The following is a 57,671-nucleotide window of genomic DNA, read 5'->3' on the forward strand; positions in this document are numbered from 1 at the left end:
GTGCTAACTAACAACGTAGCAATAGCACCAACAATTAGTAATTGTTTGTTCATTTTTAATGATTTAATTTTACAATTAATCAGGTTAAATTTTGTGTACAAAAAGATTTAAGTACATAAACTTTTATCCCGAAAGTTTTATTCTTATTACGATATTGGCAGGTCTCCTGACTTGCGTCTTGTAACTTACCTTCCCGCTTGCGCAGTGGTTAAAGTTATAGTTACAAGCTTTATAGCTTACAGTTGCGGGAACAGTTTCGGATTTGCACCGAATTCCCTTTTAATTTCCTCGGATCGAATATCCTTAGAAAACCAAAATCGCCGCAAATGTACTTTAAAAATTGTTATTACAAAATAGTTTTGTAATCTTGCCCATAAAATACATTGTACTATGAATGCTTCTATAAAAGTATTTTCTCTTTTTATCTTACTTTTTATTGTTTTTTCTTGTAAAAAAGAATCTTCAAAAACTACTGAAAATACGATAACATCGGTAGAACATGCTAAAGGATTTGATTTGGTTACCGAACAAAATCAAACTAAAATTGTTATTACAACACCTTACCCAAACTCAAAAGAAACATTTTCTTACACATTGGGTAAAAATGCTGATATTAAAACTCCTATAAATAAAGTGGTGGTAACCTCAACAACACATATACCTGTGTTAGAATTGTTAGGCAAAGAACATACCTTGGTCGGATTTCCGCACACCAAATATATTTCTTCAGAAAAAACACGTGCTTTAATAGATAACGGTTCTGTAAAAGAAATAGGCAAAGAAGCTTCGCTTAATACTGAAATCTTGCTGGATTTACACCCCGATATGGTAATTGGTTTTTCTATGGGAAAAACGAATAAAGCTTTTACTACTATAGAACAAGCGGGAATTCCTGTACTGATTAACGGAGATTGGTTAGAAGAAACGCCACTAGGTAGAGCAGAATGGATTAAGGTTTTTGGAGCTTTGTATGAAGAAAACAAAAAAGCTGATAGTATTTTTAATACGATTAAGTTAAACTACCAAGAAGCCATAAAAATTGCACAAAAAGCAACCACAAAACCAACCATACTTTCTGGTGCTATTATGAGTAAAGATGTTTGGAACTTACCTGCAGGTGAAAGTTTTGTAGCCCAATTTTTAAAAGATGCCAATTTGAATTATTTATGGGCAGATACCAAAGGTAAAGGAAGCTTGTCTTTAAGTTTTGAAAGTGTTTTAGATAAAGGAAAAGAAGCCGATTTTTGGATTGCTCCTGGATATTTTACTTCTAAAGAGCAAATGTTACAAAGTAACCAACATTATGCTAGTTTTAAAGCCTTTAAAAACGATAGAATATACTCACCTGCCCTTAAAAAAGGAAAAACGGGTGGTGTATTGTATTTTGAGTTGGCTCCTACCCGACCAGACCTAGTTTTAAAAGATATTATTAAAATTACACACCCAGAATTATTACCTAATTACGAATTAACTTTCTTTGAAAAGATGCCCTAAATTTAGTTTGATTCTTAAACTTTAAAAAACTAACTTCGCTATCGGACGATATCTCATCATTAAAACGACGGATATCTAAACCGTTAGCAATAATTAAAAAAAACACTCATGAAAAAAATTATTTTTATAATCTTTATTTCTTTTCTATTTATTCAATGTAATAAAAAAATAGCCTTTGAAGACTTAAAAGGTAAATGGAAAGTAACTGAAGTAAATTGTAATGAAAACGATGTCTTTTGTAAATCTGGTGATTTTCAAAATACTTTTTTTGAATTCATCGATAAGAATCACTATGAAAGGTATGACGGAAACTCAAATTCAGGAAAACAGAAAAAATTAGAACTAAATGATAGAATCATTAAACTTCAAGGTGAACCAACACATGATATAATCATTCAATCAATTGATGGAAATGTTATGAGGTGGAGTTTAATGTATCGTGGATTATCATCAAACTTAAAATTAGAAAAAATAGAATAACATGGAAGAAAATTACTATTCAAACGAAGGTAGAATTAACAGAAAAAAATTTATAATAAGAACATTAATTTTTATTCTTTCAACAGGAGTTTCAATCGGATTTTTCAAAAAAATATGTAAACTTTTAAATATCGGAAATTTAAATTCGAGCCCATTTCGAGACCCCTTAAATAGCCCTTGGACTTTCCTAGCTTTAATTGTTGTTATTCTTTCAATAATTTGGATTATTCAAGCCATGAAAAGACTTCAGGATTTGAATATAAGTGGGTGGTTTTCTTTAATTATAATCCCTTTAGCTTTTATACCTTTTATTGGTCAAATTGGAATAATAGGTTTAATAATATATTTAATGGTAAAAGAAGGTAGTAAAGAAAAAAACAAATACGGGCTTCCTGATAAATAAAAACTATTGCTAACAATGTATTATATTAATTAAGACAATTAACCTTTATAAATAAAGGGTTTTCAAAGATTAACTTAAAAAGGGTACAACATAGGTACGACATTAATGCAGTTAATTTTTTTTATCTCGATTGGGAAATAAATTTTTTAAAATTATCTGCATCATACCTATGACATTGGCTGAAGAAGTAACTAATAAAGCTATTAAGACGTTATCACTCAATTTGTAATTATTAGTATTACCAACTAGAATTAATATTACTGATAGAAGCCAGAAACAAATAATTATTGTAAATGCAGTAGATAAGTTTTCCCTTAATGACGTTTCACCATCAAACCTTTTAATTTGAGATTTTCTTATATCTGCATTAATATTATCGTTATCTCTATACGCTTCATCGATATCTGCATCACTAAAAATATCAGGGGAAGTTTCAGGTAACCTATCAAGATTTATTTGATCAAAAGAATCGCTCACTAACTGACTATAGGTTTAAGTTTTGGTTGATAGTGTGCTAAAATATCATCATCTGGAATTATAGAATTACAACCTCTTTTATATACTTTTCGCCAAGGTGTCCCCTCTGAATGAGTCATTGCACTTAATTGAACCCCATCATACTTACCATATAGCGACCATATTTTATTTAAAAATTCAGCATCAACTGATTCTATTACTTCTTCATTTTCATATGGTAAAATTGAGTCTATTTCAGTTCTACCAAACCTCTTCAAACTATCATAAAGAGAGGGAAAAACCGGACCATAATCCCAAGCCTGTGGTTTTTCATTTATTAAAGTTTGATTTCCGTTATTTAATGCTAAATACCAACTATAAGCTAAATAAGTCAACTTAATAAGCTTCATAGGTGTTAACTTACCTAATTTACCCTTTTCTTGAATAAAATAATTTGCAACTGTTACAGGATTGTATTTCATAGGATATTTAGTCTATTACAAAGTTATGAATATTAAACCATTAACTATATTAATTTTCTTTTAAAAAAAAATATTAAAATAAAAACCGCTTCTAAATTAATAGAAACGGTTTTCAATATGTATTTAAACTTAAAGTTATTAAGCTGCCGTACCAGAGCCTAAATACACACTATTCGATACTTGTGTACCATCAGCAGAAACAAACGCCATAAATAGCTCTACTGTGTCTCCTGCATAGGTATTTGGTATAGTAATCGCTTGAGAACCTACAGTTCTATCAACACCATCAAGAATTGATACAGATTCTTTTTTACTTGGATTGTAAACTAATACCATCGCTTTATCGGTTGCATTTGCATTACCTTCTGCCGAGTTATCGTCCCAATCAAAAGTTACTTGTCCTGGTGTTGCTAAATCGGTTGAACCATTTAAAACACTTGACAAAGAACCTCTACTTAATAGAGCTAAAGAATAATCGATTGTAAAGTTAGGTGCGATACCTCCTACTGCATTATTTAATACATAAGACATTGCAGCATTAAATTCTGTTTTCTTAACAGCAAAAGCCTTATATCCAACTTTAATAAAATCGCTTGTCGCTTGAAGATACTCCAATGTAATAGTAAATTTATTACGTTGATTTACCTGTCCTTCTGTTCGTGGATTCGCCACGCTAGCTGGCTTAATTCTGATGTAGTCAATACCTTTCCAACTACCGCCAATAATACTACCTACCTTACCCGATAAGCTTCCTAAAATACCCTGTGGAATTTTTCCCATTTTTATAACAATTTAAAATTAATATTCGTTCGGACTTGGTACGGACTTAACATTGCTTTTAAACCTTGTTTTCGTTACTAATATAACGAGAATTATGCCATTTTGTTACTGTTTTAGGCTTGTGAGATGCCTTTGCATTAGGCTTCTTTTGTTTGCATTAGTTTGAAACAATTACGAATGTATGCAACCTTTAAAACTGTCATTTTATCAATGATATTTTGTAGCTCTTTTTCCTTTTTATTGATAACCTTAACCGCTTTTATGTGTTTTTGCATCTGGTCGCTGACATTATGAGAAGATTTAACGCCTTTTTTAAGCGTATTTCTGCAATCATCTACAGAAATAAACGGAATAACACTACCCTTTAAATAATAAGCGTAAAAACCGCCTATTTGCAACATCATAGATAAATGAAAAAGTATGTTTTTATCTGCTTCGGTTTTTGTGATTACTACAAAACAGTTAGGACAAGGATTTGAGAGCGGTTTTCCGCTGTTAAGCCCTTTATTTAGGATAAAAAAATGAGGGTTCGAGTAGGTTCTTCCGATTTGGTGGGTTTTCATTTCAAAATAAGACATAGCTATCCAATTAAAAGTTCGCTACGCTCACACATATTTTTTTTGAAAATGAAAAAGAAAAAAATTAAAAAAAGAAAGCCTTCCGCTTTGTGGCGTGGGTAAGGCTGTCAAGCTTTTTTTAAAAAAGTTTTTGAAAAATTTTATTGAAAAAGAAATTGCATTAATTAAAGCCAAAAGTTGTTTTGTAGTAGTAATAAAAAGTTTTTTAAAAAACCGTAGGCTTGAGCTTTATAGCCTTAAATCGTTGGCTGCAGGAAGCCACATATATTTGCTATCTTTTATTAATTTAATGTTATACCTGCCAATATTACTATTATAACAAGCATAATGATTGTGAAAAGTTTAGTACCAAAAGAATCATCGCCTTCTGGATTTTCGATTTTATTACCGTTTTCATCTAAATCGTGAGGAAAGAATAAATCAAATAAATCTTCAATCATTTGTTTCATACTATAAATATAACTTTTCTGGGGAATTAACACTTAAAAAAATAGGTTTTAGTACTGTATTGAGCATTGGAAGAAGCGTTTGTATGGGTAGCGTTTTAAATAGTTGTTTGATAAAACAGCATTTAAATAAGCTACTTATACAGGACTTTTAGACAATAGCTTATTGCTTTTTTGAGGTACGATAAAAAGTAATGTGCTATGGCGTATTACTACACTTTATAAACCTATTTTTTTATAACCGCTAACTTGGGTGGTGGGGAAAAGTGGACTATGATATTTGTTAACGAAATGAAACAAACAAAGACTTGAGGTAAGGAATACTTGGACTTAACGATGGTTTTGTGCAGCTTGAATGAGATAACTAATTACTCTTTGTAGTTGTAAATTGAGCGTTGGAATAGCGGCTATTTTACATAATTAGGTTATAGACCCTGTAGTTTACGAAAGAGGGCTATAACTACCTGTTATGTAAATATAGCTTGGGTGAGTTTAGGGTTTTTATGATAAAATAATACTTTATAGCTTATTGCAGTTTGGTTTGATTTTATGAAAAACCAAAGCTGTAATATGCTATTACCTTAAAGACAAAAAAAACGCTAAACTTGTAGGGGGTGAGCGGAACAACACAAAAGACAGAGGGTTTTGCTTTTTCGCAAAAAACTGGGTTTTATTTTGTGGGGAATAACTAAACTAACCGTGATTATATGCTGAAAAATTATAATCAATAGCAATAATATGAAGAATAGCACTATTTGGTCTACGGTAAGCTAAAAAAGGATTCTTTTTACCATTATATCTATAAGCATATAGAAAATCTACATCATCTGTAATGAAATGTGGAAGTTTAAAATTTAATGAGTTTTTTGCTATTTTTTCACTACCATATTGATGCCTACCAGATTTGTTTATTTCTTCAAAACCTAATTCAGTAAGTTTTGTAAGTCTTGTTATAAATTCTTTTTTATGCCTATTATCACACTTATCCAAACAAAACTTTTTATGCAAATGTTTAAAGCAAAATATTGGATAGTCAAAATCATATACGTTATCTGAAACGGGATATTTAAATGATTGAGATTTATTGGATTTGCTATTTTTCGAATAATCAAATTCGTTCATCTTATGCAGTTAAAAATTGCTCAAAATGATTTTTAAGTTTGTCTAATGTTATCTCATTAGTCATTTGTGTTGAAATCCAAGGTTCTTCTGAATGAGTCATATTCATAAGTTTAATTGCAGAAAACTGATTAAAATAAGTAAAAACCTCATCAACCATTTTCTTTTCATTCTCATTAAGGGTAACAACCTCATCAACTACATCTAATGGAATACCATTAGAACCAAAATATTTAAAATTATGGTAAACATCCTTTACAACAGGACCATACTGCCACGCATAAATATTATCTTCAAAAAGTTTTTCGCCAAATTTTGCATAATAAAAACCTTGGCAATAATAAAGCAACTTTTGAAGTTTCATATTGCTTAATAACTCACCACCTTCCTCTGGATTAGTTTTAGAAATTAAGTATTTTGATATGTCTATTGCTGTGTGTGGCATATGATGTATTATTATTGCAAATATATTACATTTTCCTTACATAAACAGCTATAAACAAAAGATATACCAAACCTTAATTATCTATACCATTAATAAAAGTCTTTACAAAGTCTTTTATTTTTTCGGTTATTCTGTTGCTTATAGATTCACGATGTAAGACACTTGGTTGTTTTTCTAATGCTTCGATTACCTCATCTTCGGTTGCCATTCTACCTGTAAACAAATAATCGTTTATAATGTCTTCTACTTTGTCTTGTTTTAATGCTTCTACTGTGCTTAATTCTTGTAGTGCCTTTTTAGTTTCTTCTTGCCAATAGGTTTTAAATTCATCTTCAACAGCTTCACTATCGTTTATTTTAGGAAGATTGTTTTGAATAAATTTTTCTATTAATTCTCTTTTACTTCTTAGCGTAGATTCTCCAGCTAATAAATCTAATATTTGTTTTTTCTGTTTTGCGTGGTCATTTGGTTTTGCTTCTTTTAATTGTGCTAACAACTGCATAATGTAGGTTACGTTTATTTCGTCTTTATGCAATAGTTCTATTTCAAAATCTATTTCGTTTAATATCGATACTTTTTGTTTTTGAGTATTGAATCTAATTTTATCATTTAATTCTAAGTATTTAGAAGAAAAATTTTGAAATTCTTGCGCAGACATAGGTACATCATCAAAAGTAAATTCTGTAAAGGAATCTAAGATGTTTTTTAAACGCATAATATTTCTAAATGCTTTCGCAAATTCTAACTCATCTTCTTCAGTTACTAACTCATTTACACTATTTGGAGTAGGTGTTAATGCCATTAATCTTGCATACGCTTCTTCAAAAAACGCAAGTTGTTCTTTATATGGCGCAATGGTAATGGTTTCTTTAGCTGAAAGATTAGAGAACAAACGTACTGCATCGTCTGTATTTTGTTTTAAATTACGAAAGGTTACTATATTACCTTGCGATTTACTATCGTTTAATATCCTGTTAGTACGTGAATAGGCTTGTATTAAACCGTGATATTTTAAGTTTTTATCTACATACAAGGTGTTTAGTGTTTTACTATCAAACCCTGTTAAAAACATATTTACTACTAATAAAATATCTATTTCTTTATTACGTACTCTTTTAGATATATTGGTTTTATAGTTTAAAAATGATTTAGCGTCGTTGGCTGAATGTGCATCGTTAAACATTACATTATAATCTGCAATAAACTCATCTAATTTATCTCTTACGGATTGGTTTACAGGTGCATCATCTGAAACATCTTCTTCTGTAATATTGCCATCTATGGTTTCTACTTCTGGGTTTGCTGCATAAGAGAAAATCGTTGCAATTTTATAATTATGTTCTCCTGCTTGTTTTTTAGCTTTAAATAGCTCGTAATATTTAATTAATACATCTACACTACTTACGCAAAACATTGCTGTAAACTGTTTGCTATTGGTTTTACAGTAATGATTTTTAAGTATGTAATTGGTAATTGTTTCTAAATAAGCATCACTTTCGTAAACTTCTTTTGTATCTATAGCTTCTACTTTTATATCTTCTTCATCTTGAATTTTCTTTTTAAATACATTGTAGTATTCTATTGAAAATTTTAATACATTTTCATCTCTAATAGCGTCTGTAATTACATACTTATGCAAACACTCGTGAAATAAATTTGCTGTTGTTTGTTTTATACTTTTTACACTTAAAGCATTTTCTTCAAAAATTGGTGTTCCTGTAAAACCAAATAATTGATGATTGGTAAAAAAGTTTACAATAGCCTTGTGTGTTTCTCCAAATTGAGAACGATGACACTCATCAAAAATAAAAATGGTTTTATCGTCTTTAATTTTTTCTATTTGATTTTTAAATGCTGTTTTTTTTATGGCAACATTTAATTTTTGAATCGTAGTTACTATTAACGGTCTTGTTGGGTCTAAAAAGTGTTTTACTAATGTTTTGGTATCTTCTGTTCCATCAATACTTTCTTTATCAAAAGCTCTAAACTCTTTTACGGTTTGGTCGTCTAAATCTTGCCTATCTACTACAAATACTACTTTTTTAATTTTAGGGTTATTGGTTAGTAGTTGACTTGTTTTAAAAGATGTTAGTGTTTTACCTGAACCTGTAGTATGCCATATATAACCGTTTTTATCGCTGTTTTTAACTCTGTCTATAATAGCCTCTACTGCATAAAATTGGTAGGGTCTAAGCACCATTAAAATCCTGTCTTTTTCGTGCAACACTATATACTTTGTTATCATTTTAGCTATATGACAAGGCTCTAAAAAGACATTGGCAAATTTATCTATTTGGGTAATGCGTTTATTGGTTTTATCACTCCAATAGCTTGTAAATTTATAACTAGGCATTTTACCTTGTTTAAAGGTGTTGGCATAGTATTTTGTGTTTTCGCCATTACTAATTACAAAAAGTTGTACGTAATTAAACAATGCATTGTTAGATGCAAAAGATTCTTGTTGATACCTGCATACTTGCCTATGTGCTTCTTTCAATTCTACACCTCTACGCTTTAATTCTATTTGCACTAATGGTAAGCCATTAATGAGAATAGTTACATCGTAACGGTTTTCTCGTTTGCCGTTAATAGTAATTTGATTGGTTACTTGGAATTGATTTTGACACCAGAAGTCTTGATTAATAAATTCTATATATGCTTTATTTCCATTGTCTTTTTGCAATACATATTTATCTCGTAAGGTTTTGGCTTTATCGAAGATGTTACCTTTAGACAAGTGGATAACTATTCTTTCAAATTCTGAAGCTGTAAACGTTGTTTTATTGTGCTTTTCTAATTGTGTTTTTAAGTTGCTTAATAAATCATCTTCTGTTTTTATAACAACTGATTTATGGCCTAAACTAATGAGTTGGCTTATTAAATTATTTTCTAATACTTGTTCTGGCTGTGTTGTCAATTAATTGATTTTTAAATATTTATAACAAATTTGGCATAAATTTTGCAAATTTTACATATATATTACGTATATTTGTAATACAAAATAAGATATTGTACTTTGTATATAAAAATATAAGTCGACTCGATTAAAGCCGTTTGCTTTAATAGGGCCGCGACAAAATCCTCGGTTTTTGAACCGAGGTTTTTTTATGCTCTAACTATACCCAAATCATCTGATTTACTCGCTTTTTTTAATAAAATCGGCTCTAATTTATTAAATTGATATTCTAATCCAAACTTCTTTAAACTACCTTTTGGAAACTCTTTTCTATAGAGTAAATGAGCAATAACATCTACTGTTTGAATAAAATAGGATTGATTAGAATTTCTGGAAAAAGGATCTTCTAATATGTTATTTATTGGTGCATTATAAGAACCTTCTGTAAAATGCGATGGTGTTGGATTGTAAATTCTTAATTTACGTTGTAAATTTTGTAATTTAATACTATCAGTATCATCTACAATTACTACACCTTTATCTTTAGCTTCCTTTTTCAAGTAAGTATCGAATCTTTGTAATAGCCTTGACCAAGCTAAAGCAAAAATATCCCTATCTGGATAATCTTCTATTTTTAAACAAATATTTATCACTTTAGCGTTACTAAAAATTATAGGTATTTGTGTTGCATAATCTTTAAGAATATTAATTCTATTTGATTTAGTAATTTTTTGATATTCTTTTAAACTACCAATCCTAATTAGTTCTGAAGCGTGAATTTCAAGCCTTTGATTTAAGCCATATTTCTTATAAATAGATTTTCTAAATGTTTTTAAACGCTCTAGATATATAGACCAATCTTCTTGAGACACCACTAAACCTGATAAAATAAAATGTGGTGAGCTATGTTTATGTTTACCCGGGTCACCACTTTCATCAACATATAAGAAATGCATACTTTTTAATTTTTTTAAACAAACATTTGTTGTAATAAGCCTTTTTTAAAGGCTTTACTATTTTCTATTTTGGTATTTAAGGCTTCTATTTTTATATCTATATCTGATAAGAAATTTGCTATTTTGGTTTGTTCTTCAATTGATGGTAAAAAAACCTTTAATTTAAGAAATGAAGATTTTGATATATTATATCTGGTACTACCTTGAGCTAAAGGAATCATTTTTTTTCTAAAATTATTACTCCTAAAAAGAAACTGACTAAATGATGGATATAACACAGTTTGCAATACTCTAAATCCGAAACAAAAACTATTAAGATATATTTCTTCAGCTTCATCTAACAACACAGATGCCGTACCTATTTCATTTGGTGTTTCGGAAGATGTAGTAAAAAATACATCACCATATTGCATTTTGGTTTGATTATCTGAAGGTGTGATTTCAACGAAACCACAATCTTCAATATTAATTTTTGAACTATCAAATATCTGTTTGTATTGAATATAAGGTTTACCACTTCCAAAGTTTTCTTTTGTTTTACCTGTTAGACCGTTTAAGGTTACACCTAAATCACATAATTTCTTCACTTCCCATTTAGGAAACTCATTACCATTATCATCTTTAAACCGTAGTTCTTGATTAAAGATTTTTTGCATTATGCCTTTTTTGTATTGCTCTAAAAGGTCTTTCTTTTTAGTTAGTTTGGTAATTTTATCATCTACATCTGATAAAAATGATGCTATTTTTTGTTGTTCTTTATTAGATAAAGGTATTTTTATATTGAATTTTTTTAAATCTTTTAAACTCAATGTTTTTTGAGTTGAGCCAACAACTTTCTTATTAACTTGATTTTGGAATGTATTTGTTTTTATTAAAGAATGAAGAAAAACGCTATCTATTTTTGACTGTAAGAGAACTGTATTTTGACCTAAACAAACTTCATCATTTGTTTTTAATATTATTGTAAAGCCACAAGTACCAACTCTTGATATGATTATATCATTTTTCTTTGGCTTATACTTTTTGGTAAATTCTTTGAAAACACTTTCTGTTACTCTTAAACATTTATCTAAATTTAGATTACCATTATTAACATCAGTCACTCTTATCATTGGGTAACCATTTTCAGAATATGATTTTGGTGTTTGATGTAACGAATCATATACATTTACAATTTCCTCTAATTTTGTTTTTTTCCATTCATCTGCAAACTCTGGAAACCTCAATTTTGGTATTAATTGCTTTTCCATATTAAAAAGGCGTTTTAATATTTAACTCTTTACAATAGGAAGCAATACGTTTATCGGTTTCTGCAATTTCTATATCTAATGCTTGTATTTCTTCTGCAACTGCATTAATATCAATAGGTTCTTCCTCTTCGAAAGTATCTACATAACGTGGTATGTTTAGGTTATAATCGTTATCTTTTATTTCTTGTAACGTTGCTCTATAACTGTATTTATCTATTATCGCTCTGTTAGTATAGGTATCTACAATTTTATTTATATGCTCTGGTAACAGTTTGTTGTCTTTACCTTGCTTTTCAAACTCATTACTTGCATCTATAAATAATACATCTTCGTTAACTTCTCTACATTTTTTAATCACCAAAATACACGTTGGTATACCAGTACCGAAAAAGATATTTGCAGGTAAGCCAATAACTGCATCTATATAGTTTCTATCTTCTATTAAGTAACGCCTTATATGTGCTTCACTACTTCCTCTAAATAATACACCGTGAGGTAACACCGTTGCCATTATACCGTTTTCATCTAAATGATGAATCATATGCTGTACAAATGCGAAATCTGCTTTTGTTTTAGGTGCTAACTTACCATACTGACTAAATCTATCATCTGTACTAAAAATACCTTTTGCACTCCATTTAGCAGAAAATGGTGGATTTGCGACAATAGCTTCTGCACGTAGCTCTATACCCATATGTTGAGGCTCTTCTAAAGTATCTTCTTGTTTAATATCAAACTGACGATAATTTACACCGTGTAGAATCATATTCATACGTGCCAAGTTGTAAGTTGTTCGGTTTAATTCTTGACCATAAAACATACCTACATCATCTACTTCTTTGGCTACACGCAATAGTAATGAACCTGAACCACAGGTTGGATCATATACTGATTTTAAACGCTTTTTACGAGTAGTTACAATTTTTGCTAATATGGTAGATACTTCTTGTGGTGTGTAAAATTCCCCTGCTTTTTTACCTGCACTTGCTGCGAATTGCCCAATAAGAAACTCGTAAGCATCACCCAATAAATCACTTTCGGTATCTTCTAATTGAAAATCGATTTCGTCTAAATGAGTAATGATTTTTGCGATAGTTTCATTTTGCGCTTTTACGGTTCTACCTAATTTACCAGAGGTTAAATCTAAATCTTCAAATAGTTTTACAAAATCATCTTCTGACTCTGTACCCATTGTACTTTGCTCAATATTGGTAAGAATACGTTCTAAATCTTCAATAATGAAAAACTGTTTAGCTTCATCAATTTCATTCGTTTGGATTTCTGATAAGTTATTTCCTTTTTGAGCAATAGAAGTAAATAATTCACTTGGTTTTAAAAAATAACCTAATTCTTTAATACAGGCTTTTTTAACAGCTTCTATATATAACTTACCATTATCTGAATTTTCATCTAATTGCTCGTAAGTTAAATTATCTGGTTCTAGTATTTTATTAGCGTAGATATGTAGTTTTTCTGATAGGTATTTAAAGAAGATAAAGCCCAAGATGTAGTTTCTATAATCATCTGCATCCATTTTACCTCGTAAGAGGTTAGCAATAGCCCATAATTGTTTTTCAAGTAACTTTTTTTGTTCTTCTGACATTGATTGATATAGTGTATTTTAAAAATGTTAAAAATATAAATCTTTTAAAGATAAACCGCAAGGGAAATGAGGAAAGTGAGGGAAATAATACTAAACCTCCGCAGTTCCCTCGTTTCCCTCATTTTCTTCTTTTGATGGGTTGTAGTAATTGCCTTGTGATTCTCTTACTAAAAAGTTGGTTTTGTAAAGATTAGTGATATAACGCTCTGCTGTTTTTTGCGTTATATCTAATTTAGATGCATAGCTGATATAATCTTGTGTAGAAAAACGTAATGGTAAACTATCTATAAATTGTTCTTTTTTGTTTTTGTAGTTTATAGCTGTTTTATCAACCGGTAAACTAGAATACACTTTGCTACTATGTTTTATTAAGGCTTTTACGATAGTTAATGTAGATTGAAAATCTTCATCAGAACAGTACAAAGGATTTGAAACATCGCCTGTTTCTAATATCCTTAAAACAGTTAAAATCATACTAATTCTAAACGCAATTATACCCATTCTTTTAATAGAAGAATTGTATTCTAAAGGATTTACATTTAGATAGTATAAATTAATTTTTGAAAAAAATTGATTAAATACTTCTTGCTGTTCTTCTGTATATGAAAACTGAATTTCAGTATTTGTGATTAGTTGTCTGTATAACTCATAAAATTCATTACCTAATTGATCGTAATACTCATTTAAGCCTTTTTTAGTGTTAATTGCAAAAACGTTTTTCCAAGTCGTACTTGTTGGCATTTGATAAAACATAAAGCGACTGAATAAACCATTTTCTGCATTTGGCATTAATGCTAAAACTTGTTTTGGTGTTCCTGTTAGTGCACAAGACAAACAAGGCTCTTCAATCTCTACATATTCTCTATCTGTTCTTCGAAAATATTTTATTGTTTCGTGATGAAATGCATTTCTAAAACCATCGGAATAATCGCCATAATCTGTTTTAAAGTTTTTAGCTAATGTATCTGCTTCGGTTTCAAAAATCAGCCCTCTGCCTTTACTATCATACAATAATTGAAACATACCTGTTGAACTATTATTTGCAGGAATAAACAACATTCTAATAGGTGGTTTTTGAGGTTTCTTTAAGTTTTCATCTTTCGCTTTGTTCTTGTTGTATTGCGCTAACTCTGCATTATATTCAGCTTCCATTAGTTTAGCTTCTTCACGCATTGCTTTGTGAATTTTATAAACCAATCTTTTACAAAATTTTAATTTACCTTTTCCTGAAGCTGCTGCCGCTGTAACAAATAAATATAAATTAGAATATACTTTATCGCCATCATAGATACCGTATATTTTAGGCAAACAAGCACTTATAGCTGTTATAGCACCTAATATCATTATATCCTTTTCCTGGTCTGTTTTTGTATGCTTAACTACTTGTTGAAGGAATTGCGGAAGTTGAGGAATTAAGGAAGTTGAGAATGTTGGACTATCTGAATAATCTTCTGAATTGGTTTCTTCATTTGGTATTAATACTTTTTCTTCAATAGCTTCTTTATATGCTTTGATATTATTTTGGTGAGCCATATAGTAAAATGTAGAAATATTTACTCCTGTGCCTTTCGCTTTTAAACAATTAGTGTATTGTTTATCGCATTCTTGATAATTGTAGTTAATATAAAACCTGCTAATTCTGTGATAGTAATCTCTTCCTGCTTCTCCATATTCTTCTGAAATTGCAAAACCTAAATTTCTCCACGTTTCATAATTTCCTGTAATATCAGTTGCTGTTTTTTCTATTTCAGATATATAGGCTTCAATATCATTACTTATTGAATTATTCTGTTTTATTGGAATTGGTTTTTCTTCTTCTAATTTTATACTGACTTCGAAAATATCTGCATTTGAATTAATAAAACAGTCTTCATCATAAGACATAAAACATAAGCGACAAATATCACTTCCAGAGGTATCTATATCTATATTTAAGGCTTGTTCATAATAGGCCACAACTTGGTTGTAGGCTTCTTTGTGATGCTCTTTAGTAGAACTAACTTTTACAATAATTTTAAAACCTTTACCACTAGGACTAATAAATGACGCATAGGTGTAAGGTGCTAAACGTGTGATTTGTTTAACCTCTTTTAATTGAGATTCTGAAAGTTTATCAATATCCAAAATTACATATTGGCTGTAAGTATCTATTTTGTCTATACTTCTACCATTGCTAAAAGTACCTGATACTGTAAACGCCTGTAATTGCTTTTTTAATTGGTCTGCTTCCTTTTTATTGTCATTAGATAGTAGGTTTCTTATATCGCTTATTTTGGCTTTATAAGTACCTATTTTAATATCATTAAGGATTATTTCTAAAGGCTTATCCTCAACCTTATAAATGAAGTCGTTAAAGACTGATACGGCAACTTGCATAACTTTAAGATTTAAGGATTAGTAATTATTTCTTTTTGTTGTGAATGCTTTACGATAGTTATTATCTAATAACTTTTGCACATCACTCATTCTATAATAGATTTTTGAGCCTATTTGTGAAAATGAAATAACGCCTTCATCACGCCAACTTTGGCTAGTTCGTTTGCTAATATTCATTAGCTGGATAAATTCTTGATTGTCTAAAAAAGTGTCTTGAGGATTTTTCTGTTTCTCTTCTAGTTTTTTGTTTAGCTCGTCTAAACGATTAACTAAATCTTTGTACTGTTGGGTGCTTAAAATGATTGCTTCCATTTGAATAAAATTTTATGATTATGGAAACAAATTTTGGCAGAAATAGAGCCTCAAAATACTTTACAAACAAGGGTTTATAGTAAGGTGTAGAGTGTAGAGTATTAGCAGAAACAGTTAACCTAAAAGAGTTTAACTGTAGTTTTTGGGTAAAATATTTTAATACTGCTCTTTAAGTGTAGAGTGTCATTTTAGTGTATTTAATGCTAAATCGATGTTTTTAGAAGTAGTAGGAGCTTTTTGCCCTTTAAATTTATACCTATCAAATGGACTACCATCTTCTTGAACAAAACAAATAGTAGTAACTTCCCATTGCTTTTGCTTTAAGTTTACAACAAGTTTTAGTTTATTATGTAACTGACTAATGAAATAATACAACTCACTAATATTACCAGTCCAAACAATAGGCTTTTCAATTGTTTCACCGCTAAATACTTTTCTAAAGTCTTTTAGGTCTGTATCATTTGCTATAAAACCTTTAGTAATTAAAGATTCTTTTAAAGCTGTTAAGTTTGATTGCCCTGTGAGATTATTTATATAGGTAAATGAGTGGTATTTCGATTTTGATACTGTTTTCGGCTTCTCAATAATTTCTTTTTTACCACTACCAATTAAGCCATTTTTAAAGTCTTGTAATATGTTTTCTGTAGCTTCTTTGTATTTGTTAAAATGTGATTCATAGTGTTTCCATACGTGCATTGCGTATTTTGACATATACGACTCTTCTTTGTATTCCATATAATTAGGAAACCAATAAGTGCCGTAATACAACCTCTTAAATGCTTCTGCTCTTTTTTCTGGTGTATGGGTTTTAAATTGATTTACTGATAATGTGAGGTATTTATTAATTTCAAAGTCGTTTAATGGCTTTATTCTTTCATATAAGGATTTTAAAAACTCATTGTATAAGTTGCCAGAAATAAAGTTATCAAAATACATAGGGTCAAAAGTGTATTTTTCCCATTCATCATCAAGTTTACGTTTGTATTCTACCGCTTCTATTGCTAAACGTTTTTCTAATTCTTCTACAATAAAAAGATATACAGGTTCATCGTTTTGGTAGTTGGTATAAGTCATTCTTGGGTTTAGAGTGGTTTTATTTGTTTTATCTACAGACTCTTTTAAGGCTTCTAAATACGACATAAAAAAAGATGCAACAAATACTGAAGAATAAGTTGATTTACCAGCTGTATAAATATTAAAATCACTTAACAACAACCTATCCCTTAAAATATTATCATACTCAATTATAACTTCTTTTGGTTTTGAAAAGCTTAAAATATTTTTAAGCCTTTTCACAATGGTTTTCGAAGTGTCACTATTGAAAAAGTTTTGAATTAAATTAATTTCTTTATTTAAAGCTTCTTTTTTAACATCTTCATCTAATTCATCAAAATCATTTAAAGCACTTCTAATTTCAGATTCAATACGTTCGTTAAAGAGTTTTTTTTGATGGTTTTCAATTTTTTCTATATGTTCGAAATCTAAATTCAACTTATATATTTCTGCCCAATGATCTGTTCTTTTATTTCTTCTTAATTCATTAAAAGTTACAGTACAATTCAACCATTTATCAATGTATTCTTTTTTATAGTCGGTCGTAAATAAGATTTCTTTAGTATAAACAATGTCTGGTTTTTCAAAGATTATAAAAACATCATACAACAAAATATCCTCTATGTATTTTACAATAACTTCAACGTAATTATTTAATGAAATAGACAATTCTTTAAGCGTTAATTCCTCATTATTAAAGTTATTATTAAAGTTCCGAAAGTCCTCATCTATTGAAGCTGAAACTAAATGTAAGCCCATTGCCGATATTTGGTTTTCAAGTATTAAAGATTCTTTTGGTTTTAAAACTCCTTCGTTAAGTTCCGATTTTATAATCCCTAGTAGTTCATTATAAATTACTTTAGCTTCTGTTTTAGATATATTCTTTTTCTGTTTTTTATCATTAAAATCTATTTTATACCCAATTGAAACTTCATTTTTAATCACTTCAGAAAATATACTTAAACTACTGTAACTAGAAAACAATAAGTCTTTTGCTTGATTTAAACCCTTTATTAATTCTGCCTTACTAACTTTTTCTTTATTAAGAATATTATTTAAAAACCTTACTTCTTGCAGTGTGCTTTTAAAACTATCAAATATTATTTTTGTCATAGCTTAATTGATATATTTATCTACAGCATTATCCAATTCACTACTAATAATTTTTGCATACACTTGTGTAATACCAATATCTGAATGGTCCATAAGTTTAGAAACGTGTTCTATACGCATACCATTGTTTAATGCCCTTGTAGCAAATGTATGTCGGCTAATATGAAAGGATAAATTAAAAGGCAGTTCTAATTCTTCACCCATTCTGCTCAAATACATATTACTTAATGAAATCGCTCTATTGGTTATTAAACTTCTGTGTTCTCTATCTTTAAAATATAACTCGTCAACTTTTGCAAATGGAAAAATTATATCGTTTTGCTTTTGGTCTTGGGTTCTGTATTTCTCTAAAATATCAACCGCTTTTTGACCTATCCTAATACTATGCTGTCTTTTCGTTTTTCGTATCGTTTTTGTGATTCTGTGATTTTTGCTATCGTAATGCTTCCATTGTAATTCGATAACATCGCCAAAACGTAACCCTCCAGAAAAAACAGAAAAGATAAACATATCTTTAATAACTTGTGCTTTGTGCTGTTGTGGAACTTCTAAATTAATAAAGGCTTCAAACTGTTCTTCGTTTAAATAGCGTTTTGTAGTCTTATTTTTCTTTACTTTAAATTTGGTAAAAGGTACAAGCTCATTGGATATTAAATCTTCTTTTTTAGCTTCTCTAAACATTAAGTTTAGGATTCTAAACGCATAATTTATAGTTGTGTTATTGTTGCCTAATTTAGAACTGCAATGTGATGCATAATCTTTTAAGGTTGTAGCTGTAATATCATCAAACATTATTTCACGATGCCCAACAAACCTTTCAAATTTTTCTATGTTGTTTTTATAGCTTCTGTAAGTAGATAGCGTAACAGTATCTTTAAGCTTCTCGCACCTATCATAAGCAAACTCAAAAAAGTTAATTAAGGGTTTACCCTTAATAGCCTCTTTTATTCTTCTTGCTGATGTAGATTGATTTCTTCTTTCAAGGTCTGCAATCTCTCCTTCTGCATCTGCTATTTTTCTTGAAATGTATGCGTTTAACCTTGTTGAAGATTTATGATTCTTCTTTACTTTTTGCTTATCTTCATCCCATTCATTAGGCTGTAATTTTACACTTAATGAAATGAATTTAGTTTTTCTGTTTTTGATTACTCGTAAATAAAGAGGTGCAAGTCCAGCTTTATCGATCTTGTTGTTTCTTAATACTACTTTAATTGAAGACATAAAACCCTGGTTAATAAGCGGTGCAAATGAGTGCAACGCAATACGAAGGTACAACAATAGGTACAACAAACCTAACTTTTAGTAGCATTTTATTGCATTATTTTGCATTGCCTAAAAACACAAAACCCTTATATATAAAGGGTTTGAAAGCAAAAAAGTAAAAATGAGTGATATTACTATATAACAATGTATAACCGCAATTACGGCGGATTCGACTACGCCCGAATCCACTCGGAATTGCTAAAGTCAGTGTTTAATTCGAAAAGTTTTGGCTATTTTAGCCGTAACTGACGGTTATACGAAACCGTTGTATTGAATTCAGCTAAAGCTGACCTATGTTGCTACGTTTTGCGCTCCGCTTAAACTCTCGCCCCACAGGAAATTCAATTCAACGACCTGCTAAACCAAATTGCTTTTTAAACTTACTTTTTCAATACTCCCCGCAACTTTAGCTGCCCATCGAGGGAAAACTCAAAACAACATAAGCTAAAATCAATTTGGTAACGTTCTACTTGTCTTTAATCTTTTTTATGAATAAATTCACCAAAAAAAATTAAACCCAGAACGTAACTGCGTTTAGCAGGTCGATAGCGAAACCTACTTTACAATCGTTCTAAAAGTTAAGTTCACTCGTGGTCGGTGAACTTTTTTTGTAGGTGGTAAACGATGTAACCAATGTGTTTGTGTTTCATCTTTCATAACCAACAACGAACCATGTTGTAACACTAACGAAACTACTTCTTTGGTTTGTTTGTGTTTAAATCCGAATTTACGTTCTGCTCCTAAAGTTACCGAAGCTATGGCTCCGTTTTTCTTTAAATCTTTTTCCCCATCACTATGCCACGCCATACCTTCTGAACCATCATGATATAAATTCAGCAAGCAAGAATTATAGGTTTCGTTTGTTTCTTTTTCTACCAACGCTTTTAACTCCAACAATTCTTTGGTAAATGCTAAGGCTACTTTAGTGGTGTTAGAATATGAATACTCAAAAGGTTGTTCTGCATACCACGCTACTTTACGTTTGGTAACCATTCGTTTACCAAAAATAATAGCTTCATCGTTTCGCCACTCTATTGAGTTTAACAACATCTCGTAATAAGCATCGGCTTCTTGTTGAGACAACACAATTCCGTGATAGTGAACTGTTCCATCTTTTGGAAGTAAATTATGAGGTGTATCGTTAAATTGTGAGAATAAATCCATCACTGTAAAAATACAACTAAATAGTAAACGTCATAGCGAGGAGCAAAAGCGACGTGGCTATCATCTAATTAAGAAAAAAGATTCCTTCACTACCACTTCGTTTATACTCAGTGGTAGTTCGGAATGACGATAGTTTAATTTCTAAACTTATTTCTAGATATAATATGCTTCAGTTTTTGTTTTAAATCGGTTCCTGTATCGTATACCATTTGCTCGTTTGATGGAAATGGTACCGAGGTTTGATTTAATAAACTAATAAACGAATCTTCCAACGCTCTTTTGTCTCCATCATAATCGGCATAAACATGTTCAAAAACAAATTCGCTCTGAATAGGAAACTTTTGTAATAACTGATTGGTTCTATTATCAATGTATTTTACAACTCCGGTTACTCTACTACTTTTAAATTGCGTAAACTGATAAAAAGTACAACGAACTTTTTTAAACTTATCTACTTTTATCTTATTACCCAAACTGTCTTTTACAATATTTCCGTTAGTATCGTATAAATATTTAAAACCGTCTTTTATTTGTTTTTCTTTAATAACTTCTTTTTCACGAACCTGTTCTGGCGAAATAGAAATATCTCTAAAATCTAGTTCTAAATCAAAGTCATATCTAATATTTCTATCTTTATTTGCGTGATATTGCGTCCATAAATCATCCAATCCGTAGGTATCAATAGCTAATAAATCGTTTTCTAATCTTCTTGGAATAATTTGATTCGTTCTATTTCTTACTGAAACAAATACAAAATCGGTTCCCTTAGCGTGTGCTTCTTCAATTAAATTACGTGCATCTTTATAATTCGGACTCACACTTTCTAAATGTCTTAACTCATCAAAAGCTCGTCTGTAATTTAGTTTATTGCTTCTTCCGTCTTCTAATAAAGCAACTCCGTTTTCATATAAATAACTCGCGTAGTTTTCTTTCGACTCTATAATTTTATCTTCATAATTTACCATATCGAATTGTGCATTTCTTCCAGAAGATAAAATACGAAGTGGCAGCAATGGTTTTATACGTTCTTGTCTATTATTCAATCGTTTGTAAAGATTGTAAATAGATTCTAAGTTTTCAGGATTTTGTTCTTTTTCTAAAAAAGAAATTCGTGCTAAATCTCTATCAGTTGCTTTTGCAAAAGCTTCTTGAAGCATGATTACATAAGGCTGATTTTTCTCCTTCGTTTTGTTCTTCGCTAAATTTTCAACAGATAAAGAAATTGCTTTTTCGTAATTACCAGAATTGATAGCTTTTTCGGTAGTTTTTACGCTACTACACGAAGCCAATACTAGTACAGAAAAAATAGATAGTAGGGTAGTTTTTTTTATCATAAAGTTTAAGTTTCAGAAGAAATTTCAATTTCTGTGCCAAAACTAAGTATTCTTTTTAACTTAAACTTTATGAATGCAAGGTATTTTACTCAAGTAACTTAGCCATAGCTATTTGTATAATTCTTAAATTATTTTCTTTACTTGATGGATTGTTTGATTTTTGCAATTGTGCCATTTGACGAAGCAAGTTTACCCCTACTTTATCAAAACTATATTGTTTGTATTGCAATCCTTTCGCTACAATATCATCTGATAAATTTTCAATTGCTTCTGAATTATCACTTTTTGAAATTTTATCAAACGCTTTTTTATATAACGCTTGTGTTTTTTTATTTTGACTTAAAAACATTCCCGACATCACATTGCTTGCAATAAAAGCCAACTCTTCATCATCATTTTCTTCTAAATAAATACGTGTTAACGGAGTTGCGATAATCTTTTTTACTTCAGATGGTAATGTTTTTGATTTTTCAATCGCTAATTGCTTATCTACATAATACATTCCTACTAACGATTTTCCTAAAACAGAGTACGATTTACTTTCTAACCCTTTTTCAAAAACTGCTTTTAACTTCGGATCTGTTAGCTTTCCTAAAGTTTCAATAGCTGCAGCTTGCACCAATGTTTTTGAATCTGTATTCGCAATTTTCATAATTTTATCAATTACATTTTGCTTAGAGTATTTATTGATAAGATTGATGTTTTCTAACGCTAAAATCCTGATTTTATAAAAATCATCACTCATCGCATTGGCAATTGCATTGAATGCTTTTTTATCGTCTTGATGCTTTGCTACTTCTAACAACGCTTCTCTTTTATGCATATAGTTTTCAGCATATTTTAATTGATGGATATAATCGCTCAACACTTTGTTTTCTGAAATATCACATAACAAAACACCATCAGCATTTACCTGAATTAAATCTGGATGTTTCGTAAACGGAAAAGTAAACGATGCATCTCTACCTTCTACAAAAACATTATGTCGTATGCGTTTGCTTCCTTCAAAAACATCAATTGCAAACGGAAACTTAAACTCGTTTATTTGAGATTGTATAATATTTACCGTCACTGTTTTTCGCAACTTATTATAATCGTACGATATATTCAATTTTGGATGTCCGCTATTAAAATACCATTGATTGAAAAACCAATTTAAGTCTTTACCTGTTACTTTTTCAAAAGCTAAACGCAATTGATGCGCTTCCCCTGTTCCGTATTTATTATCGGTTAAATAAGTATTTAAAGCAGTATAAAAAGCTTCATCACCTAAGTAGTTACGCAACATGTGTAAAATGGCTCCACCTTTGTTATAACTCACCGCATCAAACATATCTTCTTTATCTGCGTAGTTAAAACGAACTAAGTGTTTGTCGTAATTCTGTCCTTGTTTATATGCCTCAACATCTTCAAGCAAATGCGCATCGGCTTCATCTTTCCCATATTTATGTGCTAACCATAAATACTCACTATAATTAGCAAAACTTTCGTTTACTGTTAAATTACTCCAGCTTTCAGCAGTGACCAAATCACCAAACCAATGGTGAAACGCCTCGTGAGCAATCGTATTTTCTTGTACGTTTTCATCTACTAACTGCCCTGGTGTTTGATACGCTCTTTCGCCGTGAATTACCGCTGTGGTATTTTCCATTGCTCCACTCACATAATCGCGACCTACAATTTGTGAATATTTATTCCATGGATATTCAATTCCAGTAATCTTAGAAAAGAACGCTAACATTTCTGGTGTGTTCCCGAAAATATCTTTTGCATATGGTGCATATTCTTTCTCAACATAATATTCTACTGGAACATCTTTATATTTATCTTTAATAACCTCGTACTCTCCTACTCCCATAAAAAATAAATACGGAGCATGTTTTTGAGTGAAATTCCAATAATCGGTTCGAGTTCCATCAGCATTGGTTGTTTGTTTTTCTAATTTTCCGTTAGAAAGTGTTACATACTTTTGCGGAACGGTCATGTAAATTTCTTGCGATGTTTTTTGATTTGGAGCATCGATTGTTGGGAACCAACAGCTACTTGCTTCAGTTTCACCTTGGGTCCAAATTTGAGTAGGCTTGTTTTTGTCTAAGCCTGTAGGATTGATAAAATATAATCCTTTTGCAGAAGTTATAGCTGCACTTCCTTTTTGTTTCACTCTTTCAGGACGCGCTGTGTATTTTATGTATAATGTAAACTCTTCGTTTCTTTTGTACTTACGCGGTAAATCGATAATCAACTCATAATCATCATAATTATAATTAAGTGGTTGATTGTTCATTGTTACTTTATGGATTACCATAGCTTTTGCATCTAAGGTAACTTTATCGGTTTCATAAAAATGAGGCTTTAGCGTTACCCATTCTTCTCCATTCATTTCTTTTTCTTGAAAGTTAAAATCTACTTTTAACTTTGTATGAATTAAATTATGAACTTTATCTTTTTCTGCTCTGTAAATATTTGTAGTCTGTGAAAACAAACTCACAGAAAAAAGTGTAATAACAGTAACAAGGAGTTTTTGAAACTTCATATAGAATTAATTTAGATTTCAAAAATAGGAAAATATGCTGTGAGGCTTGTTAATGAGCCGTTAAAAAGAAAAAACCATCAGAAAACTGATGGTTTTTGTTATTTTATAAAAAGACTTCTTCTCTATTCTGTAGTTTCTGATGAAGTATTATTTTCATCAAAAATCTTTTTAAATTGTTTTAAATCTAGGTTACCCGCATCAATTTTTGCTTTTTGCACCATTTGTAAAATTTGACTCGGATTCATGTTTTCTCCTAAAATACGTGCAACTCCTACTCCCATTTCTTTTCCGTAACCAAAAGCTATTATTTCATCAATTGCATCTGCATCGCCTGAATAATAGATTGCTGCATTTGCTCCGTCTTTTTTAAACTTCATCAACTCTTTATAGCTTGATTTTTTTAAGATAGACTTTAATCTTTCTTTTTCAGCTTCGTAACTAGTTGCGTCTAAGTTCTTATACGGAACTCCTGTTATATTAATCTTTTTAATGCTTTCGTAAGCTTTTTTATCTTCTTCAGAAGCTTTATCTAAACTTAATTGTAATACGCTTGCTGGTACATCAAAAGTGATAAATCCTTCTTTTTCTTGACTCTCTACTAAATAAGTTTGTAAAGATTCATTTTTACAAGAAACCGTTACAAATGCAACTAATAGTAGTGAATATATAAGTAGTTTTTTCATTGTGTTTAGTTTTATAAAAGCAGAGTTCAATTAAGAACTCTGCTTGTGAGTTTTATTTGTCTTTCTTTCCTTCTTTAGAAAAGGTTTCTGTTAATTTAGACATTTTGTTGATGTCTATATTTCCTGTTAAAGAAACAATTACAGATTCTGGCGTACCTTTTTTAGAGTCTTTGTCTTTTACAAACATTAATACTTCGCTTACAAAATCTTTGTTTTTAGTCGCTTTCACATAAATTTTCACACGAGAATCTTTGTCTTTAACACGCATTAACTCGATTAAATTGCTTTTTCCAACTGCTGATTTTACCATTCCTTCCATTTGAGAAGCTACAGCAGCATTTTCTGTTGAAAATACTTTTAACTCTTGTAATTCTTGAAACATTTTAAAAACTTCCATAGCTTCATTATCTTCTGAATCTACTTTAAATTTTGATAAAATTTCAAAAGCATCTTTGTTAACTACTACTGATGATACCTCATCAATATCTTCTAACTTGTCAAAAATTGACTGTGAAAAACTTAGGTTAGATGCGAATACAAATGCTAATAATAATATTACTTTTTTCATGATTTCTAGTTTATAAGTACTTGGTTTTACTTCTTAATTAATTTACGGTGTTTATTACTTTATTTACTGTTTCTTCATAGGTTTCTAACTGATCAATAGCATCATTTCCTTTTTTTAGGTTGTTTGAAACGGCATATAAGGCATCGTTTCCTTTGTTTAAATTGACCGAAACTAGTTGCAACGCTTCTTTAATTTGTGCAAACTGCTTACGTTGTTGATACTTTTGATACTCTTCGTTACCCATGAACACACTAAATAGTAAGACTACTGACGCTGCTACCGATAACCATTTCCAGCTCTTCTTAGTTTTCTCAGGTTTTAACTGAATGGTTTTAGTAAAGGTTTCATCTTTACTTTGTTTAAAATAACCAAACATCATACTATACTCTTGCAAATGCGGTGCCACATTGTTAGATGTGAAATAATCTTGCAACACACTTTCTTCTTGCAAAGTAGTTTCTGCGTCTAGGTATTTTTCTAATAACTTCTCTATGTTAGCTAACTCCATAGTTATGTTTTTTTATTAGTTCTTCTCTTATTGTTTTACGAGCTCTTGATAAGGCTACTCTAACAGCGGTAGGTTTCATATCTACCATTTTACATATTTCATCAAAATCATACTGTTCAATATCACGTAATTGTATGATTATTTTTTGCTGTTCTGGTAATTTTTCAATGAGCTGATGTACTTGATTTACTGTGTCGTTATACTCTACTTTCTTTTCTAGCGACGTTTCTTTTTCTTTATAATTGCTATGCACTAAGGTTAAATTACTTGCTTGTTTCGATTTTAAGCGATCGTAACAATAATTCTTCGTCATAGTCATTGCAAATGCCTCAACATTTTTATAGTCGGACAATTTTTCTTTATTCCTCCATAACTTAAAGATCAATTCTTGTGTAGCGTCTTCAGCTTCTTCAGTAGAAACTAATAATCGTTTCGCTAAACGAAAGACTTTGTCTTTAAATGGTAATACAACTTTTAAAAAGTCTGATTGGTTCATTGTTTGGTTGATTAATTTTGTAAGTCTGAAAATAAAAACACGTCTTATTTAGCAGGTTTACATAACTACGACGATGCAGTTTCAAGTTTGTTACATCAATAATAAAAAAAATAATATAATTGATTAAATTGCGTTGTTATTACTATTAACACATCCCATATGAAACTATTAAAAACACTCCTTATACTATTATTTTCACTAGTAATTGTTTCTTGTAGTGAAAAAGACGATACACCAAAAGAAATTGAAGTTCAAGATTTTGTTTGGAAAGGTTTAAACGCCTATTACCTATGGCAAGATTTAGTTCCTGATTTAAGTGATCGTCGTTTTGGCAACGATCAAGAATTATACAGTTACCTATCGGGATATGATAACCCTGCAAATTTATTTTACAGTTTATTATACATGCCTAATGAATATCCAAAAGATCCTAACAGAACTTATTCTTGGATTGTTGATGATTATATTGCTTTAGAGCGAGCTTTTGAAGGTACACGAGAAACAACAGGAATGAAATTAGAAGGAGTGGATTTTGCTGATGGCTCTGGAGGTTATTATGTTTATGTATACGATGTTGTAAAAGGTTCTGATGCCGATACAAAAGGTGTAACTAGAGGGATGATTATTACAGAAGTTAATGGTACAACTTTAACTAGAGCAAATGTAAACACTTTATTTAGCGCTAATTCTTTTACGATCCATTTAGCTGATTATAACGGTGGTAATCCAACAACAAACGGAACAACAATAACGTTAACGAGATCTCTTGTTACTGAAAATCCAGTTAAAGTAACCAATGTAATTACACAAGGAAGTAATACCATAGGGTATTTAATGTATAATCAATTTGCAGATGAGTTTGATGGTAATTTAAATGCTGCTTTCGCTAATTTTAAGTCTTCAAACATTACCGATTTAATTATCGATTTACGTTATAATGGTGGTGGTTCAGTACAAACTGCGACTTATTTAGGTAGTATGGTTACTGGTCAGTTTACTGGAGAATTGTTTTCAAAACAAGTTTGGAATCATAAAGTTATGGCAGTAACTGACCCCAATTTATTAGTTAATAATTTTACCAACAGAATTCTAAATAAAGATAGAAATGGCAACATAGTTTTAGATGAAACCATTAATAGCCTAAACTTAAATACTGTATATTTTATTGTTTCTGATGATTCTGCTTCAGCTTCTGAATTGGTTATTAATTCACTAAAACCTTATATTGATGTAAAACTTGTAGGTATTCAAACTTATGGTAAACACGTGGGGTCTATTACCTTATATGATTCTGATAATTTTAGAAGAACTGGTCCTAACCTAAAAAGTCATACCTGGGCAATGCAGCCTATTGTATTAGAAATTCAAAATAAAAACGGAGAAAATGCTCCTGAAGGGTTTATTCCTGAAGTTATTATGGATGAAGACCCTGGTAATTTAGGAGTACTTGGAGATCCAACGGAGCCTTTGTTAGAAAGAACTATTCAATACATAACTACAGGGGCTAAAAGAATTCCTTTTTCAAGAAAAACAACTCAGTTTTCTCCTTCATGGAATTCTAATATGATACTTCCTGATTACAACAATATGTATGTAGAACTTAAATAAGCTTAAAGAATATTAATAAAAAATCCAGCTAATCAGCTGGATTTTTACTTTAAAACAAACTTGGTTGTGAGTTACTATCTTCATTAGGGATTTTCAAATTTGTTCCTAGTTCTTTATTTAATTTCTTTATAAAGTAAGCCGCTAATAAAGGCGATTCTACTTCTAAATTCTGATGGATAAAAAAGTGAATGTTTTGCAACCCTAAATCGCTCCATTCTTTCAACCTCAAAACCCAATCATCTAAACGAGTATAATCTGACGGATGATTTGCTCCCACATAACGAACAAAAGCTTCGTTGTTTGTCAATCTCATGTGCATCATATCTCTCCTACCTGCAGTATCTACCAAAACATTGACGATATTATTCTCTTCTAATAATTGTGTAAATTCATCAAATGCAACAACATCTTCAAACCAATCAGGATGACGAACTTCAATAGCTAACGGAATTCCTTTAGGCCAACTAACAGCAAAATTCTGTAGTTTGTCAAAGTTTTTAGTTCCGAAATTAGAATGCAGTTGCAAAAAGATAGTTCCTAACTTTTCTTCAAGATGAGATGCATTATCTAAATAAATATTAACAGCATTTTGAACGCCTTCTAAACGTTTCCAATGGCTAATTTCTTGACCTAATTTTGGGAAAAACTTAAAATTATCAGGAGTTTTAGCTTTCCATTTTGCAAATTGCTCTGCTAGAAATTGACGATAAAAAGTCGCGTTTAGTTCAATAGAATTAAATTGTTTTGAATAATATTCTAATTCATCTTTTGTACCTCTTGGGTAAAATCCTTTTAAATCTGCCTTGTTCCATTTAGCACAACCTACAAATACATTAGGTTTATCATTTTTTTCATAAGACTGTAATAAATTAATTGTTTTTTGATGCGTTTTTGGTAACGAGAAATCAATTAATTCTGGATGCTCAACTTTTCCAAATTTCATACTTAGTTGTTTTCTAATCCTTCTTCAATATCTTGATTATCTACCATTTCTGGTCTAAACTCGCTCATTTTTTCCTCATCTAATCTTTTTGCATAGTTGTATCCAGATTTCCACCACTTCTTCATTTTTTCTTTATCGAAAACTAGTGAATTGGTTGTTAACACTGTTGGTGTATAATACAAGTTTAGCTTTACATTGTTTTGTTTAGCTGATAATTTCCCTATAGTTATATTGTGTCGTTCAACATTTTCAAGCATAAAATCAAACGTATCCATCATTAACGAAAACGGATTTTTTGCTGGTAAACGATTTATTTGTGTTACTTCTGTGGCTAAAATAATAGCATCAACTTCTGTGGCTCCTCTAGCAATAGCTTCACGAATAGGAATTAAACTACCAAAACCTCCATCAGCATATTGATGGTGATCTTTTTCTAACAAACTCATAAAAGGTACATAATTACACGAACCCCATATCCAATCGCAAAAGTCATCATACTCACATTCTAAAATAGACTTGTATTCAATTTGATTCGCTGTAAGATTAGAAACCGTTACCACAACTTCTTTATTTTGCTCTCTAATCTTATCATACATTTCTTTGGTGATGCTGTTTTTTATGAGCTTTCGTAAGTTTTTACTTTCACCAAAAGTTTTACGTCCATTTAAAAAGTTCCAAAAAGTATTTCTATGTCGAATTGAAATCACTTTTTCTCCATGAACTGTTTTTATTTTAAACGGACTGTTACTAAAAATAGCTTTTTGATCAACCGAAGTATATAACTCTTTTAATTCATCAACCATACCCAACGCTAAGTGCGAAACCATTAAACTACCTGTTGAAGTACCTAAAAACATATCATAATTCTTGTTTTCGTACTTCATTAAATACTGAGCTACACCACCTGCAAACGCTCCTTTACTGCCTCCACCAGAAATTACTAGGGCTTTTTTCATCAATTTTAGGTTTGATTTGTCTATTTTTAGTTCTGTAAAAATATCAAAAAAATGACACGATTATCAGCACTTTTCTTAATCTCTTTTTTAATAATTTCTTGTAAAACAGAAAAAAAGCACACTCCTAGAACCATCAATAATGTAAATATTACCGAATTTAAACTCGATAGTACAAGTATTAGAGCTATTCATGTGATAGATTCTAATACAGTTTATTATGCAGGTTCGAGAGGCGATATTGGAAAAACTACCGATGGAGGAAAAACATGGAATAATTACATATTAAAATACCAAGACTCAATTATTCCGCACTTCAGAAGTATTGCTTCCAACGGAAAAGATTTATTTGCTCTTAGTGTAGCTAATCCAGCATTGTTATATAAAGTAACAGGAGATAATAAAGGTATTGTATATACAGAGCAACATGAAAAAGTTTTTTATGATAGTATGAAGTTTTTTGCTGATGGAAAACATGGTATTGCAGTTGGCGACCCTACTGAAAATTGTGCTTCTATAATTCTTACAAGTGATGGGGGAAATACTTGGAAAAAACTTTCGTGCTCACAACTACCTATTTTTGAAGAAGGTGAAGCATTTTTTGCGGCAAGCAACACCAATATTGCAATAGTTAACAAAACAGTGTGGATTGGTTCTGGCGGAAAAAAAGCTAGAATCTTAAAATCTACTGATTTTGGTACTACTTGGGAAATTTTCGATACTCCAATTATTCAAGGAGATGGCCCTCAAGGTATCTACTCTATCGATTTTTATGATGAAAATAACGGTATTGCTATTGGTGGTAATTATGCAAAACCTGATGACAATTGTGCTAACAAAGCTGTGACTACTAATGGTGGAAAAACATGGATACTAGTCGCAGAAAATCAAAACCCGAGTTATAAAAGCTGTATTCAATATGTACCAAATACTAGCGGACAAGAAGTCATTGCTGTTGGTAAAACAGGCATATCATTTTCTAATGATGGTGGACATACTTGGAAAGAAATTAGTAAAGAAGGTTACTACGCTATTCAATTTATTGACAGCAATACTGCTTGGTTATCTGGTCATCAAAAAATTGGAAAAATGACTTTAAACTAATTCTTAATGTTTTGTTAAAAAGCAAAGCTTTAACTTGTAACTAGTTACTTTTATGAGCAAATCAATTTTTTAATTCAATTTATATTGAAATTCAACTAAATAAACACATGAAAAAAATTCTAACCTTACTCTTAACTTTGAGTATTAGTTATTCTTTCTCTCAAGAATACTTTCCAACTAATACAGGAGTAAAATCAGCCAAAAACAAAGTATATGCGTTTACCAATGCTACTATTTATGTAACTCCAAAACAAATTGTAAAAAAAGGGACTTTACTAATCAAAGATGGAAAAGTAGTTAGCGTGGGTAAATCAGTTTCTATTCCAAACGAAGCACAAGTAGTTAATCTAGAAGGCAAATCTATTTATCCTTCATTTATTGATGCTTTCTCAACTTTCGGTATTGCCAAACCTAAAAGAGAAAGAGGTCAAGGTCAAAGACCACAATACGACGCAAGTAGAAAAGGATATTATTGGAACGACCATATTCGTCCTGATATCAACCCTACTACTGAATTTAATTTTGATGATAAAGCGGCAAAAGAATTACTTTCAGCTGGTTTTGGTACAGTGAACACGCATTTAGAAGACGGAATCATGCAAGGAAACGGAATGTTAGTTGCTTTAAATCCGAATTCATCAGATGCTTACAGAATTTTAGATAAAAAATCTGGAAATTACTTATCATTCTCTAAAAGTGTTAAATCACGTCAAAGCTACCCTACTTCACGCATGGGAGCCATGGCTTTACTTCGTCAAACCTATTTAGATGCTGATTGGTATTCAAACGGAAATGCAAAAAACACCGATTTAGCTTTAGAAGTTTTAAATAACAACAAAAATTTACCTCAAATTTTTAATGCAGGTGGTTATTTAGACAATCTTCGCGCCGATAAAATTGGAGACGAGTTTGGTATTCAATACACCATTGTTGGTGGTGGTAATGAATACGAAAGAATTAACGATATCAAAGCTACCAATGCTACTTACATTATTCCTATTAACTTTAGAAAAGCCTATGATGTTTCCAATCCGTTTTTAGCAGATAAAATTGCGCTGAGTGATATGCGTTCATGGAATCAAGAACCTTCAAATCCTGCTGTATTAGCAAAAAACAATATTTCTTTTGCTTTAACAACTCACGATTTAAAGAAAGTGAAAGATTTCAGTACAAATTTACAGAAAGCTATTAACTACGGACTAGATAAAACTACCGCTTTAGAAGCGTTAACTACCATTCCAGCAAACATTTTAAAAAATGATAAAATCGGTAATTTAAATACTGGTAGCTATGCCAACTTTTTAATTAGTTCTGGTGATGTTTTTGATGGTAAAACAACCTTATATGAAAACTGGGTACAAGGTGATAGAAATGTTATCAATTCAATGGATATCAAAGATATTACTGGTAACTACAACTTAACGGTTAACGGTGTTAATTACACCATGAAGGTAACTGGTAAAGAAGCGAAACAAAATGCTGAAATTAAAAAAGGAGAAGAAAAAATAAATGCTAACTTTTCTTATGCTGATGATTGGGTTACCATCACAATGAGAGAAGGTGATAATTTTACACGTTTAACTGGGCAGTTAGATAACAAACAAATTAAAGGAACTGCTATTGATAATAACGGAAATGAAAGTGAGTGGATTGCTAACTATACTTCTAAAATAAACGAGAAAAAGAAGAGCGATAAAAAAGAAGACAAAAATCCTGAAGTAGTTGCCGTTTCTTTTCCTAACATAGGATATGGTAATACCACAAAACCACAAAAAGAAACTATTCTAATTAAAAACGCTACTGTTTGGACTTCAGAAAACAACGAAGTTTTAAACAATACCGATGTGTTGATTAAAGATGGAAAAATTGCTCAAATCGGAACAAATTTATCTAGTAGAGGTGCTAAAGTTATTGACGGAACAGGTAAATATGTAACTGCGGGTATTATTGACGAACACTCACATATTGCCGCTTCAGCTATCAACGAAGCTGGTCATAATTCTTCAGCAGAAGTTACTATTGAAGACGTTGTAAATCCTAACGATGTTAATATTTATAGAAATATTGCTGGTGGAGTTACTTCTATTCAAATTTTACATGGTTCTGCAAATCCAATTGGTGGTCGTTCGGCAATCATCAAACTAAAATGGGGAGAAAATGCAGAAGGAATGATTTATAACGATACTCCGAAGTTCATCAAATTTGCTTTAGGTGAAAACGTAAAACAATCTAACTGGGGTGATATGCAAACGGTTCGTTTTCCACAAACGCGAATGGGAGTTGAACAAGTGTATATCGACTATTTCCAAAGAGCAAAAGAATACGATGCTAAAAAGAAAAGCGGACAACCATATCGTAAAGATATTGAGTTAGAAACTTTAGCTGAAATTATCAATAAAGAGCGTTTTATTTCTTGTCACTCTTACGTGCAATCAGAAATTAATATGTTAATGAAAGTTGCTGAGCAATTCAATTTTAACATTAACACATTTACGCACATTTTAGAAGGATATAAAGTCGCTGATAAAATGAAAAAACACGGAGTTGGTGGTTCTACCTTCTCAGATTGGTGGGCCTATAAATATGAAGTAAACGATGCTATACCTTATAATGCCGCAATTATGCACAACCAAGGAGTTACAGTAGCCATTAATTCTGATGATGCTGAAATGTCTCGTCGATTAAATCAAGAAGCTGCTAAATTGATAAAATACGGTGGCTTAAGCGAACAAGAAGCTTGGGCTACGGTAACTATCAATCCAGCAAAATTATTACACCTTAACGATCGTACAGGTAGCATTAAAGTTGGTAAAGATGCTGATGTTGTGTTATGGAGTGATAATCCGCTTTCAATATATTCTAAAGCAGAAAAAACAATTATTGACGGGACTATTTATTTTGATATTGATAAAGATTTAGAAAAGCGTAAAGCTATTAAAGCAGAACGCGCAAAACTCATCAATATGATGTTACAAGAAAAAATTAAAGGAGGGAAAACTCAAGCTCCAAAGAAAAAAACTCAAAAATTATTTCACTGTGATACAGAATAAGAACTTAACAACACACCAAATGAAAATTAAATTAGCTTATAGTTTAGTATGTTTCTTATTCTTAGGAAATATAATTGCGCAGCAAACACCTGCGCCTAAACAAACACAAGATTATACTATTGAAGGAGCTACCGCTCACTTAGGAAACGGAGAAGTTATCGAAAACTCATTAATTATGTTTTCTGAAGGAAAAATTTCTTTCGTTGGAAAAGCAGAAATGAGAATAGCTCGTAGAGGAACTATTATTGATGCGAAAGGAAAACATGTATATCCAGGATTTATCGCAGCAAACACTTCTTTAGGATTGGCAGAAATTGATGCTGTTCGTGCTACAAGAGATGTAGATGAAATTGGATCGATCATACCACACATTCGTAGTATTATTGCTTACAATACAGAAAGTAAGGTTATTGAAACTATGCGTCCTAACGGAGTGCTAACCGCTCAAGTTACACCAAGAGGTGGCGTTATTTCTGGAACTTCTTCTGTGGTGCAATTAGATGCGTGGAATTGGGAAGATGCTGCTGTAAAAACAGATGATGCAATTCACATGAATTGGCCTAACGCATTTAGTCGTGGTCGTTGGTGGATGGGTGAAGATCCTGCTTTAAAACCAAACAAAAACTATCAAAAAAATATTGATGAGATTAAAGCATACTTTAACAATGCAAAAAGTTATTTAGCAGGAAACAAATCAACAACGGTTTTACCTTACGAAGCATTACAAGGTATTTTAAACGGTTCTCAAAAACTATTTGTTCATGTTGGCGGACAAAAAGCCATTACCGATGCAGTTAATACTTTAAAAGATTTAGGGGTAAAAAACTTAGTAATTGTTCACGGACAAGAAGCAGAAAAAGTTGCTGACTTACTAAAAAAGAATAACATTCCTGTTATTTTAGAGCGTGCTCACCGTTTACCTGATGATGAAGATACCGATTATGATTTACCATATCGTTCAGCAAAAATATTGTCAGACGCTGGTATTTTAGTTGGTTTGGGTATGGAAGGTGATATGGAACGTATGAGCACACGTAACCTTCCTTTTTATGCAGGAACCTACGCTGCTTACGGATTAGGAAAAGAAAAAGCCTTGCAACTTATTACGCAAAACAATGCTAAAATTTTAGGTATTGATAATACAACAGGAACAATTGAAGTTGGTAAAGATGCTACTTTATTTATTTCTGAAGGAGATGCCTTAGACATGCGAACCAACATCTTAACCGATGCTTTTATTCAAGGTCGAAAAATTAGTTTAGAGTCGCACCAAACAAACTTATGGAAACGATATTCTAACAAGTATAAAAATCAATAAATCGAAAAAGCTCGGAATTCCGAGCTTTTTACTTTATAAAAGTTATCCCCTTACTTTAACTTTTATATCGTTTACAATTGTACAACAAATATTTATAGAATATATCACTTATCAAATACCCAATAATGGGTATTTTTGCATTTATGAAGCAAATTAGTAGCACACAAAATCCTTATATAAAAGAACTCTTAAAACTTCAAGAGAAACCAAGAGAACGCAAGAAAAAAGGGTTGTTTTTAGTTGAAGGTCAGCGTGAAATTTCACTGGTTTTAAAAGGTGAATACCAAATTGATACTATTTTATTTGTTGCTGATTTTTTCTCAGAAGAAAACCTAGTTACTATAACAAAAGAAACTACTAATTGTATTGAAATAACCAAAGAAGTATATCAAAAACTAGCCTATCGCGATACTACCGAAGGTATTATTGCGGTAGTAAAATCGAAAAGTTTTGATATTGAAAAAGTTGAATTCAACTCCTCTACTCCACTTGTTTTAGTGATGGAAGGTATTGAAAAACCCGGTAATATTGGCGCTATGCTCCGTACTGCTGATGCTGCTAATGTAGATGCAGTTTTTATTGCTAATCCTAAATCAGATATTTTTAATCCGAATATAATTCGCTCAAGCGTGGGTTGTGTTTTTACTAATCAAATCGGAATAGGAACTTCCGAAGAAATTATTGCTTTTTTACAAGAAAACAACATACATATTTATAGTGCTACCTTGCAAAATTCAAACGAATACCATAAAAACGACTATACTAAAGCTAGCGCATTGGTAGTTGGTACTGAAGCAACAGGTTTAACACAAATTTGGAGAAACAACGCAACTCAAAACATTAACATACCAATGCAAGGAGAAATTGACTCAATGAATGTTTCTGTTGCAGCAGCAATTTTAACTTTTGAAGCTAAGCGTCAACGAAATTTTAGTTTGTAATTATTCTTCGAACTTAGAATTTTCAGAATACGTACGCCATTTAGCTAAACACGCTTCGATATCTTCAGGAATTTCTGAATTAAACTGTAAAAATTCACCAGTAGTCGGATGCGTAAACCCTAAGGTTTTTGCATGCAATGCTTGTCTTGGCAACACTTTAAAACAATTATCTACAAACTGCTTGTATTTAGTAAATGTAGTTCCTTTTAAGATTAAATTTCCACCATAACGCTCATCATTAAAAAGCGTATGCCCTATATGCTTAAAGTGCGCTCTAATTTGATGTGTTCTACCTGTTTCAAGTTTGCATTGTACTAAGGTAACATAGGTTAAACGCTCAATAACTTTAAAATGGGTGATAGCATGCTTACCGTGTTCTCCATCAGGAAAAACATCCATTTGTAGGCGATTTTTAAAACTACGACCTATATGACCTTCAATAGTTCCTTGATCTTCTTCTATATTTCCCCAAACTAACGCATAATACAAACGTTCCGTAGTTCGATCGAAAAACTGTTTCGATAAATGTGCCATGGCATATTCAGTCTTCGCTACTACCAACAATCCACTTGTGTCTTTATCAATACGGTGTACTAAACCAGGGCGCTCATTTGAGTTTTTTGGTAAATTTTCTATGTGATGGATTAATCCGTTAACTAGAGTTCCAGAGTAATTTCCATGACCAGGATGCACCACCATTCCTGCTGGTTTGTTTACAACAATTACTTCATCATCTTCATAAACAATATCAATAGGAATATCTTCAGCTACTAATAAATTTTCATGAGGCGGATATGCTAAAACAACTCTTACTACATCTTTTGGTTTTACCTTGTAGTTTGGCTTTACCACTTCGTCGTTTACTAAAACATTTCCTGCTTTAGCAGCTTGCTGTATTTTATTTCGAGTAGCGTTTTCAATAAAATTCATTAAAAATTTATCTACTCGTAAAGGTACTTGACCATCGGTAGCTACAAACCGATGATGTTCATACAAATCGTCATTTTCAAAGTCTGGAGTCGTTTCTTCCTGCATCAATCAATAATAAATATTAGTTTCCATTACCATCTCCTAAAATCAAATCGATGGTTGTTTGTTTTGGTAATTTAGTACCAGGTTCTATTTTTTGTCCTTTATATTTTAATCCGCGTACTACGTCTTTTCCTATATCGGCAACCCAAGTAACGTTATCTCCTACTTTAAAACCGATAGAACGTAAATGTGTAGTTGCTTGACGTCTTGTACGACCATTTAAATCAGGAATTTGAACATCGCGATACTTCGACGGATTTAATGTTACGTATATCTTACGTTTTTCTTTTACAAAGTCTCCCGCTTCAGGATCTTGCTCTATAATCGACTTTTTTGGATAATCTGGATTGTAATTAGCACTGTCTATCACTACAAAATCTAGGTTTAAATCTGTTAGTTTTTGCTCAACTTCTGCTAACGACATTTTATGCAAATTAGGTACTTGTATTTTTTGATTATGATTAGTTGTTACACCTAACCACCATTGCAACACAAATACAAACACTAGTATTGAAACAATAGCAATACCTATTTGCTTTAAAAATGTTTTGCTTTTAATAAATTGAAATAAACCTTTAAGATTATCTAAAAAATTACTCATATCAGTTTTTTGTAAGATGGCACAAATTTACAGTAAAAATAGTACTATTTTCAAATCAATAAGTCTTAAACGAGTTTTTTTGGTAAGTTTGTATAATCCAAGGTTCGGATTTTAAGAAAACATCCATAAAACAGTAACAGAATAGACATAAAAAGTGAAAAAGAACATCGCTATAATTATGGGAGGATATTCTTCGGAAGTAGCAATATCCTTAAAAAGTGGAAACGTAGTTTACAAACATCTTAACAAAGAAAAATACAATCCGTATAGAGTTCATATTTTAAAAGAAAAATGGGTTTTGATTGATGATAATGAAAATGAGAATCCAATAAACAAACATGATTTTTCTGCGGAAATAAACGGAAATCACATCACTTTTGATGCTGTATTTAACGCAATACACGGTACGCCAGGTGAAAACGGGGTAATTTTAGCGTATTTTGATTTAATAGGCTTAAAACATACTTCTGCCCCATTCTATCAAATGGCGCTAACGTTTAATAAAAGAGATACTTTAAGTGTTGTAAAACAATACGGAATTCCTGCGGCAACTTCTGTTTATCTTAACAAAGGAGATGAAATCAATACAACTAGTATTATTGAAAAAGTCGGACTTCCTTGTTTTGTTAAACCTAACGGAGCTGGTTCTAGCTTTGGAATTTCAAAAGTATATACGAAAGAAGAGTTATCTCCTGCAATTGAAAAAGCCTATAAAGAAGATAACGAAATACTTATTGAAAGTTTTTTAGACGGAACAGAAGTATCTGTTGGCGTAATTCAATACGAAGGTGAAACCAAAGTATTGCCCCTAACTGAAATTGTTTCCGACAATGATTTCTTCGATTACAAAGCAAAATATGAAGGTGAGTCACAAGAAATAACTCCTGCGCGTTTAACTACTTCACAAGAAAAAAGTGTAAATGAAATTGCTAAACGTGTATATGAAATTTTAAATATGAGCGGATTTTCACGTTCAGAATACATTTTGGTAAATGATGTTCCTCATTTTTTAGAAATGAACACCGTTCCTGGTCTTACAGAAGCCAGTATTTTACCACAACAAGCCAATCATGCAGGTATTTCTTTAACCGATTTATTTGGAAATGCTATTGAGATGGCTTTAAAAAACGAATCATAATGAAAAAAGCAGTTTTTCCAGGGTCTTTTGATCCGATTACCTTAGGACATGTAGATATTATTGAACGTGGAGTAACCTTGTTTGATGAACTCATCATTGCTATTGGTGTTAATGCTGACAAAAAATATATGTTTTCTTTAGAGGAACGCAAACGCTTTATTGAAGAAACTTTTAAGCACGAGCCTAAGATAAAAGTCATGACTTATAGCGGACTTACTGTAAACTTTTGTAAAGAACAAAATGCTCAATTTATTTTAAGAGGGTTGCGTAATCCTGCTGATTTTGAGTTTGAAAAAGCTATTGCTCACACCAATCGTAAACTATCAGAAATTGAAACCGTTTTCTTACTAACCTCTTCTGGTAAAAGTTATATTTCTTCTTCAATTGTTAGAGATGTTATCAGAAATAATGGTGATTTCACAGGATTGGTTCCTAATGCTGTTACAATTTAATTCATAAATAAACCCATTTTCTATTGAAAAAGTTAGTTGTACTATTGTTGATTATTACTGTTGCTTGTAAGCCAAATTCTACAAAAGAAACAAAAGATTTTACTACGCTTTTTGAAACTTCAAAAGGAATAGAAACTCCTATATATCCTGAAGTTATTTCTTACTACAAGAATTTAGCTGAAGTATATCCTGAAATTTCTTTGTTTGAAATGGGAGAAACTGATGCTGGTAAACCATTGCATCTCGTTGTTTTTAATTCTGAAGGAAAAACAGACATCAATCAACTAAAAAATTCTTCTAAAAATAAAGTCTTAATCAATAACGGAATTCATCCAGGAGAATCAGACGGAATTGACGCTTCTATGCTATTATTAAGAGATATTGTTCAAAATGATTCTTTAAAACATAGATCTAAAAACTCACTGATTTGTGTAATTCCTGTTTACAATATTGGAGGCGCTTTAAATAGGAATTCCCATACTAGAGCCAATCAAAACGGACCAAAAGAATACGGTTTTAGAGGAAATGCCCGTAACTATGATTTAAATCGTGATTTTATTAAGCAAGACACAAAAAATGCCGCTGCCTTCGCTGAAATATTTCACACAGTAAATCCAGATATTTTTATAGATAATCATGTGAGTAATGGTGCGGATTATCAATATGCAATTACTCATTTATTCACACAACACAATAAATTAGGAGGTGATTTAGGTGCGTTTCTTGAGCAGAAAATGCGTCCAGCAATAGAAAAGTCATTATCTCAAAAAAACATCAGTATAACTCCGTATGTAAATGTATGGGGCACAACTCCTGAAAGTGGTTGGTCTCAATTTTTCGACAGTCCAAGATACTCAACAGGATACACTACGCTATTCAATACCTTGGGATTGATGGTAGAAACGCACATGTTAAAACCCTATAAAACACGTGTAGAACAAACCTATGAGCTTTTATTTTCAACATTAGATTTTTCAGAAGAAAATAGTACTCAAATAAAAGAGCTTCGTAAAAAATCATTCGAAGAAATCATCAACAAAAAAACATATCCTATTGCTTTTGAAGTTGACAAAGAAAATCCTTCGTTACTTAATTTTAAAGGATATGAAGGAAATATGATTGACAGTAAGGTAACTAACAGAAAACGCTTATTTTATGATAGGAGTCAACCTTACAACAAAGAAATTAATTATTACAATAATTACGTTTCTACAAAAGAAATCACCATACCAAAAGCATATATTTTAGAACAAGGTTGGCATACAATTGTTGAACGATTAAAAAACAACAAAATAGAATTTACTCGATTTAAAAAAGACACTATTTTAACTGTTGAAGTACAGCACATCAAAAATTTTGAAACGCGTAAAATGGCGTATGAAGGTCATTATTTACATTACAATACTGAAGTTACAACAACTACAAATCAACAAATTCAATTTTCAAAAGGAGATGTTTTTATTCCAACAAATCAAACAGGAATTAGATATATCATAGAAACTCTAGAAGCCGAAGCTGTTGATTCTTTCTTCAATTGGAACTTTTTTGATACTATTTTACAACAAAAAGAAGGATATTCGGCTTATGTATTTGAAGATATTGCTGAAGAGTTTTTGAAAGAGAATCCATCTATAAATAAAGAGTTTGAAGAAAAATTAATTGCTGATGAAAGTTTTGCAAAAAATCCGCAAGCGCAATTGTATTGGATTTACACAAAAACTCCTCATTATGAAAAAGCACACAAGAAATTGCCTATTTTTAAGTTATATTAACTCAAAAAACATCTTTAATTAACATTTTATACATTTGTGATAATTAGGAAACAATACTAATGGATAACGAACCCTTAAAATCAGTTTGTGAACAAAGAAACTTTGAGCGTATCTTTAATGATCATTCACAAACGTTAAGAAATTATATTTACTATAAATGTGGTGATTCACAACAAGCAGAAGATATAGTTCAAGAAGCATATATCAAGTTGTGGAATAATTGTGCAAAAGTAATTTTTGAAAAAGCTAAATCTTTCTTATACACTGTGGCAAACAATCATTTTTTAAATGAAGTTGCTCACAAAAAAGTTGTTTTAGAATACCAGAAGAAAAGTGTAACAAGCAATTCAACAAATGAAACACCTCAATTTATACTAGAAGAAGAAGAGTTTCATACCAAACTAAAAAAAGCAATTGCTGATTTACCAGAAAAGCAACGAGAGGTTTTTTTACTAAGTAGAATAGATAAGAAAAAATACAGTGAAATTGCTGATATTACAGGGGTTTCTGTAAAAGCTGTAGAAAAAAGAATGAGTAAAGCACTCGTTACTTTAAAAGAAAAAATAGGTAAAGTCTAATAAAAATACTATTTGTGGTAGGGTAATTAACTTCTTAATTGTTTTAGTACAAATAGCCTGAATAATAGGAAATGAAAGAAAATTATAAAGATGAAACTTTTTTAGCCAGATGGATAGCCAACGAGCTATCTGCTTCTGAGTTGGAAGAATTTCAACAAACTGAAGATTATCAACAATTTAAAGCAATTAATGATGCTTCGCAATTATTAAAAACTCCTGAATTTAATCAGGAACAAGTTTTTGGTAAAATTCAACAAAAAACACAAACTAAAAAGAAAGTTGTAAAACTAGTTCCTACATGGATGTATGGTGCTGTAGCTTCTATAGCATTATTACTTAGTTTTTTCTATTTTAACAATAATACAGTTGACTTTTCTACTAGCTACGGTGAACAACTTACGATTTCGTTACCAGATAATTCAACAGTTCACCTTTCTCCTAACTCTAAAGTAAGTTACAAGAAACGTAATTGGAATGAAAAAAGAGAATTGTCTTTAGAAGGTCAAGCTTTTTTTGAAGTAGAAAAAGGAAAGTCATTTACAGTTAATACAAACGAAGGTAATGTTACTGTTTTAGGAACTAAATTCACTGTAAATAGCGCTGATAATTATTTTGAAGTTAAATGTTTTGAAGGAAAAGTAAAAGTTACTTCAAAATATAATGATGAAACAATTTTAACTTTAGGTAAAGCTTACAGAAACTATAATAATTCTATTGAAAACTGGAATTTTGAAGATAATAATCCTTCTTGGTTAAAAGGTGAAAGTTCTTTTACAAATACACCTTTACATCAAGTTATAAAAGCTTTAGAAAATCAATTTAATTTAAAGTTCGATACCTCAAAAATAGATACCAATAAACGCTTTACGGGTACTTTTACACATAATGATGTTAATATAGCATTAAAAACTGTTTTTGCTCCTATGAAAATTTCTTATAAATTAGCAAAAAATAGTTACGTTGTATTGACATCTAATTAATGAGGATAAAATTAAGTATACTTTTTATATGCTTAACGATGTCTATTTTTTCTCAGGAAAAGGTAGACATCGTTTTTCTTAACACTCCCCTACTTGAAGTTCTAAAAGAAACTGAGAGTAAATATGGAGTGAAATTTTCTTTTGACCCAGATATTGTTCAAAAGGAAGTTGTTACTTTTTCAAAAAAAAAATGTGAATTAATTGATCTTCTTAGTGAAATTGAACTTCAAACAATTTTACTATTCAATCAAGTAAACGATCGTTATTATTACATTTCAAAAAACCACTCTAAACTCAACGAGTACAACTTATTAAATGAGGTATTAGTTACCAATTATATTACTTCTGGTATAAACAAAAAAAAGAATGGCTCTATCTCAATACTACCAAAACAATTAGGAGTATTACCTGGTTTAACAGAACCGGATGTTTTAGAAAGTTTAAAAATTATCCCAGGGGTTCAAAGTCCTAACGAAACAGCCTCAGGTATTTTTATTCGAGGAGGTACTCCAAATCAAAACTTGGTATTATGGGACGGAATTAAAATGTTTTATTCTGGTCATTTTTTTGGTTTACTCTCTGCTTTTAATCCTTATACAACAAAAGAAATAACACTATCAAAAAGTGGTACTGAGGCAAGATATGGAAATAGAGTATCTGGTGTTATAGATATTAAAACTTCTGATAATATTCCAGAAAAAATTACTGGAGGTTTTGGATTAAACATGACACATGCTGACGCATTTATACATGTTCCAATATCAAAAAAATCGGCTTTCTCTTTTTCAGCAAGAAGATCTTATTCTGACATCTTAAAAACTTTTACTTTTGATAAACTATCAACTCGTGTGTTTCAAACTTTTGATGACAACCAAGAAAACAACATAATTGATAAAACCATAAAGTTTGACAGAGACAATACCTTTAAATTTTCTGACTATACCGCTAAACTCATAATCAAACCATCTAATGATGAAATATTATCGTTAAGCTTTTTACACACAACAAATAATTTATCTAATCATTTCAATATTCCTTTTTACAAAGACAATTACACAGATGATCTCAATATAAAAAATGCTGGTTTAAGTGCACAATGGACTAAGAAATCTTCTGAAAAGTCAACAAAAAACTTCAAAGCATATTTTTCTACTTTTAATTTGGCCTATAGAGGTAGATATAGCTACATCGATGATTATTTAGTGTTCAATTCTATTAAAGATAATTTAATAAACGATATAGGTTTTACATATGATTACACCTATTCATTAAATGATAAAACTGATATTCTGTTAGGTTATAATTTCACTTCAACAGAAGCTGAATATAAATTACAATATCAAATTGATCTAGATGGATCTCAAATTTTTAGTAGTATACAAGATGATGAAGGAGCCAATAACACTCATTCTATTTTTGGTGAGTATCTATTTGATAATAATAATTGGAATATTAACTTAGGTACTCGTTTTAACTACTTTTCTAAAATAGATAAATACGTTTTAGAACCTAGAATTTATTTTGAAAAGAAACTCTCTGAAAGCTTAAGTTTAAAAACTTCTTTTGAAAAAAAACATCAAACTTTAAGTCAAGTAGTTGAATTTCAAACATCAATTTTAGGATTTGATTTAGAAAACCAAATATGGGCTCAGATAAATAAAGACGATATTCCTCTTCAAAAAAGTACACAAATAGGTACAGGTTTACTTTTTAACAAAAACAACTGGAAGATAAACATTGAACCTTACTTTAAAAAAGTTAGTGGTATGACATCTCAAACAAGTGGTTATAACGATCAAACACAAGATTTTTCTAAAGGAGAAGGTGATGTTTTTGGTATTGATGTTTTAATCAATAAAAAAATCAATAATTACAGAACTTGGATTAACTATTCTTACACTAAAAATCGATTCAAATTTTTGGATTTAGAAAACGAGTTTTTTCCTGCAAACCATGATATCACCAACTATTTCTCATGGTCTCATGCTTATAAGTTAAATAACTACGAATTTTCTCTAGGCTGGAATTACAGAACCGGAAATCCATATACAGCCGTAAATGAGTTTTACATTAACGATAACGGTACACCTGTGATAGATTTAGATACTGATAATCTAAACGCTAAAAGGTTACCTAGCTACCATCGTTTAGATGCATCTATGACCTATTCTTTTAACTTTTCAGAAAGATGGAAAGGAAAATTAGGATTCTCTCTTTTAAACATATATAATCGAAAAAATATTTTAAGCAGAACACATAATGCGGTTCCTGTTAGAAATTCAAATAATGATATTGAGTATAAATTAGAACAAGTCGACAAAATTTCATTAGGAATAACTCCCAATTTAGTTTATAGAGTTTATTTCTAAAATAAAAAAGGCCTTACTTTAAAGTAAGACCTTTTTTATTTTAATAATTTCTATATTGTTTAGTTTCTTCAAAAACGTGTTCTAAAATTTGCTTCTCTTTATCGTCAAATTCAACACCTCGTCTTTGCATAACTACTTCTGCTACTTCAAAAACTTTATTTGTTTTATATTCTGTAAAACCTGAAGCTCCTCCCCAACTAAACGACGGAACAAAATTTCTTGGAAATCCGCTACCAAAAATATTTGCTGATACTCCCACAACAGTACCTGTGTTAAACATAGTATTAATTCCGCATTTAGAATGATCTCCCATCATTAATCCGCAAAACTGTAATCCGGTTTTAGCAAAACGACCCGATTCGTAATCCCATAAGCGAACTTCTGCGTAATTATTCTTTAAATTCGAGTTATTACTGTCTGCTCCAATATTACACCACTCTCCTAAAACAGAGTTCCCTAAAAACCCATCATGCCCTTTGTTTGAATACCCCATTAAAACAGAATTATTCACCTCACCTCCTACTTTGCAATGTGGACCTAAAGTTGTTGCTCCATAAATTTTTGCTCCTAATTTTAGTACAGATCCTTCACACATAGCTAATGCTCCTCTTACCACAACACCTTCCATAATTTCTGCATCTTTACCAATGTAAATTGGTCCGGTAGATGCGTTTAATGTTGCAAACGTTAGCTTCGCTCCTTTTTCAACAAAAATATCTTCTCTACTAACACAATTAACCGTTTCTGGTATTGGTGCAGATTTTCTTCCTTCTGTAATTAAATCAAAATCGGCACGAATAGCTTTATCATTTAAAGAGAAAATATCCCAAGTATTTTTTATTTGAATAAGATCATCTTCAAACTCAATTTGTTCGTACGAAGAAAAATCAACCTCTTCTTGCGTGTCAGAAGTATAAAAAGCAATTACGTCTTCTCCTTTAAAAATAGCTTGATTTACTTGTAGATTAGTTACCATTTCTACCAATGGTTTTGTAGGCAAAAAAGAAGCGTTTAACAACACATTCTCTTCCATTTCTACCATCGGATATTTTTCTTCTAAATATTCCTCAGTTACCGTGGTAGTAGTTATTCCCAGATATTTCTCCCACTTTTCTCTAATGGTTAAAATCCCTACTCTAATATCAGCAACTGGTCTTGTATATGTAAATGGCAATAACGCATTTCGAACATCACCATCAAATAAAATATAGTTCATTTTTTTCTATTTTTTGAAGCAACACAAACTTACCACTTTCAATTCATTTTACAAGTCAAAATATAAACCTTACTTTTGTTTATACACATTCTTCAATTTTTTACAATGAAAAAAATCTTAGGTTTAATTTTACTTGGTATCACCTTACTTGCAGCTGCATATTATGCTTTTATTTATTTCGTTCCATATAGCGAAGGAGTTCGATCGGGTGAATTGATTAAAATTAGCTACAAAGGAGTCCTTACAAAAACTTGGGAAGGAGAAATAAGTCAAGGTATTTCTGGTGCACAAATTTTTGCTTTTTCGGTAGAAGACAATCAAAAAGAAGTAATCGATAAACTTCAAAAATACCAAGGTAGATATGTAAAAGTAACCTACAAAGAACGTTTCGGAACCTTCTTTTGGCTTGGAGACACTAAGTATTTTATAACAAAGGTAGAAGAAGAGCAATCGCCACATTTTAGAGGAATAACCAAAGACAATGAAGAATAATTTTAGAAATATTGAAGATACCCGCATCACCATATCTGAGTTGATGCTTCCATCACATGCTAATTTTAGTGGTAAAATTCATGGTGGTTACATTTTAAAACTGATGGATCAAATTGCTTTTGCTTGTGCGTCGAAACACTCAGGTACGTATTGCGTTACTGCTTCTGTAGATACCGTAAATTTTATCAATCCTATAGAAGTTGGTGAGTTAGTTACCATGAAAGCTTCTATTAATTTCGTTGGAAAAACATCTATGGTGGTAGGTATTCGTGTTGAAGCACAAAATATTCAAACAGGATTTACGAAACATTGCAACTCTTCATATTTTACTATGGTTGCTAAAGATGACGAAGGTAAAAATGCTAAAGTTCCGGGAATTATACTAAACAGTAAAAATGAAATTCGCAGATTTTTAGAAGCCATCCACCGAAATGATACTAAAAAAAATAGGCTCGAAAAATTTAACAGAGAAAACTTCTCTCCTGAAAATCATATTGACGAATTGAGAAATTATAATGTAAAAATCGATTTATAGTTTATGCCTGAAATTATTGATTTAAGTCAGGAAATTTTTGAAGGAATGCCTGTGTATAAAAGTCTTCCTCAAGTTAAAATAACATTACATAACACTCATGAGGAATGGGATAAAATTGAAAAACCAACAACCCAAACTCCTGCTGTATATAAATTAGAACTAGGAGAGCATACAGGAACTCACGTAGATGCTCTTAATCATATGGCTGCAAAACATAAAGGAAAATCTATTGACACAATGCCACTGTCAATGTTTTATACAGAAGGGATTTGTTTGGATTTCTCTCATAAAGGTTTGCAAGAATTGATTTCATCAGAAGAAGTAAAAGAAGCGTTAACCAAAGAAAACCTAACGATTAATAAAGGAGATACTGTGTTACTATACACCAACCATTACAACAAATATTTTAATACTGAAAATTGGGGAAAAGGTCCTGGTATAACTGCCGAATGTGCGCAATGGTTAGGAGAACAAAAAATTGCAGCCTTTGGTGTTGAAACCATGTCACCAGGAGTACCTAAAATTTCTAATAAAGAAGTACATCATATTTGTGGAGATATGGGGTTTACTCATTACGAAAATATGATAAATCTAGACAGACTTATTGGTAGAGGACGTTTTAGATTTATTGCTTTACCTTTAAAAATACGTGGCGGGACAGGATCTCCAGTAAGAGCTGTAGCTATTTTTGAATAAAAATCAGTCTTCTTCTCCTTGAGATTTTATAATTAAAAATTAACTTCGTCATTAGGAGATGTTAGCTCGTTTAATCCCAGATATCTTAACTATAAATCTCGAATTACATAAATAATATTATGGAAAATGAATTAATAAAATTTATGTCCCAATTTACTGAACTAACTGACAAAGAAGCTCAAGTAATGGTAGACTTTTACCCTGTTAAATTATATAAAAAAGGAGAGGTGTTATTACAAGAGGGGCAAATTGCACAAGATTCCTTCCTTATATTATCAGGATGTGTTAGAAAATATTGTATTGTTGATGGTGTGGAGAAAACAATAGACTTTTACACAGAAGAACAAGTTGCTGTTGAGTTTGAAAGCATGTCACAACAGTCTCCATCAAAATATTATTTAGTTTGTTTTGAAGATTCTAAAATTGCTATAATCAATTCAAAGAAAGAGAAAGAATACTATAAAAAGTTCCCTCGTTTTGAAGAACTTTCCCGAATTCAAATGGAAGTTATGATGGGTGAAAATTTAAGAGCCTTCTCAAAATTTATAACATTAACTCCAGAGCAAAGATACTTAGACTTGTTACAAAACAGACCTAAACTAATACAACGTGTACCACAACATTTAATAGCTAGCTGTTTAGGTATAACACCTGAATCTTTAAGCCGAATACGTAAACGGATTTTTAAATAGCTTTTGCACAAAATTAGTTTTTCTTAACTTAAGTCAACGAATATAATTCTAATGGCTTTTTAATTTTGTGCCAAACTAATTCATTCAGAGGTAATCTTATTATTAATAAGTATAGAAGATTAAAAGTTTTGTAAACAAACAACAAATACATAATAAGAACTAAGAACAAATTAAGAATAATAAAATGACTAAAAAGTTAAAAATTGTAATGACAATGGGAATCATTGTTTTATTTCAACAATTTATAAAAGCTCAGGAAATTAAAAATCAGCATTTTTTACAAAAAGTAGGTATTATAGATAGTCTTTATTCCAAAATATTAAAAGAATCGAGAAACATTTATGTTCAAGTACCTACCAGCTATACCTCCAAGAAAAATCAAAAATATCCAGTAGTTTATATCTTAGACGGAGAAATATTTCTTCCAACAGTTAATGATGTACAAAATTATTACAGTGGTGGTTTTACACCAGAAATGGTACTAGTCGGAATTTCTAATCATAAAAACAGAACAAGAGACCTAACTACTTCACCAATAACTACTAAATATGGGATGCCTTTTAATGAAAAAAATGGAGGGGCTAAAAATTTTAGAAAATTTATAGAGACAGAACTTATTCCATTTATAGAGAACACATATCCGGTTACCAATTATAGAACATTAATTGGTCATTCCTATGCAGGTTTGTTTACTATTTCTACATTAATTGAGCAACCTAACTTATTCTCGAATTATTTAGCCATTGACCCAAGTCTGGATTGGGATAACCAAAAACTATTGAAAGAGGCACAAAAGAAAGTCTCTGTTCAAAATTATAAAAACAAAACTCTATTCATGTCCTTAAACGGGCAATTACATATGCAAAACTCGCAAATAACAATAGACAATGTAATGCAGGACACTACAAATTTCACTTTGTTCGCCCGCTCGAATATAGCTTTTTCAAACTTGATGAAGCAAAAAACTAATAACGGATTATCTTTTGTATGGAAATTTTACCCTAAAGATATTCATGGCACAATTCCTTTCCCTTCTATTATGGATGGTTTAATTTCGACTTTTGAATGGTATCAAATGGAAAATACAGATAGAATAAATTCATTTGAAACATCAAAAGAAGAAATTTTTAGTATCATAAAACACCGAGAAGAAAAACTCAAAAAGCATTTTGGTTATTCAGAGCCACCTTATCCAGAAGAGCTTTTAAACGTGTCAGGTTACATGAATATGGATATGAAACAACTTGAAAAAGCAAAGATGTACTTTGAACTTGCAATTAAATATTATCCTAAAAGCGCTAATGCTTATGACTCTATGGCTGATTACTATGAAGCGCAAAATGATATTGCTAATGCAATAAAGTTTGTGGAAAAGGCTGCTGAATTAAACAATACTGAATACTTTAAAAACAGAGTCCAAGAATTAAAAAATAAAAACTAACTATGGTTTAGTCCATACTAAAATGGACTATTCCTAAAACTGTCACCAAACACAAAAACAATCAAATCAATGAGAGAAAAAAAAATAAACGAAATTACCTCTTTAACTTTCGGGCTAATTATCCTAATGGCTCAGAATTTTTGTTTTGCAAATACAAATGCTAATTCTGATTTTGTTGTAACCAAAATTACTCAAAACGTATACAGCATTGTTTCACCTTCAAAGGGATTACCTAATCCTGAAAACAAAGGGTGGAATTCTAATGTTCATTTTGTAGTTACGAAAAAAGGAGTTCTTCTTATTGACTCTGGATCTTCCGAATCAATTGGCAACAAAATAAAGAAAGCTATTAAATCTGTTACTAAACAACCAATTCGCTGGATAATTAACTCTCACAGTCATGCAGATCATTGGTTTGGTAATGCTGCTTTTTCAAATACTGCTTTTGAAATTATTTCAAGTAATAAAGCTTTTAAAACTATGAAAAATGATGGGCAACCTTCTTTCGAATTTTACTTCAAAGTAACTAAAGGTAAAATTGGTGCTACAAAACTTGTTTATCCTACCGTGTTATTATCTGAAGGAACAAAACGAAATTTTGGTGGTATTGATGTAGAATTAATTTTTTCTAATAATGCACATTCACCAGGAGATCTACTAATATGGTTACCTAAACAAAAAATCATAATAGGAGGAGATGTTTTAAGTTCTGATTGGATGCCTATGATTACTGAACATGGGAATATTCCTAGTTTAATTAGCATACTTAACACCGTAATTAAATTAAACCCTGATATAGTTTTGACCGGACATGGTAAACCAACCAATTTAGAATCAGTTATACGAGATGCTAAATTATTATCTAGTGTTTGGGAGCAAGTAAAGTCAGATTATAAAAAAGGAAAAAAAACTAACGAAACTCTTGAAACTGTTAAAACCAAGCTGGGGCCTAAATATAAACTCTTATATAAGGATTTTAACTCAGAAATAGAACGACATATTAACCTTATGTATAAGCTACAACAATAAACATTTTTCTTAAAAACTTTAAAACCCAACAGCAAAACATTTAAAAATACATTATAAAAAAACCGAAGCGTTATAACTTCGGTTTTTGTTTTTTATCTTATATTTTCCTACTTACTCAAATACATTTTACGTCTAGCATATAAATCGTAGAAAGTATCGTCACGTAACGAATCTATAAATAAAATACTCTCACCAGTAGATTTCATTTCTGGTCCAAGCTTCTTATTTACATTCGGGAATTTATTAAATGAGAATACTGGTTGCTTAATCGCAAATCCTTCTAATTGCGGATTAAAATTAAAATCAGTAACCTTCTTCTCTCCTAACATAACTTTAGTTGCATAGTTTACATACGGTTCTTTGTATGCTTTTGCTATGAATGGTACGGTACGAGATGCTCTTGGGTTTGCTTCGATAATATATACTTTATCATCTTTAATAGCAAACTGAATATTAATCAACCCTTTAGTTTCTAATGCTAATGCAATCGTTTTTGTGTACTCTCTAATCTGCTCTAACACTAACTCTCCTAAATTGAAAGCTGGTAAAGTAGCGTTGGAATCACCCGAGTGTACTCCACAAGGTTCAATATGCTCCATAATTCCTATGATATACACATTTTCTCCATCACAAATTGCATCTGCTTCTGCTTCAATAGCTCCTTCTAAGTAGTGATCTAATAATAATTTGTTATTCGGAATCTTACGTAGTAAATCTACCACATGCTCTAATAATTCTTCTTTATTAATCACAATTTTCATCCCTTGTCCTCCTAATACATAAGACGGACGAACTAATATTGGGAAATCTAACTCATCAGCTAACTTCAACGCTTCATCAGCAGTTTCAGCAACACCAAATTCTGGATAAGGAATATTGTTATCTTTTAATAAAGTTGAAAAACTTCCACGATCTTCAGCTAAATCTAAAGCTCTATAACTAGTTCCTAAAATTGGAATTCCGTAACGATCTAACTTTTCTGCTAATTTTAAAGCCGTTTGTCCACCTAATTGAACAATTACACCTTCAGGTTTTTCATGTTTGATGATATCGTAGATATGTTCCCAAAAAACTGGCTCAAAATATAATTTATCTGCTGTATCAAAATCGGTAGAAACCGTTTCTGGGTTACAGTTAATCATAATGGTTTCGTAACCACATTCTTTTGCAGCATATACCCCATGAACACAACAGTAATCGAACTCAATTCCTTGTCCGATACGGTTTGGTCCTGAGCCTAACACGATAATTTTTTTCTTATCAGAAACTACACTTTCGTTCGATACAGAAACTTCTCCATCAGCAGTTTCTATTTCACTTTCAAATGTTGAATAATAGTATGGAGTTTGTGCTTTAAATTCAGCAGCACAAGTATCTACTAATTTATAAACACGTTTTATTTTTAACTCCTCACGCTTTTTATATACTTGACTCTCTAAACATCCTAACATATGTGCAATCTGACGATCTCCATATCCTTTTTGTTTAGCCTCTAGTAATAATTCTCTATCTAAAGTATCAATAGTATATGTTGAGATTTCTTTTTCTAAATTGAATAACTCCTCATACTGTTTTAAATACCACATATCAATTTTTGTGATATCGTAAATCTTACTTAAAGGAATTCCCATTGCAATAGCATCGTAAATTGCGAAAACACGATCCCAACTTGCATAGGTTAGCTTTTCTATAATTTGGTTGTAATCTTTATATCCTTTTCCATCAGCTCCTAAACCATTACGCTTAATTTCTAACGACTGTGTAGCTTTGTGCAGCGCTTCTTGAAACGAACGTCCGATACCCATCACCTCACCTACTGCTTTCATTTGTAATCCTAAAGTTCTATCAGAACCTTCAAACTTATCAAAGTTCCAACGAGGAATTTTAACGATTACATAATCTAAAGTTGGCTCAAATAATGCTGAAGTAGATTTAGTAATTTGGTTATCTAACTCATCTAACGTATAACCAACTGCTAGTTTTGCAGCAATTTTTGCAATAGGATATCCTGTTGCTTTTGACGCTAATGCAGATGAACGAGATACACGTGGATTGATTTCAATTGCAATGATATCTTCATTTTCATCTGGCGAAACTGCAAACTGAACATTACAACCACCTGCGAATTCACCTATAGAACGCATCATTTTAATAGCCATATCACGCATTTTCTGATAAGTTTTATCAGAAAGTGTCATGGCTGGAGCTACTGTAATCGAATCTCCTGTATGAATTCCCATCGGATCCATATTTTCTATAGAACAGATAATTACCACATTATCATTGTCATCACGTAATAATTCTAACTCATACTCTTTCCATCCCATCATCGCTTTATCAATCATTACCTCATGAATAGGAGAAATTTCTAATCCTCTTGATAATGATTTTTCAAACTCTTTTTCATCATATACAATTGAGGCTCCTGCACCACCTAAAGTAAAGGATGCTCTAATACATAATGGAAAACCAAACTCTTGTGCAATTTCTTTTCCTTTTAAGAAAGATGTTGCTGTAGCTTGAGGTGCCATTGGCACTCCTATTTCTTCCATTAATAATCGGAACTTATCTCTATCTTCCGTAATATTAATAGCATCAATATCAACCCCAATAATTTCTACGTCAAAATCTTTCCAAATCCCTTTTTCGTCAGCTTCTATACACAAGTTTAATGCGGTTTGCCCTCCCATTGTTGGTAAAACAGCATCAATTTGTGGATGTTCTTTTAAAATTTGGATGATAGATTTCGTATTCAAAGGCAACAAGTAAACATGATCTGCCATTGAAGGATCTGTCATAATTGTTGCAGGGTTTGAATTGATTAAAATAGTTTCAATTCCGTCTTCTCTTAACGATCGTAATGCTTGAGATCCTGAATAATCAAATTCACATGCTTGACCAATTACAATAGGTCCTGATCCAATAATTAAAATCGATTTAAGGTCTTGTCTTTTAGGCATTTTATATAGTGTGTTGTGTTGTTGTAAAAATATAATTTTTTGGTTATAAAAAAAGGCGATACTAAATAGTAACGCCTTTAAATATTAACAATAGTTAATCATTATTTCTTTGGTCTTGATTCAGATGAAACAGACAACTTCTTTCTTCCTTTTGCTCTTCTTCTAGCTAATACTTTACGTCCATTAGCAGAAGCCATTCTTTCGCGGAAACCGTGCTTGTTTCTTCTCTTTCTCTTCGATGGTTGGTACGTTCTTTTTGGCATTACTTATATTTTTTAATGTCTTTTAAAATTACATGTTGCTTTTGTGAAATTCCGTCTGCTAAAAGCGTGGGCAAATATACAACAGTTTTTCAGTCTAGCAAACCCTAAATTTATTTTTTTTTATTTTTTTTCGCTTTGGCAAAAATACTAAAACTTTATATACGTTTTTTCTCTTTTTTATTTGTTCGTATTGGCAGACTTATTACTTTTGCCCAAACCTAACAACACCATGAATAACACTAAATATGTCTTTGTAACCGGGGGCGTAACTTCATCACTAGGAAAAGGTATTATTGCCGCTTCATTAGCCAAATTATTACAAGAAAGAGGATACTCTGTAACCATTCAAAAGTTAGATCCATATATTAATATTGATCCAGGTACGTTAAATCCATACGAACACGGTGAATGTTATGTTACCGATGATGGTGCTGAAACAGATTTAGACTTAGGGCATTACGAACGTTATTTAAACATCCCTACTTCTCAAGCTAATAATGTTACTACGGGTAGAATTTATCAATCCGTAATTAACAAAGAGCGTAAAGGAGAGTTTTTAGGAAAAACAGTACAAGTTATCCCTCATATTACAGATGAAATTAAAAACAGAGTTCAGATTCTAGGAAATACTGGCGATTTTGATATCGTTATTACTGAAATTGGTGGTACTGTTGGTGATATTGAGTCGTTACCTTATATAGAAACTGTACGTCAATTACAATGGGATTTAGGAGAAGACAATGCTGTTGTTATTCACTTAACTTTAGTTCCTTATTTAGCTGCGGCTGGTGAGTTAAAAACAAAACCTACGCAACACTCTGTTAAAATGTTAATGCAAAGCGGAGTAAAACCAGATATTTTAGTATGTCGTTCTGAACATGAAATTTCTGATGATATTAAACGTAAGTTAGCGTTATTCTGTAATGTTAAAAAGCAAAACGTAATTCAATCGTTAGATGCTGAAACAATTTACGATGTTCCTAATTTAATGTTTAAAGAAGGGTTAGATTATGTGGTGTTAGACAAATTACGTTTATCTACTCGTAAACAACCAAAATTAACTGCGTGGAATCGCTTTTTAGACCGTCATAAAAATCCTACTTCTGCTATCGAAATTGGTTTGGTTGGTAAATATGTAGAATTACACGATTCTTACAAATCGATTACTGAAGCATTTATTCATGCTGGAGCAGCAAATAAAGCAAAAGTAAATGTTCGTTGGATTCATTCTGAAGAATTAACTCCAGAAAATGCCATTCAACAATTAGAAGGTTTAGACGGTGTTTTAGTGGCTCCTGGTTTTGGTGATAGAGGTATTGAAGGTAAAATTGCAGCGGTACAATATGTACGCGAAAACAACATTCCTTTTTTAGGAATTTGTTTAGGTATGCAAATGGCAGTTATAGAGTTTGCTCGTAACGTGCTAAACTTAAAAGATGCTAATTCTACCGAAATGAACCCTAAAGTTTCGCATCCAGTAATTAACTTAATGGAAGAACAAAAAGATGTTACTGATAAAGGTGGAACCATGCGTTTAGGTGCTTGGGATTGTAAGTTAGCTCAAGACTCAAAAGTTTTTGAAGCCTACAAAAAAGAATTAATTAGTGAACGTCACCGCCACAGATATGAATACAACAACGATTATAAAGAACAATTAGAAGCTGCAGGAATGAAAACTGCGGGAATCAACCCTAAAACTGGATTGGTAGAGATTGTAGAAATACCTTCTCATCCTTGGTTTGTTGGGGTACAATATCACCCAGAATATAAGAGTACCGTTTTAAACCCACATCCGTTATTTGTCAATTTTATAAAAGCGGCTTTAAAACACTCAAAAAAATAAATACTAAAATCCTGTAATAGCAATTGCAGGATTTTTTATTCCTAAGAAAATTGGAATACTGTTTGAACTATACTTAGTATCAAAATTAATCACAGTAAAACCTTCAAAAATCTATAGGGTTTTACTACATTTGTCGGGTTTTTCGGTCAACAAGAAAAACAATTAGTGACAAGTTGACATTTTAACATATATCAATGGAACAAAAAAAATTTGATTTAAATTCCTTTATAGGAATGCTTTTATTAGGGGGAATTATGCTTTGGTGGATGAACACTCAAAAACCAGAAGTTACTCCTGAAACAACTACTCAAACTGAACAGACAACTGATACTACTCCTGTTCAAAATAACGTAACAGAAACTACTTTTTTAAATGACTCACTTAAGCAAATCGCTTTACAAAATAAATTTGGAGCTTTTGCTTATGGTGCATCAACTAGTAAAGAAGGAAGTACTACAATAGAAAACGACCTTGTAAAATTAACAGTAGACAACAAAGGTGGACAAATTATCGAAGCCTTAGTTAAAAACTTTAAAACATACGATTCGTTACCTTTATACTTAGTAAAAGATAAAAACGCTTCGTTTAATATCAATTTCGGTACTACCGACAATAGAATTTTAAACACGAAGGATTTATTATTTACACCTACCTTAACTAAAAACGGAGAGTCTCAAGTACTTTCTATGAAGTTAAAAGTAGCTGAAGATAAATTTTTAGAGTATCGTTACGAAATGAAAGAAGGCGATTACCGTGTAGGTTTTGCAGTTCGTTCACAAGGTTTAAGTAACGTTATTAACAGTTCTCAAGAAATTAATTTAGATTGGAACTTAAAAGGTTTTAGACATGAAAAAAGTTTAAAAACCGAAAACAT

General features: G+C 31.1%; 52 protein-coding genes and 1 riboswitch (2 of these 53 cut by a window edge). Of the genes, 22 read left to right on the forward strand and 30 right to left on the reverse strand.

Translation table 11 applies throughout. The features are described from left to right. A protein-coding gene (locus ACKTST_RS07260) for a TonB-dependent receptor plug domain-containing protein (protein ID WP_408047083.1) crosses the window boundary here: on the reverse strand, nt 1-53 show its 5' portion. 1,828 nt of this gene lie to the left of the window's left edge; the window shows 53 of its 1,881 coding nt (coding positions 1-53); its start codon is at nt 51-53; its stop codon lies off the left edge, out of view. An 86-nt stretch (nt 54-139) separates the two neighbouring features. Beyond that, a riboswitch (cobalamin riboswitch) is annotated at nt 140-331 on the reverse strand. Between the two features lie 59 nt (nt 332-390). Here ACKTST_RS07260 and ACKTST_RS07265 point away from each other — a divergent pair. The 3 genes from ACKTST_RS07265 to ACKTST_RS07275 all read left to right on the forward strand — a co-directional run bounded on the left by ACKTST_RS07265 (nt 391) and on the right by ACKTST_RS07275 (nt 2,377). Then, nucleotides 391-1,494, forward strand: coding sequence for an ABC transporter substrate-binding protein (locus tag ACKTST_RS07265; protein WP_408047084.1), 1,104 nt, complete (start codon nt 391-393; stop codon nt 1,492-1,494). A gap of 108 nt (nt 1,495-1,602) precedes the next feature. Beyond that, nucleotides 1,603-1,974: a hypothetical protein gene (locus tag ACKTST_RS07270; RefSeq protein WP_408047085.1), complete on the forward strand. Its 372-nt coding sequence runs from the start codon at nt 1,603-1,605 to the stop codon at nt 1,972-1,974. A 1-nt stretch (nt 1,975) separates the two neighbouring features. After that, a complete protein-coding gene (locus ACKTST_RS07275; RefSeq protein ID WP_408047086.1) occupies nt 1,976-2,377 on the forward strand; it encodes a DUF805 domain-containing protein in 402 nt (133 codons plus the stop codon). Nucleotides 2,378-2,488: 111 nt separating this feature from the next. Here the strand turns inward: ACKTST_RS07275 and ACKTST_RS07280 are convergent, their stop codons facing one another. The 22 genes from ACKTST_RS07280 to ACKTST_RS07385 all read right to left on the reverse strand — a co-directional run bounded on the left by ACKTST_RS07280 (nt 2,489) and on the right by ACKTST_RS07385 (nt 26,791). Further along, nucleotides 2,489-2,854 carry a hypothetical protein gene (locus ACKTST_RS07280; RefSeq protein WP_408047087.1) on the reverse strand — a complete coding sequence of 122 codons (366 nt, stop codon included), beginning with the start codon at nt 2,852-2,854 and terminating at the stop codon, nt 2,489-2,491. Then, complete coding sequence (locus ACKTST_RS07285; RefSeq protein WP_408047088.1) at nt 2,854-3,315, reverse strand: Panacea domain-containing protein; 462 nt, start codon at nt 3,313-3,315, stop codon at nt 2,854-2,856. The genes ACKTST_RS07280 and ACKTST_RS07285 overlap by 1 nt, the downstream gene beginning before the upstream one ends. A 138-nt stretch (nt 3,316-3,453) precedes the next feature. Next, nucleotides 3,454-4,095 carry a DUF6266 family protein gene (locus tag ACKTST_RS07290; RefSeq protein WP_408047089.1) on the reverse strand — a complete coding sequence of 214 codons (642 nt, stop codon included), beginning with the start codon at nt 4,093-4,095 and terminating at the stop codon, nt 3,454-3,456. Between the two features lie 137 nt (nt 4,096-4,232). Continuing rightward, nucleotides 4,233-4,673, reverse strand: a complete 441-nt coding sequence (locus ACKTST_RS07295; protein WP_408047090.1) for a DUF6943 family protein — start codon at nt 4,671-4,673, stop codon at nt 4,233-4,235. A gap of 281 nt (nt 4,674-4,954) precedes the next feature. Next, nucleotides 4,955-5,122, reverse strand: a complete 168-nt coding sequence (locus tag ACKTST_RS07300) for a hypothetical protein (RefSeq protein WP_408047091.1) — start codon at nt 5,120-5,122, stop codon at nt 4,955-4,957. Between the two features lie 690 nt (nt 5,123-5,812). Beyond that, complete coding sequence (locus ACKTST_RS07305; RefSeq protein ID WP_408047092.1) at nt 5,813-6,109, reverse strand: hypothetical protein; 297 nt, start codon at nt 6,107-6,109, stop codon at nt 5,813-5,815. Nucleotides 6,110-6,242: 133 nt separating this feature from the next. Continuing rightward, on the reverse strand, nt 6,243-6,683 hold the full coding sequence (locus ACKTST_RS07310) for a Panacea domain-containing protein (protein ID WP_408047093.1): 441 nt from the start codon (nt 6,681-6,683) through the stop codon (nt 6,243-6,245). A gap of 73 nt (nt 6,684-6,756) precedes the next feature. Beyond that, nucleotides 6,757-9,600, reverse strand: a complete 2,844-nt coding sequence (locus ACKTST_RS07315; protein ID WP_408047094.1) for a type I restriction endonuclease subunit R — start codon at nt 9,598-9,600, stop codon at nt 6,757-6,759. Nucleotides 9,601-9,788: 188 nt separating this feature from the next. Beyond that, nucleotides 9,789-10,535 (reverse strand): DUF3800 domain-containing protein, encoded by a 747-nt coding sequence (locus ACKTST_RS07320; RefSeq protein ID WP_408047095.1) that lies wholly within the window; start codon nt 10,533-10,535, stop codon nt 9,789-9,791. A gap of 14 nt (nt 10,536-10,549) precedes the next feature. Continuing rightward, entirely contained in the window at nt 10,550-11,785 is a 1,236-nt protein-coding gene (locus ACKTST_RS07325) for a restriction endonuclease subunit S (RefSeq protein ID WP_408047096.1), read from the reverse strand. A gap of 1 nt (nt 11,786) precedes the next feature. Then, entirely contained in the window at nt 11,787-13,388 is a 1,602-nt protein-coding gene (locus tag ACKTST_RS07330; RefSeq protein WP_408047097.1) for a type I restriction-modification system subunit M, read from the reverse strand. Between the two features lie 90 nt (nt 13,389-13,478). Continuing rightward, a complete protein-coding gene (locus ACKTST_RS07335) occupies nt 13,479-15,764 on the reverse strand; it encodes a DUF3987 domain-containing protein (RefSeq protein ID WP_408047098.1) in 2,286 nt (761 codons plus the stop codon). Nucleotides 15,765-15,782: 18 nt separating this feature from the next. Further along, nucleotides 15,783-16,076 carry a helix-turn-helix domain-containing protein gene (locus ACKTST_RS07340; RefSeq protein ID WP_408047099.1) on the reverse strand — a complete coding sequence of 98 codons (294 nt, stop codon included), beginning with the start codon at nt 16,074-16,076 and terminating at the stop codon, nt 15,783-15,785. 183 nt (nt 16,077-16,259) lie between these two features. Next, nucleotides 16,260-18,242, reverse strand: coding sequence for a hypothetical protein (locus ACKTST_RS07345; protein ID WP_408047100.1), 1,983 nt, complete (start codon nt 18,240-18,242; stop codon nt 16,260-16,262). Nucleotides 18,243-18,245: 3 nt separating this feature from the next. Beyond that, complete coding sequence (locus ACKTST_RS07350) at nt 18,246-19,463, reverse strand: tyrosine-type recombinase/integrase (protein ID WP_408047101.1); 1,218 nt, start codon at nt 19,461-19,463, stop codon at nt 18,246-18,248. Nucleotides 19,464-20,060: 597 nt separating this feature from the next. After that, entirely contained in the window at nt 20,061-20,669 is a 609-nt protein-coding gene (locus ACKTST_RS07355; RefSeq protein WP_408047102.1) for an alpha-ketoglutarate-dependent dioxygenase AlkB family protein, read from the reverse strand. Nucleotides 20,670-20,803: 134 nt separating this feature from the next. Continuing rightward, nucleotides 20,804-22,003, reverse strand: coding sequence for a hypothetical protein (locus ACKTST_RS07360; protein WP_408047103.1), 1,200 nt, complete (start codon nt 22,001-22,003; stop codon nt 20,804-20,806). 85 nt (nt 22,004-22,088) lie between these two features. Beyond that, the gene (locus tag ACKTST_RS07365) at nt 22,089-24,536 is read right to left on the reverse strand and encodes a M1 family aminopeptidase (RefSeq protein ID WP_408047104.1); all 2,448 of its coding nucleotides are present in this window, start codon (nt 24,534-24,536) and stop codon (nt 22,089-22,091) included. Nucleotides 24,537-24,658: 122 nt separating this feature from the next. Then, nucleotides 24,659-25,219 carry a DUF4252 domain-containing protein gene (locus ACKTST_RS07370; RefSeq protein WP_408047105.1) on the reverse strand — a complete coding sequence of 187 codons (561 nt, stop codon included), beginning with the start codon at nt 25,217-25,219 and terminating at the stop codon, nt 24,659-24,661. Nucleotides 25,220-25,271: 52 nt separating this feature from the next. Further along, a complete protein-coding gene (locus ACKTST_RS07375; protein ID WP_408047106.1) occupies nt 25,272-25,787 on the reverse strand; it encodes a DUF4252 domain-containing protein in 516 nt (171 codons plus the stop codon). A 37-nt stretch (nt 25,788-25,824) separates the two neighbouring features. Continuing rightward, the gene (locus tag ACKTST_RS07380) at nt 25,825-26,295 is read right to left on the reverse strand and encodes a hypothetical protein (protein WP_408047107.1); all 471 of its coding nucleotides are present in this window, start codon (nt 26,293-26,295) and stop codon (nt 25,825-25,827) included. After that, nucleotides 26,282-26,791 carry an RNA polymerase sigma factor gene (locus tag ACKTST_RS07385; protein WP_408047108.1) on the reverse strand — a complete coding sequence of 170 codons (510 nt, stop codon included), beginning with the start codon at nt 26,789-26,791 and terminating at the stop codon, nt 26,282-26,284. The genes ACKTST_RS07380 and ACKTST_RS07385 overlap by 14 nt, the downstream gene beginning before the upstream one ends. Before the next feature lie 159 nt (nt 26,792-26,950). Between ACKTST_RS07385 and ACKTST_RS07390 the strand changes: the two genes are divergently transcribed. After that, nucleotides 26,951-28,399, forward strand: a complete 1,449-nt coding sequence (locus ACKTST_RS07390) for a S41 family peptidase (RefSeq protein ID WP_408047109.1) — start codon at nt 26,951-26,953, stop codon at nt 28,397-28,399. 49 nt (nt 28,400-28,448) lie between these two features. On the opposite strand, the gene ACKTST_RS07395 is transcribed toward ACKTST_RS07390, so the two are convergent. Further along, nucleotides 28,449-29,342, reverse strand: coding sequence for a DUF72 domain-containing protein (locus tag ACKTST_RS07395; protein WP_408047110.1), 894 nt, complete (start codon nt 29,340-29,342; stop codon nt 28,449-28,451). A 2-nt stretch (nt 29,343-29,344) separates the two neighbouring features. Further along, the gene (locus tag ACKTST_RS07400; protein WP_408047111.1) at nt 29,345-30,298 is read right to left on the reverse strand and encodes a patatin-like phospholipase family protein; all 954 of its coding nucleotides are present in this window, start codon (nt 30,296-30,298) and stop codon (nt 29,345-29,347) included. Nucleotides 30,299-30,349: 51 nt separating this feature from the next. Here ACKTST_RS07400 and ACKTST_RS07405 point away from each other — a divergent pair, with 51 nt between their 5' ends. The 4 genes from ACKTST_RS07405 (at nt 30,350) to ACKTST_RS07420 (ending at nt 36,708) form a co-directional block, all read left to right on the forward strand. Further along, on the forward strand, nt 30,350-31,399 hold the full coding sequence (locus ACKTST_RS07405; protein ID WP_408047112.1) for a beta propeller repeat protein: 1,050 nt from the start codon (nt 30,350-30,352) through the stop codon (nt 31,397-31,399). A 107-nt stretch (nt 31,400-31,506) separates the two neighbouring features. Beyond that, nucleotides 31,507-34,449, forward strand: coding sequence for an amidohydrolase family protein (locus tag ACKTST_RS07410; protein ID WP_408047113.1), 2,943 nt, complete (start codon nt 31,507-31,509; stop codon nt 34,447-34,449). Between the two features lie 19 nt (nt 34,450-34,468). Then, nucleotides 34,469-35,767, forward strand: a complete 1,299-nt coding sequence (locus tag ACKTST_RS07415) for an amidohydrolase family protein (RefSeq protein ID WP_408047114.1) — start codon at nt 34,469-34,471, stop codon at nt 35,765-35,767. Between the two features lie 143 nt (nt 35,768-35,910). After that, complete coding sequence (locus ACKTST_RS07420) at nt 35,911-36,708, forward strand: TrmH family RNA methyltransferase (RefSeq protein ID WP_408047230.1); 798 nt, start codon at nt 35,911-35,913, stop codon at nt 36,706-36,708. On the opposite strand, the gene ACKTST_RS07425 is transcribed toward ACKTST_RS07420, so the two are convergent. Continuing rightward, nucleotides 36,709-37,743: an RluA family pseudouridine synthase gene (locus tag ACKTST_RS07425; protein WP_408047115.1), complete on the reverse strand. Its 1,035-nt coding sequence runs from the start codon at nt 37,741-37,743 to the stop codon at nt 36,709-36,711. It abuts the gene before it with no gap. Nucleotides 37,744-37,759: 16 nt separating this feature from the next. Continuing rightward, the gene (locus tag ACKTST_RS07430) at nt 37,760-38,341 is read right to left on the reverse strand and encodes a PASTA domain-containing protein (RefSeq protein WP_408047116.1); all 582 of its coding nucleotides are present in this window, start codon (nt 38,339-38,341) and stop codon (nt 37,760-37,762) included. Between the two features lie 154 nt (nt 38,342-38,495). Between ACKTST_RS07430 and ACKTST_RS07435 the strand changes: the two genes are divergently transcribed. The 6 genes from ACKTST_RS07435 (at nt 38,496) to ACKTST_RS07460 (ending at nt 45,630) form a co-directional block, all read left to right on the forward strand. Next, nucleotides 38,496-39,479 (forward strand): D-alanine--D-alanine ligase, encoded by a 984-nt coding sequence (locus tag ACKTST_RS07435; protein WP_408047117.1) that lies wholly within the window; start codon nt 38,496-38,498, stop codon nt 39,477-39,479. Beyond that, entirely contained in the window at nt 39,479-39,931 is a 453-nt protein-coding gene (gene coaD / locus ACKTST_RS07440) for a pantetheine-phosphate adenylyltransferase (protein WP_408047118.1), read from the forward strand. Before ACKTST_RS07435 ends, coaD begins: the two co-directional genes overlap by 1 nt. A gap of 23 nt (nt 39,932-39,954) precedes the next feature. Next, the gene (locus ACKTST_RS07445; RefSeq protein ID WP_408047119.1) at nt 39,955-41,703 is read left to right on the forward strand and encodes a M14 family metallopeptidase; all 1,749 of its coding nucleotides are present in this window, start codon (nt 39,955-39,957) and stop codon (nt 41,701-41,703) included. A gap of 59 nt (nt 41,704-41,762) precedes the next feature. Then, complete coding sequence (locus tag ACKTST_RS07450; RefSeq protein ID WP_408047120.1) at nt 41,763-42,281, forward strand: RNA polymerase sigma factor; 519 nt, start codon at nt 41,763-41,765, stop codon at nt 42,279-42,281. A 71-nt stretch (nt 42,282-42,352) separates the two neighbouring features. Continuing rightward, a complete protein-coding gene (locus ACKTST_RS07455; protein ID WP_408047121.1) occupies nt 42,353-43,261 on the forward strand; it encodes a FecR family protein in 909 nt (302 codons plus the stop codon). 38 nt (nt 43,262-43,299) lie between these two features. Continuing rightward, complete coding sequence (locus ACKTST_RS07460) at nt 43,300-45,630, forward strand: TonB-dependent receptor plug domain-containing protein (RefSeq protein ID WP_408047122.1); 2,331 nt, start codon at nt 43,300-43,302, stop codon at nt 45,628-45,630. Between the two features lie 40 nt (nt 45,631-45,670). Here ACKTST_RS07460 and ACKTST_RS07465 read toward each other — a convergent pair whose 3' ends face one another. Beyond that, nucleotides 45,671-46,846, reverse strand: a complete 1,176-nt coding sequence (locus tag ACKTST_RS07465) for a GlmU family protein (RefSeq protein WP_408047123.1) — start codon at nt 46,844-46,846, stop codon at nt 45,671-45,673. Nucleotides 46,847-46,951: 105 nt separating this feature from the next. On the opposite strand from ACKTST_RS07465, the gene ACKTST_RS07470 reads away from it, so the two are divergent. From ACKTST_RS07470 to ACKTST_RS07495, 6 genes are all read left to right on the forward strand, one after another. Continuing rightward, the gene (locus ACKTST_RS07470; RefSeq protein WP_408047124.1) at nt 46,952-47,338 is read left to right on the forward strand and encodes a 6-phosphogluconate dehydrogenase; all 387 of its coding nucleotides are present in this window, start codon (nt 46,952-46,954) and stop codon (nt 47,336-47,338) included. Beyond that, nucleotides 47,328-47,873 (forward strand): acyl-CoA thioesterase, encoded by a 546-nt coding sequence (locus tag ACKTST_RS07475; RefSeq protein ID WP_408047125.1) that lies wholly within the window; start codon nt 47,328-47,330, stop codon nt 47,871-47,873. The genes ACKTST_RS07470 and ACKTST_RS07475 overlap by 11 nt, the downstream gene beginning before the upstream one ends. A 3-nt stretch (nt 47,874-47,876) precedes the next feature. Further along, on the forward strand, nt 47,877-48,569 hold the full coding sequence (locus ACKTST_RS07480) for a cyclase family protein (protein WP_408047126.1): 693 nt from the start codon (nt 47,877-47,879) through the stop codon (nt 48,567-48,569). A gap of 119 nt (nt 48,570-48,688) precedes the next feature. Beyond that, a complete protein-coding gene (locus ACKTST_RS07485) occupies nt 48,689-49,261 on the forward strand; it encodes a Crp/Fnr family transcriptional regulator (protein ID WP_408047127.1) in 573 nt (190 codons plus the stop codon). 184 nt (nt 49,262-49,445) lie between these two features. After that, a complete protein-coding gene (locus ACKTST_RS07490; protein ID WP_408047128.1) occupies nt 49,446-50,702 on the forward strand; it encodes an alpha/beta hydrolase-fold protein in 1,257 nt (418 codons plus the stop codon). A 69-nt stretch (nt 50,703-50,771) separates the two neighbouring features. Continuing rightward, the gene (locus ACKTST_RS07495) at nt 50,772-51,731 is read left to right on the forward strand and encodes an MBL fold metallo-hydrolase (RefSeq protein WP_408047129.1); all 960 of its coding nucleotides are present in this window, start codon (nt 50,772-50,774) and stop codon (nt 51,729-51,731) included. 107 nt (nt 51,732-51,838) lie between these two features. Here ACKTST_RS07495 and carB read toward each other — a convergent pair whose 3' ends face one another. Both carB and rpmH read right to left on the reverse strand, forming a co-directional pair. Next, nucleotides 51,839-54,691, reverse strand: coding sequence for a carbamoyl-phosphate synthase large subunit (gene carB, locus ACKTST_RS07500; RefSeq protein ID WP_408047130.1), 2,853 nt, complete (start codon nt 54,689-54,691; stop codon nt 51,839-51,841). A 101-nt stretch (nt 54,692-54,792) separates the two neighbouring features. Continuing rightward, on the reverse strand, nt 54,793-54,954 hold the full coding sequence (gene rpmH / locus ACKTST_RS07505; RefSeq protein ID WP_408047131.1) for a 50S ribosomal protein L34: 162 nt from the start codon (nt 54,952-54,954) through the stop codon (nt 54,793-54,795). A 229-nt stretch (nt 54,955-55,183) separates the two neighbouring features. On the opposite strand from rpmH, the gene ACKTST_RS07510 reads away from it, so the two are divergent. Together ACKTST_RS07510 and yidC are read left to right on the forward strand one after the other, a co-directional pair. Continuing rightward, nucleotides 55,184-56,797, forward strand: coding sequence for a CTP synthase (locus tag ACKTST_RS07510; protein ID WP_408047132.1), 1,614 nt, complete (start codon nt 55,184-55,186; stop codon nt 56,795-56,797). A gap of 194 nt (nt 56,798-56,991) precedes the next feature. Continuing rightward, nucleotides 56,992-57,671: the 5' end (the start) of a membrane protein insertase YidC gene (gene yidC, locus ACKTST_RS07515; protein WP_408047133.1), read on the forward strand. It continues 1,186 nt past the right edge of the window; 680 of the gene's 1,866 nt are visible here — the first part of the coding sequence; the start codon lies at nt 56,992-56,994; its stop codon lies off the right edge, out of view.

The sequence above is a fragment of the Tenacibaculum crassostreae genome (assembly GCF_964512405.1).
GTDB lineage: Bacteria > Bacteroidota > Bacteroidia > Flavobacteriales > Flavobacteriaceae > Polaribacter > Polaribacter crassostreae.

Excerpts from the sequence above, each read along its gene's own strand:
- ACKTST_RS07265 (WP_408047084.1), top strand. The coding sequence starts at position 391 with ATGAATGCTTCTATAAAAGTATTTTCTCTTTTTATCTTACTTTTTATT.
- ACKTST_RS07270 (WP_408047085.1), top strand. The coding sequence starts at position 1,603 with ATGAAAAAAATTATTTTTATAATCTTTATTTCTTTTCTATTTATTCAA.
- ACKTST_RS07275 (WP_408047086.1), top strand. The coding sequence starts at position 1,976 with ATGGAAGAAAATTACTATTCAAACGAAGGTAGAATTAACAGAAAAAAA.
- ACKTST_RS07285 (WP_408047088.1), bottom strand. The coding sequence starts at position 3,315 with ATGAAATACAATCCTGTAACAGTTGCAAATTATTTTATTCAAGAAAAG.
- ACKTST_RS07290 (WP_408047089.1), bottom strand. The coding sequence starts at position 4,095 with ATGGGAAAAATTCCACAGGGTATTTTAGGAAGCTTATCGGGTAAGGTA.
- ACKTST_RS07295 (WP_408047090.1), bottom strand. The coding sequence starts at position 4,673 with ATGTCTTATTTTGAAATGAAAACCCACCAAATCGGAAGAACCTACTCG.
- ACKTST_RS07300 (WP_408047091.1), bottom strand. The coding sequence starts at position 5,122 with ATGAAACAAATGATTGAAGATTTATTTGATTTATTCTTTCCTCACGAT.
- ACKTST_RS07310 (WP_408047093.1), bottom strand. The coding sequence starts at position 6,683 with ATGCCACACACAGCAATAGACATATCAAAATACTTAATTTCTAAAACT.
- ACKTST_RS07320 (WP_408047095.1), bottom strand. The coding sequence starts at position 10,535 with ATGCATTTCTTATATGTTGATGAAAGTGGTGACCCGGGTAAACATAAA.
- ACKTST_RS07325 (WP_408047096.1), bottom strand. The coding sequence starts at position 11,785 with ATGGAAAAGCAATTAATACCAAAATTGAGGTTTCCAGAGTTTGCAGAT.
- ACKTST_RS07330 (WP_408047097.1), bottom strand. The coding sequence starts at position 13,388 with ATGTCAGAAGAACAAAAAAAGTTACTTGAAAAACAATTATGGGCTATT.
- ACKTST_RS07335 (WP_408047098.1), bottom strand. The coding sequence starts at position 15,764 with ATGCAAGTTGCCGTATCAGTCTTTAACGACTTCATTTATAAGGTTGAG.
- ACKTST_RS07340 (WP_408047099.1), bottom strand. The coding sequence starts at position 16,076 with ATGGAAGCAATCATTTTAAGCACCCAACAGTACAAAGATTTAGTTAAT.
- ACKTST_RS07345 (WP_408047100.1), bottom strand. The coding sequence starts at position 18,242 with ATGACAAAAATAATATTTGATAGTTTTAAAAGCACACTGCAAGAAGTA.
- ACKTST_RS07350 (WP_408047101.1), bottom strand. The coding sequence starts at position 19,463 with ATGTCTTCAATTAAAGTAGTATTAAGAAACAACAAGATCGATAAAGCT.
- ACKTST_RS07355 (WP_408047102.1), bottom strand. The coding sequence starts at position 20,669 with ATGGATTTATTCTCACAATTTAACGATACACCTCATAATTTACTTCCA.
- ACKTST_RS07360 (WP_408047103.1), bottom strand. The coding sequence starts at position 22,003 with ATGATAAAAAAAACTACCCTACTATCTATTTTTTCTGTACTAGTATTG.
- ACKTST_RS07365 (WP_408047104.1), bottom strand. The coding sequence starts at position 24,536 with ATGAAGTTTCAAAAACTCCTTGTTACTGTTATTACACTTTTTTCTGTG.
- ACKTST_RS07370 (WP_408047105.1), bottom strand. The coding sequence starts at position 25,219 with ATGAAAAAACTACTTATATATTCACTACTATTAGTTGCATTTGTAACG.
- ACKTST_RS07375 (WP_408047106.1), bottom strand. The coding sequence starts at position 25,787 with ATGAAAAAAGTAATATTATTATTAGCATTTGTATTCGCATCTAACCTA.
- ACKTST_RS07380 (WP_408047107.1), bottom strand. The coding sequence starts at position 26,295 with ATGGAGTTAGCTAACATAGAGAAGTTATTAGAAAAATACCTAGACGCA.
- ACKTST_RS07385 (WP_408047108.1), bottom strand. The coding sequence starts at position 26,791 with ATGAACCAATCAGACTTTTTAAAAGTTGTATTACCATTTAAAGACAAA.
- ACKTST_RS07390 (WP_408047109.1), top strand. The coding sequence starts at position 26,951 with ATGAAACTATTAAAAACACTCCTTATACTATTATTTTCACTAGTAATT.
- ACKTST_RS07395 (WP_408047110.1), bottom strand. The coding sequence starts at position 29,342 with ATGAAATTTGGAAAAGTTGAGCATCCAGAATTAATTGATTTCTCGTTA.
- ACKTST_RS07400 (WP_408047111.1), bottom strand. The coding sequence starts at position 30,298 with ATGAAAAAAGCCCTAGTAATTTCTGGTGGAGGCAGTAAAGGAGCGTTT.
- ACKTST_RS07405 (WP_408047112.1), top strand. The coding sequence starts at position 30,350 with ATGACACGATTATCAGCACTTTTCTTAATCTCTTTTTTAATAATTTCT.
- ACKTST_RS07410 (WP_408047113.1), top strand. The coding sequence starts at position 31,507 with ATGAAAAAAATTCTAACCTTACTCTTAACTTTGAGTATTAGTTATTCT.
- ACKTST_RS07415 (WP_408047114.1), top strand. The coding sequence starts at position 34,469 with ATGAAAATTAAATTAGCTTATAGTTTAGTATGTTTCTTATTCTTAGGA.
- ACKTST_RS07420 (WP_408047230.1), top strand. The coding sequence starts at position 35,911 with ATGAAGCAAATTAGTAGCACACAAAATCCTTATATAAAAGAACTCTTA.
- ACKTST_RS07425 (WP_408047115.1), bottom strand. The coding sequence starts at position 37,743 with ATGCAGGAAGAAACGACTCCAGACTTTGAAAATGACGATTTGTATGAA.
- ACKTST_RS07430 (WP_408047116.1), bottom strand. The coding sequence starts at position 38,341 with ATGAGTAATTTTTTAGATAATCTTAAAGGTTTATTTCAATTTATTAAA.
- coaD (WP_408047118.1), top strand. The coding sequence starts at position 39,479 with ATGAAAAAAGCAGTTTTTCCAGGGTCTTTTGATCCGATTACCTTAGGA.
- ACKTST_RS07450 (WP_408047120.1), top strand. The coding sequence starts at position 41,763 with ATGGATAACGAACCCTTAAAATCAGTTTGTGAACAAAGAAACTTTGAG.
- ACKTST_RS07455 (WP_408047121.1), top strand. The coding sequence starts at position 42,353 with ATGAAAGAAAATTATAAAGATGAAACTTTTTTAGCCAGATGGATAGCC.
- ACKTST_RS07460 (WP_408047122.1), top strand. The coding sequence starts at position 43,300 with ATGTCTATTTTTTCTCAGGAAAAGGTAGACATCGTTTTTCTTAACACT.
- ACKTST_RS07465 (WP_408047123.1), bottom strand. The coding sequence starts at position 46,846 with ATGAACTATATTTTATTTGATGGTGATGTTCGAAATGCGTTATTGCCA.
- ACKTST_RS07470 (WP_408047124.1), top strand. The coding sequence starts at position 46,952 with ATGAAAAAAATCTTAGGTTTAATTTTACTTGGTATCACCTTACTTGCA.
- ACKTST_RS07475 (WP_408047125.1), top strand. The coding sequence starts at position 47,328 with ATGAAGAATAATTTTAGAAATATTGAAGATACCCGCATCACCATATCT.
- ACKTST_RS07480 (WP_408047126.1), top strand. The coding sequence starts at position 47,877 with ATGCCTGAAATTATTGATTTAAGTCAGGAAATTTTTGAAGGAATGCCT.
- ACKTST_RS07485 (WP_408047127.1), top strand. The coding sequence starts at position 48,689 with ATGGAAAATGAATTAATAAAATTTATGTCCCAATTTACTGAACTAACT.
- ACKTST_RS07490 (WP_408047128.1), top strand. The coding sequence starts at position 49,446 with ATGACTAAAAAGTTAAAAATTGTAATGACAATGGGAATCATTGTTTTA.
- ACKTST_RS07495 (WP_408047129.1), top strand. The coding sequence starts at position 50,772 with ATGAGAGAAAAAAAAATAAACGAAATTACCTCTTTAACTTTCGGGCTA.
- carB (WP_408047130.1), bottom strand. The coding sequence starts at position 54,691 with ATGCCTAAAAGACAAGACCTTAAATCGATTTTAATTATTGGATCAGGA.
- rpmH (WP_408047131.1), bottom strand. The coding sequence starts at position 54,954 with ATGCCAAAAAGAACGTACCAACCATCGAAGAGAAAGAGAAGAAACAAG.
- ACKTST_RS07510 (WP_408047132.1), top strand. The coding sequence starts at position 55,184 with ATGAATAACACTAAATATGTCTTTGTAACCGGGGGCGTAACTTCATCA.